The sequence below is a fragment of the Sinorhizobium psoraleae genome, assembly GCF_013283645.1.
GTDB lineage: Bacteria > Pseudomonadota > Alphaproteobacteria > Rhizobiales > Rhizobiaceae > Sinorhizobium > Sinorhizobium psoraleae.
The window spans coordinates 1-56,945 of record NZ_JABEKV010000002.1 but is presented as its reverse complement, the minus strand read 5'-3'; the positions used below and the strand labels follow the sequence as shown (position 1 = coordinate 56,945).

The following is a 56,945-nucleotide window of genomic DNA, read 5'->3' as shown; positions in this document are numbered from 1 at the left end:
GTCAAGCAGGGACAGCGGCGAAGTCAGGAGCCGAACTGGGCGGAGCTTTCGATTGAGCTGAAGATGACCTGCCACGGGTAATTTCCTCCAGATTGGATTAGAGTCCGGCCAGATTAAGGACGGACGCATGAAGAAGCAGAGATTTACGGAAGAGCAGATTATTGCGGTGCTGAAGGAGCAGGAGGCTGGCGCGAAGGTGGCTGAGCTCTGCCGCAAGCACGGGATTTCGGAAGCGACCTTTTATAACTGGAAAGCCAAATACGGCGGTATGGAGGTCTCCGAGGCGAAGCGTCTGAAGGCGCTCGAGGAGGAGAATGCTAAGCTGAAGAAGCTGTTAGCCGAGCAGATGCTGGACGCCGCCGCGCTCCGCGAGCTTCTGGCAAAAAAATGGTAGGGCCTGCCGCCAAGCGCGAAGCCGTCGCGCATCTGAAGACCGTGATGGGTCTTTCGGAACGGCGGGCCTGCCAGATCATATCCGCCGACCGCAAGATGATCCGTTATCGGTCCAGTCGACCGCCGGAGGTCGAACTGCGGACGAGGCTGCGCGAGCTCGCCAACGAGCGACGGCGTTTCGGCTACCGGCGGCTGTTCGTCCTGCTCAAGCGGGACGGAGAGCCGTCCGGCGTCAATCGCATCTACCGGCTCTACCGCGATGAAGGGCTGTCGGTCCGCAAGCGGAAAGCCAGACGGCGTGCCGTCGGCACCCGTGCGCCGATCCTGGTCGAAGCGAAGGCCAATGCCCGCTGGTCGCTGGATTTCGTCCACGACCAGTTTGCCTGCGGAAGGAGGTTTCGCGTGCTCAACATCGTCGATGACGTGACGCGCGAATGCCTGGCGGCAATCCCCGACACATCGATCTCCGGGCGTCGGGTCGCCCGCGAACTGACGGCGCTTATCGAACGGCGCGGCAAGCCCGGCATGATCGTCTCCGACCACGGCACGGAGTTCACGTCGAACGCGATCCTCGCCTGGTCAAAGGAGCACAAGGTCGAATGGCACTACATCGCGCCGGGAAAGCCGATGCAGAACGGCTACGTCGAATCCTTCAACGGCCGCATGCGCGACGAACTGCTGAACGAGAGCCTGTTCTTCGGTCTCGGCCACGCCCGCAGCGCCATTTCCGAATGGGCGGAGGATTACAACAATTTCCGGCCGCACTCATCGCTCGGATATCAGACCCCGGCCAACTATGCCGGGACCATCGCCGCAACCGGCTCCAACGCTGCGCAAGATGAAGGCTAGGCGTTTCCGCCGGTTGCTCCCACCGCGCCAAATGGCGTATCGAAAACCGCCGGGGCTCTAATCGCCGCTGGATGAAAGTTCAGTGGCAGGTCATTCTGAACCCAGATGCGGATAAGGTTGCGCGACACATCGTGGCGTTTTGCCAGACCATGCAGCGTTTCGCCGGCGAGGAATTCCTGCACGACCTGACGTTTGAATTCGACGCTGTGACTGCGGTGTTTTGCCATGGGTCTTCTTTCCGAAAACCCGGTAGGCCGGTCAATTCCTCATCACGATCTGTCCACCCCAAGGGGCGCACTCCAGAAGACGAGGATCGTACGGTCTTCATTTGTGGCGACTTGCCGCCACAGCTTCGGCCGCAGGCTCAAGACGCTCAAGGGCCTCACCCCTTACGAATTCGTCTGCAAGGCATGCGCGTCGCACCCCGAACGCTTTACCCTCAATCCGCTCCACCAGATGCCGGGACTAAACATCTAGAGCGTTTCCCTGACTGATTGAATCATTTGGGCTTTGCAAATCAGATGGGTTCTGATTCAAGCTATCTGCCGATGGAGGTCGGCAGATAATGTCGAAAGCCCTTTCCGTTGATCTTCGCGCACGTGTTCTTGCCGCCGTCTCTGCCGGAGCGTCGCACCGGGAGGCTGCCGAGCGCTTTGGCGTCAGTGCGGCCAGCGTCAGCCGGTGGCGAAATCTGCAAGTCCGTCAGGGCCATGTTCGACCCGGTCCGCTGGGTGGAGACCGTCATTCGCACAAAACCGAAGCCAACGCCGACGCGATCATGTCGTGGCTTGAGGAACACCGGGACGGCACCTTGTTCGAACTTCGTGATGCCCTTGCAACTCAGGGCATTGCCGTTAGCAAGTCGGCGCTGCACCGTTTTCTTGTCCGGCACAATCAGACGCGCAAGAAAAGACTGGCCACGCGATAGAGCAGACACGCCCAGACGTCTTGGAGCTCCGTCAGCGGTGGTTCGACGAGCAACTCGATCTTGATCCGTCGCGGCTCGTGTTCATCGACGAAACATGGACCGCGACCAACATGGCCCGCACCCATGAAGATGCACCAGGGGTGAGCGGCTACGGATGGGTTTCCCGCATGGCCATCGCAAGACGACGACGCTTCTCGCCGGTTTACGAAATACCGGAATGGTCGCGCCTTTGGTCATCGACGGTCCGATCAATGGCGAGTGGTTCGAGGCCTATGTCGCCCAGGTCCTTGTCCCGACATTGAAACCCGGCGACGTCGTGATCCTCGACAATCTTTCCAGCCACAAACGGCCAGCAGCAAGAGCGTTGATCGAAGCGGCGGGCGCAACGATGGTGTTCCTGCCCCTACAGTCCCGACTTCAACCCCATCGAAAAGGCCTTCTCCAAGCTCAAGGCACATCTGAGGAAAGCGGCCGAGCGGACCGTGTCTGGTCTGTGGGACATGATTGGGAAGCTTGTCGATCTCGTGGAGCCACGAATGCAGAAACTACTTCAATTCATGCGGATACGATTCAACATGAAAGGGAAACGCTCTAATGCTCTGTCGCGCCCCAGTGCCTGCGAACTCCGGTGTCTCCCTCAAAGAGGAAGCAAACATGAACCCATTTGCAAAAACAACTGCGGGCCTTTTCGTTGTGATCGCGCCTCAGAGCAGCGCGCCCCTCGAAGCGGAGAGTATTTGCTTGCCTTGATTCAGAAGGTATCCGATGACACAACCGGGAACCGGGATCCTAGTGCGTGGCAGAATGCCATGCGAATGATCCCGAACCAGGTGGAAATTGCCACGACTTCAAGGACGCTGACCCGCACGACCGCCGTTGCGGATTTGCCCAGTGCCCTTGCGTCAATTTGCGCAAAGGCAGCTGACGAGCGCATACCAGGCGTCGATTTGGCGGAGCCAATCAGGATCTACCTGAGCGAATACGGCGAACCCAATGCTTTCAATTGCGTCATGCTGGATCAATCCGACTCCGCTGAGATTCATCTGTACTTAATTTGCCTTGCCGTGGTCGACCATGGAAACGCGGATGGCCTCGCCGTCACCTCAACATTGCTCTCGGCGTCGCTGAACCTGTCAAACAAGCACACGCAGTCCACTATCGCGCAGGTTTTTGGCGGCTTCACCCCCCCCGAGCGACTCACCTTACTACCTGCGCATTGTGCCGTGATCCGGAACCAGACTGCACATTCAACTGAAAGGAGCACTCCAATGATATTGCAGCCGCGCACTGACGATCTCATGGTCGAAGAGATTGCCCGCAATGCCCAAAGGGGAGCCACCTGTCTTTGGCAAGCCACGCAAGTATTTGATTTCCGCGTTCCTGATCTGGGCGTAACCGAAAACCTTTTCATCAGTGCGCGCAGCCGCCGGGCGCGAAGGTCAGCGTATTGGGTAGCAAGGATACGACTTCTACTTAAGTGCGCGTCATCCCAATAGAAATGGCCTTCTGGAGGTGTTCACGTCTATCCTGCCTTTCGGCAGTTCCGGGCTGACGGCCTGAGCTTTGCGAGATTCTGCACAAATTGATTGGGCGGAGTTTTCCCAAGATAACCTCTGGTGGCAAAATCGGTACGCCCAATGGTCCTTGCGCCGCTGACTGAGAAGTCCTGAACTTGCTTAAAGAGCATGGCGAAGCTTTATAAACCCGCCGTGCTAAGGCTTTCGCCCTATCACATCATGTCCATACCGCCCATGCCGCCCATGCCGCCCGGCATTGCCGGAGCATCCTTCTTCGGCAGCTCGGCGATCATAGCTTCGGTGGTGATGAGCAGCGAGGCAACCGAAGCTGCGTCCTGCAGGGCGGTGCGAACGACCTTGACCGGGTCGATGATGCCCATGGCGATCATTTCGCCATATTCACCGGTCTGTGCGTTGTAGCCGAAGTCGTCGGTGTTCTTCTCGAGGATTTTGCCGACAACGATCGAAGCTTCATCGCCAGCGTTTTCCACGATCTGGCGAGCCGGAGCCTGCAGAGCGCGGCGAACGATGTTGATGCCGGCTTCCTGGTCGTCGTTCTCGCCCTTGGCGGTGATCTTGACGGAAGAACGCAGCAGGGCAACGCCGCCGCCCGGTACGATACCTTCCTGGACGGCAGCGCGCGTCGCATTGAGGGCGTCGTCGATGCGGTCCTTCTTTTCCTTCACTTCGACTTCGGTCGCACCGCCGACGCGGATAACGGCAACGCCGCCAGCGAGCTTGGCAAGGCGTTCCTGCAGCTTCTCACGGTCGTAGTCGGAGGTGGTTTCTTCGATCTGGGCCTTGATCTGGGCAACGCGGCCCTCGATGTCGGCCTTCTGGCCGGCGCCGTCGACGATCGTCGTGTTTTCCTTCGAGATCGAGACCTTCTTCGCACGGCCGAGCATGTCGAGCGTGACGTTTTCGAGCTTGATGCCGAGGTCTTCGGAGATCACCGTGCCGCCCGTCAGGATGGCGATGTCCTCGAGCATGGCCTTGCGGCGGTCGCCGAAGCCCGGAGCCTTGACGGCAGCGATCTTCAGGCCGCCACGCAGCTTGTTGACGACGAGCGTTGCGAGCGCTTCGCCTTCGACGTCTTCAGCGATGATGAGGAGCGGTTTGCCGGTCTGGACGACGGCTTCGAGAACCGGGAGCATGGCCTGGAGGTTCGAAAGCTTCTTCTCGTGCAGGAGAACGAAAGCGTCTTCGAGGTCTGCGACCATCTTTTCCGGGTTGGTGACGAAGTAGGGCGACAGGTAGCCGCGGTCGAACTGCATGCCTTCGACGACTTCGAGTTCGGTCTCGGCGGTCTTGGCTTCTTCAACCGTGATGACGCCTTCGTTGCCGACCTTCTGCATCGCTTCAGCGATGTCGAGGCCGATCTGCTTTTCACCGTTTGCGGAGATCGTGCCGACCTGGGCAACCTCGTCCGAGGTGTTGATCTTCTTGGCCTTGGCAAGCAGGTCCTTGACAACTTCAGCGACAGCGAGGTCGATGCCGCGCTTCAGGTCCATCGGGTTCATGCCGGCAGCAACTGCCTTGGCGCCTTCGCGAACGATTGCCTGAGCGAGAACGGTTGCGGTCGTCGTGCCGTCGCCGGCGACGTCGCTGGTCTTCGAAGCAACTTCGCGGACCATCTGGGCGCCCATGTTCTCGAACTTGTCTTCGAGTTCGATTTCCTTGGCGACCGAAACGCCGTCCTTGGTGATGCGCGGAGCGCCGAAGGACTTGTCGATGATAACGTTACGGCCCTTCGGGCCAAGTGTTACCTTGACGGCATCAGCGAGGATGTCGACGCCGCGCAGCATCTTTTCGCGCGCGGTACGGCCAAATTTGATCTCTTTAGCAGCCATGTGAGAAAACTCCCGGGCTCATTGCCCATTGGTTGTCATGAATGTGGGAAGTGGCTCGACCGGTCAGCCGATGATGCCCATGATGTCGGCTTCCTTCATGATCAGAAGGTCTTCGCCGTTGATCTTGACTTCGGTGCCGGACCACTTGCCGAACAGGACGCGGTCGCCAGCCTTGACATCGAGCGGAACAACCTTGCCGCTTTCGTCACGGGCACCCGAACCGACAGCCACGATTTCGCCTTCTTGCGGCTTTTCCTTTGCGGTGTCCGGAATGATGACGCCGCCCTTGGTCTTTTCCTCAGACTCGACGCGGCGGACGACGACGCGGTCATGCAGCGGGCGGAAGTTGGTGCTTGCCATTGTCTAATCCCTCAATCAAGTGACATTGCGGATCTTCATCGATCCGATGGAGGTGTGTTAGCACTCTTCACTGGCGAGTGCCAGCCTCTCCGAGATAAGGCTGGCGGCAAACCGAGTCAAGGATTTGCCGCGATCGGCCGGAGAGCGTCGACACACCAGCACGGCGGGAAGCGACCGTGGCTTGTCCGACGCTGATATTGCAGCGGTAATCTATGGGGCAGCTGCAATGCAAAAAGGGGGCGCAAACATAAAGCTGCGGACCGCGAACTACTCTTCTTGCCGCGCTATTGTCCCGACTCAATCCACCGAAAACGCCTTCTCGTAGCTCCAGGCGCTCCTGCGGGCAAAGGCCGAGCGTTTCCGTCGACGCGTTGTGGAATACCGGCGGTCACATCATTCAGACTGTTCGAACCACAGGAATGCGCCAAGTAACTTCGCTGCAGCCGGATATGATCCCGATCAAAGCGTCGTACTCTAGAAGGCGGTAGTCTGCGGCATCCTACTGCGATACCGGTCGCGCCGCCCGAATCTTCGCCAACCTGTAGGGGTCGCCACGATTTTCAAAATAGGTGACAGTGGTAAGCAGGGCTCCGCTTAGTTCAACGAGTGCTGGGAGCCTTTCATCGTCGGTGGTCAGGCTCTAGGTGTGAGCCAAACATCAACTATCCGTAAAACAGGACTCTGATGGTTGTGTTTCTCTGTGGAGCACTCAGCCGAAAACAGCCTATCACTAAGGGAGGGAATTGCTGATGGCTGACGAGAGTAATGCGGGACCGGTTGCTGCGGCTGTAGCGACGGACGCAAAGTGAAAGCACTAACGGCTAAATCGAGGAGGTCGCCACGGCCCAGAAGGCGACTTCCGAACCAGGTCAATGAAGACGCCGGCCGCCAAACGCAGGGCTAAACCGAATTAGAGAAGGGTGAGAAAGGCCAGGCTGATGCCGAGACGCAAGTCAGCGAAGGCGACACCCTCAAGGACTCTATCAAGAGCGCCGGTATGTCAGAGCAAACCTACTACCATTGGAAGGGTGCGGCGAAGCCGTCGAGCAAAAGGACACTAAGAGGACAAGTCCCTGCCGGCCGGCGATCAGTTGGCAGGTCTTATCCAGCGCTCGAAGAGGAAACCTGAGGCTCCGCAAGCTGCTGGCGGAGAAGCTGCCAGCGTAAACTGCCGAACTGCGCAAGAGGCTCGGTCTGGACTAATCAGCAACGGCAATGCGCGGGGTGACGGTTCTTTGACACCCTCCTGTTGCGCCAGAAGCGCATGGGAGCTCTGGCTATACCTGCTCTGCTATTCGGCTCCGCCATTGCGGCACTGCAGTGGACCGATACGGATCGTCCGGCCGTAAGGAGAGCTCATATTCGATAGATCTCCAGCAAAGCTGCACCCCAAGTCAGACTGAAACGCAGCGGCACAAAAGTCTTCCGTCGCATCGGGTGGCGGAGGGAGGGCAATGATGAATTCAGCTCAAACCTTGAGTTTGGATCCAATTGGGCCTGACGAGTTGGAGATGATCGGAAAAAGACGAGTTGCAAAGGCGAGCTTTGTCACGCAAGTCTGAAGAAGCTGAAGCGCTCGCCGCAAAGCTGATTAACGCTCATCAAGCAGGAATTCGCGACGACTTGGGCTTGAGTATTGTCGCTGGGCTGTCCTGAGGCGCGGCACGCATGGCGTAGCGATCCATTTTGCGGTTGGCGGCTCGCGCCTTTCACGCAAATTGCACTTCCGGCCAGCGTCGACAAGCTGCTGCGGATGATCCGCGCAGCCCTTCGAGCCGCCGGAGGCCCGCGTGCGTTCGGCATCGACGACGAGGCCCGGCGCAAGGGCAGCACCGGGGGACATCATCTGCGATCTGGAGCGGAACGGCGTGCGCGATATACTGCCGGATCGAAATGCCGATACGGTCGCCGTTTGGCTGGGACGCTATCGACGTATCGAGGTGATCGCGCGCGACCGGGCCCGCGATCTGCCTACAGTGCCCGCCCCGGTGCTCCCGATGCGACGCCGATCGTCGGCGGCGAGGCGTTGCGTCTGGCCGTCGGGCGCCATCGCACACCGGTCGCCGCTTTTCATATCGTACCGGCGCCAAAGCTCCTTCTTTTCGCGGGCTTCGCAACGGAACCAGTGCTGGTTCAGACATTCCGCCAGAAAGCGACCGTTCAGCGAAGGAGGCGTGCGGGTCGGCGTTCTATGCCGCGGAAGTCCAGGATAGCAAACGTTGGCATGGGCCTGTAGGTCAAGATGGCGGGACATGAATTCGGTGCTGCACCTCCCGGGTAGCCGACCTGCTAATACACCACCTGCTCTCGCTTCCGGGGAGGCCGCAGAGCTTCCGACGAATGACGTCCTGCAGCATCTCCCGGTCCAGCGTCAGTTGACGCCGGCTCACGAGACGTCGAAACGCTCAAGCATCTTCTTGAGCTGGATGTTCTGCAGATAAATCTTTTGAGCCAGGCGTCGTCGCAGTTCTTTGATCTCCTCCTCGACGATTGCCACTTCATTGAAGAAAGAATCCTCGGAAGACGAGGGTTGTACGCTTTGACCTTCATTTGTGGCCACGGCGCTTCGCGCAACCTGGTGGACGCGGGTCTTCTTCGAACGTTCTCGCCGCTTAACCCGCGGTTTTCTTTGGGGTTTTGTGCTCGTCTCGCTTTTCGGCCCCACTGCATCCGCCTCCGCACCGGAATGCTGGAGACCAGGCGCAGGGATATCAGCCTCTTGAGCATCAATCGGTGGGCTCATTGCCCGCGCGAGATTGGAATCGCTGTTCGGCTTATCCGATAACATCGACACTTGATCAACTGGGACGCCCGCATCGTGATCAGATGTGCTAGAAGTTTCCGTTGGATTATCGGACGGCAAGTCGAACGTATTTTCCGCTTCGCTATCGAGCGCCTCGGGATCAGCATCATGCGCAACCGAATCTTGCGCTTTTGCCAGTCGTCGCTGCGACGACAATTGAACAAGAAAATTCCACGGTGATTTCATAGTGTTCCTACCTCGAGCAAAACTTGGGCTCCGCGGTAACGCGTTCGATCTGGCGCTGAGGCACGATCGTCGAGCCGGTTGAAACAGCCTTCAAGGAGGACAGGTCGGCCGTCCACCATGCGGCGTGGTCAGTCAATGTTTGGATGGCCGTCGGTACCAATGCCGTAAGCGTTGGCCGATCGCGCTCGAATGCAGCAAGTGTCGCGCCTGCCGCAAATCGCGAATGGATAGTGACCGTTGCACCATGTTGCAACGCCGGAGTGGCCTGGATGTTGAGGCCGCCCCAAGTGAAAGAACGGCAATACCGACAACACAGATCTGCAGAGATCAGAGCATGGATGTGCTGACCCATCACCCCGTTCCAGAGCAATGCTTCTTGTCGCAGAACCGCGCCTTTCGGTCGCCCGGTAGTGCCAGAAGTGTAGACGATCAGAAGCGGGCAGCTTAAGTCAGCATGTGAGTTGCGGCTATCGCCGCTGCCTTGGTCTAAAAGGTTACACCATGTGCTCCCGCGAGGGGGCGTGAAGTCCAGCCAGACTGAGGTGTCGGGCAGTGTGTGTGCCAGATCAGGCAGAACCGCGTTAAACGCCTGCTCGACCACCAGTAGCACGGCGACGCGGTCGCCTTTAGTGACTTCGAGCCCTTTATTCAAGGGACGCGCGGCGTGCTCGATGCGTCGGCGCAAAACGGCGTAGCTCAAGGTCTCGCCTCGAAATGAATTGCGGGCTTGTTTAGAGCAAACGCCGCATTGCGGTCAGTCAGTATGCCGAGATCCATTGCCAACTATTCCTTCTGTCTGGAACCCTCGTGAGACTTTTCCGACGCGGTTAAGGCCACGCACTTTCAGGTACGGGTAGTTCTTCAGCTTGGCTGGCTGTCTTCAACTCCTCGATGTGAGCCGTTGGTGGGCTCAATTCCGATGGCAGCTTCGGAGATAAGACGTTTGTGGGCACCCAGGCAATGAGGGGCGAAATGAAAGGTGGCTCGAGCATGCAAGCGCTCATTATTCGGGTCGACCTTAAACATATATGTTCTCATCGAGGCATTCTGCCGACGCCTTCGTCCCCTGCCCCAGTTGAACATGCAGCGCGGCAATCTCCCTTAATGCTCTGCTAAGTTCGAGGCGCGTGGGCCCACCCAAGCAAAGGCGAATGCCGCTTTGATCATTTCGGTCTGACAGAGAGACTGCTGGATCGGTGACCATTATCCCGCGTTCGCGGGCTGCGTTGGCAAGTGCGACCGCCGCGGAGTGGTGCATCGACAGAAACATGTGGAACCCGCTGCCGACCCACGCACCGCTTGTCGAGGCGAAGATCGACGCTGCTACCTTGTTTCGAACAACCGCTTCCGCGCCTGCGGTTCTCGAGATATGTGATGCCACTCCATCCGCTATCCATTTGTGTATGACAAGCCTGGATATTGGAGAGTCTGTCGCACCTTGTGCGCGGAGCACGCGCACCAGATTGTCCAGCTGATGAGACGGGGCAATCAGAACACCAAGCCGCAGCCCCGGTGTGAACAGCTTAGAAAAGCTGTTTATATAATAGGTTCGTTCAGGCGCTAGATCGAGAAAGCAAATGCGATCACGCGCAGCGAAGGCTGCGTACACGTCGTCTTCGATTATCAATATATCTTGGCGCTGGCAAATAACGGCAATGTCCTTGACCCGTGACTGCGACATCGTCTTGCCGGTTGGATTCTGCGCAGTTGGGTTAGTGAACAACACGAGGCGCTTCCTCCTCAAAGCGACCTCGCATGCGATCCGCTCGAGGGCTTCTGGTAGAAGGCCTTCTCGATCAGCGTCAATTCCGACCAGCTCGATGCCGAGCAAATGTGAAATCCTCACGAGCCCCGGAAATGGCAGCTCATCAGTTGCTAAACAAAGGTCCGGAGCGACCAGTGCGGTCAGCACCGTCGAAAGGGCATGTTGACCGCTATTGCAAAAGACCATGCGTTCGGCGTCGACCGAGGCGCAATAGCGCTGAAGCCATCCCGCAACCGCCATACGATGCTCGAGGGTTCCCTTTGGAAAGGTACATGCTCTGAAGGTGTCGGCGTCAATGGTCGTCGCAAGCGAGGCCAACGTCCCGCTCAGCAGTTTTTCCGAAATGACGCTGGGAGGCACGTTTAAGCTCAGATCGACCATTTTTCTGGTCGTCAGGATTTTGTTCGTCGCGAACACTCCGCGTCCGTGGAAAGATGAGGCAAGGCCCTGGCGTGCCAAGAGCCCATAGGCCTTTGTCACCGTGCCCAACCCCACTCCTAGTCGGTAGCTCAGGTCCCTCTGCGCCGGCAGGCGGGATCCGGGAGCGATTTTGGCATTGACCAGATCCTCCGCGATGGCGGCCGCCAGGCGCTGGTACACTGGCTCATCGCCAGGTGCGATCCAAGGTTCCCAAGGTGATTTCATCAGCATGCAGATATCCCAAAAAGTGTCACGCGACACAATAAGTGTGGCGTTATAGTGTCTTCCGGTATAGCTTCCTCAGTTGGTTCGTAAGTAACGTAGAGTATCATGGAGCTTATACGCGATTGAACAGATTAAAGCTTGCTACCGCGGGGGCGGCTAACGACGCAAGACTAGACAACACTACTAAGACATTGACGTGAAAGGCAACCTATTTTTGGCATGTTAGTCCACGCACGGCTTTCTGTACGGCCAATATCGCAGTTCCTTGAGATTATACTGAATAGCTCGACGTTCCGAAGTCGTGATGGTGGCGTGAAATTCACAGTGACTCGTTTCCGATACCGCGGGTCCCGATCGAGAGAAGGTCATGCAAACAGGCTCAAGTGAAAAACGCATGCGAAATGGCACCCATGGAACAGGCGCGCTCCGTCTGCCGTCCACCTACCCAACCATGGAGAGCATTACACCAACCACAAGTGTCGCGCCCAACTGGGCTCGATGCGAACGCTAATGAGGCATTGCCGCTCCTCAGCGATGGCCGGCCGAATCCGGTGCGGCCGGATGACGCCACCTCGCCATAAGAGCATCAACTACAAGGAGGCCCGTGACAACGCGGGATCAGTTTCCAATCGGCTCCATGGGAGATTTGCAGGCCGTGATACGGGAGATTGAGGGGCACTACAAAGCGCCCACAGGCGTAGCGCTCCTTCGGGGATGGTCGGTCCACATCAAACGATGTATCGAACAGCCGCGGCATATCGAAGTGCAGGTGCTCGGCGACGCCTTCGGGAACGTTATTCGCTTGTTCGAGCGGGAATGCTCGCCCCAGCGCAGATTTCAGAAGATCATTGAGGAGGCGCCCGGTGTCAACGCTTCCCCGGCGTTGCGCGAGAGAATCTGTGAAACTGCCGTGGACATCGCTCGAGCCGCTAACCGTCGAAACGCAGGCACGATCGAATTCACCGTTGATGGCGGAGAGTTCTATTTCCTCGAGATCAATACGCGCCTGCAGGTGGAGCACCCCTTCCCGAAATGATCACTGGCATCGATGTTGTCGCGAACAGCTCTATGTCGCTGGAGGCTACGAGCTTAGACGCTTATTTGGCGCAGGAGCACCAGGTCAGAGACAGTCGATTTTGGGAGAGTATAGGGAGCGATCAAGCGCGCAACGTCTGAATCTGGGACGGGATTCATGATCCTGTCGACACCAGAAACGCGCTCGCAATCGCCGTGAGTGCTTCGCTCAATGCTCCCATCGAGTCGCCACATTTTGGCATCTTTAGAGTGTAGTGTTTACAAAGCGGTGAGCACGCCATTTCCGGGGCTCCTGACACGCCTCGCTCCCCGAACCTTGGTTATTCTGCATCGGCTCTGGCTATGCGAAGGCCTTTTCCCGGCGCCTGCACATGCCCTTTACCGCGATCGCTTCTGCGGCGCGCACCGAAAGACCAGACCAAGGCGAATGCCGCGGCGCTGCGAGCGTATTTCGACCCGCGCAGCATTTTCATCTGAGGGAGCATTTCGCAAGCGCTCTCTATGGAGAACAGCGAGCAAATCTGGAAGCCAGGCCAGCTCCTCCTTCGACACAAGTGGCCGGCAACAGGCTGTTCTCGGACAAGCGCTTACAACCCCCGCCCCGGCGGGGTTCTTATTGGCTATATGGTAGACACTTGCTCCCAAACGACAGGTGACACATGGCTCGGGAACCCCTTCCCGTCGCCCTCGCACTCATGTTCGGGGTCCCCTCCTAAGCCGAAAGACGCTCTTCCGCGTAGTTGTAGTCGTCGTTCACCTGCTCGATCTCGTGCTTGGCAGCACGAGCCAAGAACCCCGAGCGCGTCAAGCCATGAGCTTCCGCGAACGCATCGATCTCCTCGAGGACATCTTCGGGAAGCGTAACGTTGACGCGAACAGCCTTTTTGGCTTCGGTCTTCATCGCCACGAGAATTGCCACACCGTCCCTGTTCTCAGGGTCGGCCATAACTGCTTCAAGGGTAGACGGCTCCGGAATCGCGTCACCGTCCTCGACGAGACCTTCGATATGCAAGGACAAGGCCTCTTCAGCCATGGCCCGAGCGTTATCGAGGTCTGTGCCAGCAGTTACGACGCCAGGAAAATCGGGGAAGGAAACACCGTAGTCGCTCTCGGCACCCTTGTGGATCAATCCGATATAGTTGCGCATGGTCGTTACCTCAGTCTTAGGCCGGATTGCTTTTCAATGCTCCTAAGGGTGCCTGTTGGCAAATCCCTCTTCGGATGAGGAACGGTGACCCGGCCTGGCTTCTCTGGATGCTTGAATTGAACGTGGCTGCCCTTCCTGGCAACATCGTACCAACCATCCTCCTGCAATGCTGCAATTATGTCGCCGCTCCTCATACCCAGCATAGATACACACTAGTGTGTATTAATCAACAATCTGTTGACGAAAATGTTCCGAGTGCATTTTCCAGTTTCGCGCCGATTCGGTTTTGGGAAATGACGTTCGCGCGTCGGTGCGTTACCGGCGGACAGATCCCCGATCGCCCCCGACTGGGCCCATGCGACGGTCGACCTCGGGTCCTGCCGATCAGGGACCTGATAGAGTCCGCAAGTTCGGTGGAGAACGCGTGAAACGCGTCATCTCGAAAGAAGCCGGATTGGCAAATCGACTTCCCGGCGACGATCCTGCAGCCCTGGAGCCGTTCCGATGTCCAAAAGGAAACTGATGCTCCAGCACCCGCATTGCCGACTTGATCCGCAATCCAGGAACATTAGGCTGTCCGTGCTCGAAGAGGGCGGAAACAGGCGAGGATCGTGGTGCCGACGGGTAAGGTCAACTTCTTCAACGCCGAGACTGATCGTCAGCCTGACTCGTGCATTCAGGCAAAGCGCCGCAGCGACCACTGGCGTTAACACATGGCCGCTCGCCAGCCCGCGCAAGCCAAGAGCGTCGTTGACCGAGCTTTTCGCGGCCAATCTAAGCGAACGCGTGAAGGCCAATCCCGGCCTGACGGGGCGGCGGTTTTTCGCGAAATGAAGGATCTCTGCTATTCCGGCAGCTACGCGGCGCTGACCGACGTATTGCGCGACGTTCGGCCGCCGAGCGAGCACGGATTTGACAGAATCGTGCGCCGCCACGCCACGGCGATGGACGAGAAAACGTCCGCTCGAAGCGGTCCCTTCCTATGACGATGATCGCCATCCATGCGCATGTGGTGAACTTGCGCTAGCTTAAGGCATCTTCACCAGAACTCGTTCATGATCTACATCCCTCAATATGTAGAACTAACTCACAAACTGCCGGCGATAAACGAGAGACCTGCCAGCTTCTTCTTGCTTATTTCTTGAACAGCGTGCGGTATCGCTCGCTGTTCTAAATTGAGGTGATTCATCAATGCGGACTTCACGAGGCTCGTTTCCTTGCCGAGCATCGCCATTGCGTCTGTTAGAGTCGCGAGACTTGTTCTGAAGGAAGCGGAAAGTTCAGACGCGGCCATTTCCATCCGTAAAGGGTGGGAGCAAAAGCAGAATTTCTCAATGATCAGGCAAGCCTCGCAATTCGATGCTCTTTGACCAATTTCCATGAATACTGCCTCAGTTCGAATTGCAAGTTCGGCTGCAGACAGTTCATGGCAGGGGACGGTGCGATAAACAGGCTCAGCGCTTGCATGGGATAACGCAAGGCTGAGAGCATTGCGCCCCACGACATATGAGTCCAGCAGCGCCCACTCGACCAGAGGCAACGTGAAGTAGCCCTTCTTGGAAAGGGACAGGATCTTCCCTTCCGCAGCAAGTCTGATAAGTGCTTCACGCAAGGGAGTTCGACCGATGCTGAGTTTGGACGAGAGTTCGTTTTCTCTTAGATGCTGACCTGGCAGGAGTGCACAGCTTTTGAGCAATCGAAGCACCGCGTCGTAAGCTGCTTCAGCTTTTCCGCGCGTTGGAGTGTCGACCGAAAGTTTCTGTATCTTAGTCCCACGACAGTCGGCCAACTTTTCGCATAGCCACATCCCACGCTCTCCCGTTCTCAACGTCCTCTAAACGAGGCCGTCTACACATGTCAGAAAGTACATGGATGGCTTCTCCTAACCGGGTGAGAACAGCACGGATCGCAAGCCGTAAGCGAGCGCAGGGATGACGCTCGACTCCCACCACCATGTACATCAATGCCAACGGAGCCGCTTTTCCATTTTAAGGCGCATAATTCTGGAGCCAAGCACCACTCCGATCCGGCGCAGTCGCTGGTCGATGTAACCTACGCAAAGGTCAAAGGCAAATGGGTTTATCTCGCCCGCGCTGTCGAGAAGCACAGCGAGCATCATCGATCTTTGCAAGCTGGCGATCCGCACGCCATTGGTGAAGTCCTTTCCGGACAGAAGGATGGAAATCCGACACTGTCTTCGGCGATGCCGACCACGGTCAACAGAAGCGCTGAAAGGTTTCGAGGTGGTGCAAGGACCAAGCGCAAGCTGGCCTCGCACCAACTGGCAAATCATCGAAATATACCTTTGTCAGAGTATCAGAGGTCCCCAGTCAGTGTTCGGCTCTGCAAAGCAGAGCGAGCCGGGACGACTTGATCCTGGCAACGAGCGTGGTGACTGGTCTGAGCATCGGCTTCCAAATCACGGCGCGGAACGGTTTGGCTGCGCAGGATTGCCGTTGGTCCGCCAAGCGAACTATGGGCTTCGGGCTTCGTATTAGACGAGCTCGTCCCGATATATCCGGTAACATTTTTTGGGATATACCGAGAACTTCCGTTTGCATTCATAATATTGATTTTTGATATGCGTTAATATGGGCGAAGATATATCATACTCCGGTGTTTTTGCTATTGATGTACTCGAAAAATACATTCATTCTGAGTTTTCGTTAGGAGGCATGGCAGTGGATCGGACAGTTTACATGCCCAAACCGGTGGGCACCCTCGAAGATCCGACGACAACGCTCCGCGATTTGATGCTGTCGAGTGACCTGACGTTTCTCATGGAGGCGCATGACGGAATTTCGTCGGCGATCGCCGCACAAGCGGGCTTCAAGGGCCTTTGGGCTTCTGGCCTTTCGATCTCGTCGGCGATCGGTTATCGCGATGCGAACGAGGCGAGCTGGACCGACGTGGTGGGCGTCGTGGAGCGGATGGCCGATGCAAGCGGACTACCGATCCTGGTCGACGGCGATACCGGGTTCGGCAATTTCAACAATGCCCGAATCGTCGCGAGGAAGCTCAAGCAACGTGGAGCCTCCGGCATCTGCCTTGAGGACAAGGGTTTCCCGAAAATGAACTCCTTCGTCGGCGATAGGCAACCGCTGGCTGACATCGACGAATTCTCCGGTCGCCTGAGTGCCGTGAGGGACACCACTGGACCCGACTTCGTCCTGGTCGCCCGCACCGAAGCCTTGATCGCCGACCACAGTCTCGATGAGGCGCTGGTGCGGGCGCACGCATACGCGAAAGCCGGCGCCGACGCGATCCTCATCCATTCCCGCAAAAGCGTTCCGGACGAAATCCTCGCTTTCTCAAAAGAATGGAACAACAAACTGCCGGTCATGATCGTACCTACGAAATATTACCGCACGCCCGTCGCCGAGTACCGGGCAGCAGCCATTTCGACGGTCATTTGGGCCAACCACAACATGCGCGCCGCGATCTCGGCGATGCGCCAGGTCTGCGACCGCATCATCCAGGAAGAAAGCATCGCCGGTATCGAAGGCGAGGTCGCGACGCTCGATGAGCTGTTCGATTTGATGAACTACGGCGAGCTCGCAGTTGCAGAGGACAAATACCTGCCGCAGGCGGCGCACGGCCACGAGTAGAGCCGCTTCAGGCGGTCCGCAAAAAAGAGAAGGGACGCGCATGCTGGCGCAACGGACAAACTTGTTCAAATCGTCGGGGACTGCGGCCGCCCGCGAAGCGGCGAAAGCCGCCGCGGATGCCGGCACGGACACTGTCGATCTCACGGTTGGCGAGATCTGGAGCGATCTGGCGCCGACGATCCGGAATGGAGCGATCGAGGCTATACGACGAGGCCTGAACCGCTACACCGACACGGTTGGTTCGATGGAACTGCGCGACGCGCTGGCGCGGAAGGTGTCGGTCGAGACCGGGCAACTCTGGCGAGCGGACGAGATCGCTGTGACGAGTGGCGCCAAGCAGGGTCTCTTCAACGTGGCGATGACGCTGATCAATCCCGGTGACCAGGTCATCGTCCCCGCACCCTACTGGACAACATTCCCGGCGCAGGTTCGGATCGCCGGCGGTATGCCGGTCCATTTTGACACGCGACCAAATGGTTACGTTCCGCGGGTCGAAGATATCGAGCGCGTCATCACGCCGCTGACCCGGGCAATCGTCATCAACACGCCTGGGAACCCCAGTGGCGCAGTCTATAACGCAGAAACCCTCGCCGGCATCGCCAGGCTGTCGATGGAGCGGGATCTCTGGATCATTTTCGATGAGTGCTACGGTCCGTTTACCCATGATGGTCATCGGCACCATCAGATCGTGTCGCTGAGCCCCGATGTTCGGGGCCGGACCGTGATCGTCAATTCCTTTTCCAAGAGCCTGGCCCTGACGGGCTGGCGTATCGGGTATCTCGCTGCACCGAAGGAGCTGATCTCGGCAGTCAAAGCACTGCAGTCGCACACAACGTCGAACCCGAATGTCATCGCCCAGCACGCCGTGCTTCACCACCTCCGTGAAGGCGACGGCGCCTTTGAGACCCGGCTCAAGGACCGATTGGCGGCGGCGCGGCAGACCGGGCTCTCCGTCCTCTCCGAACTGCAGCGGGTACCGATGCCGGGAGCACAAGGCGGGTTATATTTTTACCTCGATCTGTCGGGCATTTTGCAGCCGACGCTCGGAAATGGTCGCGCTAAGACGGCTGATGACGTCGTGGCCGCGCTTCTCGCGCAGGCCGGAGTCGCCGGCGTGTCGGGCACCGCCTTCGGCGATCCCATGGGGATTAGGCTCTCCTATGGGATTCCGCCAGAACAACTCGAGGCGGGCCTCGAACGGGTGGTCCGTGTCCTTAACACCTGGAACTGAAGGATTCGTCGCCGCAACCATATAGAGGGGTTTTGACCCATGCACGCAATTCCTCCGAGAAAGGCGATCATTCTTGCCGCTGGATCTGGCTCGCGCCTGCGCCCGCATACCGATTTTCGGCCGAAGCCGCTCGTCGAGGTCAATGGCACGCCGATCCTGCACAACGCTTTGCGAAACCTTGAGGCCGTCGGCGTGCGGGAGGTGACGATCGTCGTCGGCTACTGCAAGGACGCGATCGAGTATTCCTGCGGCCGCCGCTTCGGCAATCTCGACATCGACTATGTCGTATCTGATGTCTTCGACCGGACAGGAAGCGCCTATTCGCTGTGGCTGGCGCGCGACGCACTTTTGGCCGGCGACGTCTATCTGCTCGAGGGCGACGTCTTTTTCGAAACCGACGCGCTTCGCTATCTGACACTTGGTGATGCGGACAATGTCGCGGCGGTCGCTCCGTTCAGCCCGACGATGGAAGGCTCTGCCGTCGTCTTGACGAACAACGGATATATCGCCGAAGTGCGGATGAAACAGACGGCAGCGAACCTCAACGACGGCTCGCCACCACTTTTCAAAACGATGAACCTGATCCGCTTTTCCGGGGAGGATCTGCGCCGGACGATCGTTCCGCATCTCAATGAGATCATCATCAGCGCGGGCGCCGTCAAATCCTACACTGAAGAGCTTCTGTCGAAGCTCGTGCGGCGGAGAGGGCTGCAGATCGCGGCCGCCAGGTGCGACGGCCTCAAATGGTACGAGATTGACAACGAGGCCGACCTCCGTTTCGCCGAGGCCATGTTCTTAACCGCACGGGAAATCGTCTGCTGACGACCAATCTTGGGAGAGTAGAAGATGCTTCGCTACCTCGTTGACCCCGCCAACGCCATCTCCACGGCCGGGCTGCTGTGCTCCTCGATTGCTCTCTATTTCGCGGTCGCGGGGCACATTGAGCTGGCGGTCGGCGCTGCCCTATGGGCCGTTCTCGCGGACCACCTGGATGGCGTGGTCGCGAGGAGAACCCGAAACCGGTCGCCCGACATGGCAAAGATGGGCAAGAACCTCGACGGGTTCGGCGATATCATTTATGGCGCAATCCTCCCGGCGATTGTTCTCGTTCAGCTGAATGGCGCGTCGGTCGTCTCCTTCTTCGTCGCCACGGCGTTGCTACTCGCCGGTGCCATTCGCCTGAGCTATTTCGCGAGCTTCGGAAAGTCAGATGACGGCCGGTTCTTCGGTGTGCCGTTGTCCTACGACATTCCCCTGATTGCCGCCCTGTTTCTCGTCCAGCCCATTATGCCCGCGACAACTTTCCTGCCGGCCGTAAACGTCGTCTTCGTTGTTTTGAGCGCGGCCCATGTCGCATCGGTTCGCGTACCATCGCCGAACCGGGCCATGTACCTGGCGATCACGCTCTTCGCCGTCGCCGCCTCGATGATCCTCGTTCAACGGGGAACGGTTTGATGCGCGTTTTGCCCTTCCCCTCAGGCACTTCAATTCTGAATCCACCCGAGCTCAAGTCGCCCGGGTGGATCTACCGTTCACTTAGCGTCTCACCGCTGATCAATTGCGCTGGCGTGCGCACCAACTACGGCGCGAGCAACCCGGCCGACGACGTCATCAATGCGATGAATGCCGCCGCGGAGGCCTTCGTGGATCTCGACGAGCTGGCGGAGGCGGTCGGTTCACGGCTAGCGTCTTTGACCGGGGCTGAGTGGGGGATTGTCACGTCTGGAACCGCTGGCGGCCTGGCGCTTGCAACCGCTGCCTGCCTCGCCGGTAATGACCCCGAGCGAATGTTACGGCTGCCGGACGCGGACGGCGTTCCGAACAGAGTGCTTCTGATCTCGGATCAACGAATTCCCTACGACCAAGCCGTTCGCCTCGCCGGCGGAAAACCATTAATCGTCAGCACCGTCGGTGAAGCGGCACGGGCGATCGAGAGCGGTGAAGTGGCACTGATCGTTCTCCTTGGTCGCAAGGCGCGCGGCGGTAGCGCGATCTCCCTGCGGTCCCTCGTCCCGCTGGCCCGGCAAGCGCAAGTTCCGATTCTGGTCGATGCCGCCGGACTACGCCCCGGCAATCCTGATCCATGGTTGTCGAACGGTGCCGATCTGGTCGCGTACTCCGCTGGAAAATATCTCCGTGGGCCGCAATCAACAGGGCTGCTACTGGGTAGTAAAGCACTTTGCTCAGCGGCTTGGTTTAATGGCCCGCCGCATCAGGGCGCATGCCGCCCGCTCAAGGTCGGGAAAGAGGAGATCGTCGGCGCGGTCGCCGCTCTTGAACGTTGGCTTGCGGACGGATTTGAAGAGCGCGAGGGTAAGGCGTGGCGTCACCGCTTGGACCTTATGCTGGACAGCATTGGGAGCATCCCATTCCTCAGCGCGACGTTCCTGCTTCCATCCGACTCTGTCACGGCCCTCAGGGTCCGATTGTCCTGGGACGCGAACAGACTTGGAGTCAATGCGCAGACGCTGATCGAGGCGCTGCTGTCGCGCAGTCCGCGAATACTCATTCATGATTTTTGGGCGACGAACAACTCGATCGTCGTTGATCCGTTCAACCTCACAGAGGAGGAGGCCGTTATTGTCGGAAAGGCCATTCGGAGCGAACTACTTTCTCCCCGTTCAGCTCCAAACCCGCCCCAAGCGCGGACCCTCTACGAGCGAACGGGATCTTGGCTCTTGAAGATCAAGTATCCCCGATACTTCTCGGAACAATCACTGGAGCTCGTGCAGCATGGGCACGCTGTCCAGGCGACCCATCGCACCATGCTATCCGTCGGGCATGCCAGCGGGCAGATGATTGGCGACTCCCTAACACTTCAGGCGCGTCACGAGGCCAGTCCCATGGCGATCTACTATACGTTCGAGGGCAACCTTCTTTCCAGGGACGGTGAGGGTATCGTGCGCCTCGGCGCGGCAAGCAACGAGAACGACGGCCCTGTCTTTCGGCAACAATTCGGGACCGCCACTTGGAGCGCGCGTCGAGTCGAAACGACTAAAGAGGGCGAACTCGAGCAATCGAAAATCAGGGAAGCCATGGTCGCGGACGGTACTTCGACAGTCGGGGTGCAATTCGATGACTAGCATTGCCCGGACCTCCCGGTTGCCGCTGCTCGATCTCACCGGCAAGGTCGCACTTGTTGTCGGCGGCTATGGAGCGATCGGATCGACCATTTCTGAGATGTTGGCTTCGGCCGGTGCGAAATGCTTTATCGCCGGACGGAACGGAGATCTCGCCCGAAGGCTCGCCGACGCGTTGAGCTCGAAGCACCATGATGCCGAAGGCATCGAGCTCGATGCCTGCGATGTTCAGGCAGTCCGTGACATCGCTGGCGACTTGGTAGGACGGCACGGATCGATTGACATTCTCGTTAACTGTGTCGGGTTTCACAAGGAACAGAAGCTACTCGACGTGACCGAAGAGGCGTTTGACGAGGTCTATGCGAAGACCTTGAGAGTCGGAATGTTTCTCTCCCAAGCCATTGCAAAGCACCAGGTCTCCGTCGCTAAAGGAGGCAGCCAGGTGCATCTCCTTTCGGTCCGGTCCTCCCTCGGCTTCCGCGGCCGGGGCTACAGCGCAATGTGCGCCGCAAAGGGCGGCCTGGCTATTCTAATGAAACAGCAGGCCACTGAGCTCGCCCCATATGGCATCACAGTGAACGGTGTTGCTCCCGGTGCCGTGCGGACACGAAAGAACGACGAAGCGCTTCAAGATCCGTCAGCTATTCAAAATGCTATCGCCAATATTCCTTTTGGCCGGCTCGCGACACCGGCTGATGTCGCTGGTGCCGTGCTGTTTTTCGTATCACCGCTTTCAGGGTTTGTGACCGGGCAAGTCCTGTATGTGGACGGCGGACTCGTGGCCAGCAGCTAATCAGAGGAAGAGGGATCGATAAGGCCGGATTACTAAACGTCATGATGCGGTCTAGCAGCCGGTTGTCGCGAATAGGTTATGAGTAGTGGAGGGGGCGATGTCACGATCACGAGCATTGGCATGGCTGCTGCTTGAGGTTGCGACTTTTACCGTGTCCAATGTCCTAATTCGTTTTGCCAGCGTCGACCTCTCGGCCGAAACGATGTTATTCCTAAGGCTTCTAATATCCGCACAAATAACATCGTTGATTATGGCATCAAACCGGGTGGGGCCAATTGGGTGTTGCTTCATCTCATCCAATAGAAATCGGCTTTATGTCTACCTTCTCTGCGGCGTGTGCGGGTTCATGTCATCGCTTCTATGGATATATAGCATAACGTTGCTACCTGTCGCGACGGCAACTACAGTATTTTTCACCAAGTCGTTATTCCTAGCTTTTGCGGCAACATTTTTTCTCCGCGAGGAAATCAGCTGGCACCAGTGGGCTGGGTATATGTTCGGGATGATTGGAGTAGTAGTTCTACTCAGCCCGGGAGAAGAGGGGCTATCACTTCCTGGGCTGCTTATAGGGTTGGCGTCTGCTCTGCTTTCTGCGATCGCAATTCTGTTGCTCAAGCTTCTCGGATCGAGGGATCCGGCAATACTCTCCTCCTGGCTAAGGACCACGCTAATCGTCCCTCTCGCGGGCTTGTCAGCGTGTTTTGCATGGACGCCGCCAACAACTCAGGCTTTAGCCATAGTAACAGCGATTTCGTTGTTGTTCGTGGCGAGTCAGGTCGCTTTAGCACGAGGCTATGGGTATCTGCCGCTCAGCCAGGCGTCAGCGTTGGAGTACCTGCGCGTGGTTTGTGCTGCTGCTGTCGGTGTATTCTTTTTTTCCGAACGCCTTTCCGCGCAAACGCTCATAAGCGCGGCTGTAATTGTCTTATCAGTGGCAATTTGCACCAGACGTTCAGGCTTCGCGCCCGCCGTTCGCGTGCCGCGATTCAATGTCGAACCCTACTCATTTCTTTCGCGCGAGAGGGGAGATTTGAAATGATATCGGGTCATCACGTTCGGGAAGCAAAAGAAATGGCAAATGGAATCGACCTTACTCGAACTATGGCACCAACTTCCGTAAACTTTTCGCACTATCTTAAGGAAGCACTAGAAGCGATTAGTGAGCCAACAATGGCAAAGACCTTACTTCGCCATCATCGATATCTCGGAAACGAGCTGGATAGAAAAGCGGCCGCCCAGTGGACAGCTCGACGTCTAGGTTATGCGCCTGATTTGTCACAAATCGTCGTATCTGGAGGAACTCAAAGTGCCCTTTTGGTTATCTTGGCCTCACTCGTTGGATCTGGTGGCGTCCTGACGACCGAAGAGATTACATATCCGGCTGTGAAACCTATCTGTGACCTGCTCGGGATCCAATTGGTTGGCACCCGAATTGATGAAGAGGGACTGACGGCTGAAGGTCTCGAGTCAGTCTGTAAGAGCCACAGGCCACGAGCGCTCTACTGCAATCCGACGGTTCACAACCCGACAACGGCGATAATGTCCAATGCTCGCCGCCGTGAGATCGCTGACATCGCGCGTCGGTATCAGGTCACAATAGTTGAAGATGACGTCCAGAGTCTGCTGCTCGCCGATGCGCCTAGACCGATCGCCGCAATTGCGCCCGACATTACCTGGTATTTGATGAGCCTGGCAAAGACGATCTCCATCGGTCTGCGGGTGGCGCATGTCGTGGCTCCCTCGCCCGATGACATGCGGAGAGTTCTCGCGCCAATCTCAAGTCTATCAAGTTGGTTCGTTTCCCCACTCTCGGCGGAAATAGCAACATCGTGGTTATCGAGTGGTCGAGCAGATGTGATCCTCGAGGAGATTCGAAAAGAGATTTCAAATAGGCAGAAAATCGCAAAGTCACTTTTATCGGATACACACCATCGAACACAACCATTCGCGCTCCATGTGTGGATCCCGCTAGCACTCCACATCGACTTGCAGCAGGTGAACGATGCGTTGTTGGCGCGAGGAGTGCGCGTGCAAACAAGTACAATGTTCACGCTCGATAAAGCGCGCATCGAACCCGCAATCCGCGTGTCGCTGGGGCGACCGTTGTTGACATCCGAGCTTGAGCAAGGACTGCGTTCGGTTGCGACTGTTGTGCGAGAAGCAAGGTAGCCGTTGTTCAGACAACTTACGGCCTGGCCTTCGCGCTGCGATCAACCTGCACAAGGAGAGAAAAGGTGTACAATTCTGATCTATTTGAGGGCGCTGCGGCATATTATGTGAAACATCGGCGCCCCTATCCGGCGCAGTTATTTCAATACCTCAATAACGCGTTTGATCTGCATAGCGGTCATGTCCTGGACCTTGGCGCAGGGACCGGTCTTGTGGGAATTCCAATATCAAAGTTCGCTCTTAGCGTACTTTGCGTTGATCCAGACCCTTCCATGCTTGGTCAAGCGCGGGCCGCGCAAGCTGAAGAGAAGGCCGAAAACGTCGAGTTTCAGATCGGCCGCTCTGACGACGTCGGTCCCCGCCTCGGGAAGTTTCGGCTGGTGACAATGGGCCAAAGTTTCCACTATATGAGCCGCGCCGAAACGCTCCACCTTCTTTCTCGCTCCGTCGATAGCGGTGGCGGTGTCGTCGTGATCGACAAGGAGAGGTTGGTCTGCCAACCCAACGGGTGGTTCGATCCCCTCTGGAATTTCGTGGATCATTGGCACGGCGATCGAATTCCAGCCGGGAAAAGCGGAACGAGATTGCCGCTTGATCGGAGTCATGAGGACGTGATGCGGGCCTCTCCATTTTCAAGCGTTGAACTCGTCCGGTTCCCATACACTGTGTCTTGGACGGTCGATGACCTCATAGGTTATGTGTTGTCAACGTCACGCGCGTGCCCTGGGGTTTTGGGCCTAAAGCAGACGGAATTTGAAACTGGGCTGAGATCGTTCCTGCTCAACCTAAGCAAGGACGGCGTTTTTGTTGAGAACGGCAACGTCATGGCCATCATTGGCCGGCGACCGTCAGCCCCGCAATCGTTCCAAAAAGAGCTGTGAGATTGTCATGCGCGTAGTAACGTTTAACATTCGATATGGGAAAGGGACCGACGGAGTCTACGATCTTTCAAGGACTATTGATGCGATCACGGGGTATGATCTGATAGCCTTACAGGAGGTTGATCGACATTGGGACCGGTCAAACAACGACGATCAGGTCGCCCTTCTCGCACAAGCTTTCCCCAACTACTATCTAGCTTGGGTACCTTCTGTCGATATTCTGAAGTCGCCCGATGCGCAAGATTTGATCGACAATCGTCGACAATTCGGCAACCTACTGCTGTCGCGCTTTCCGATACTTACTATTCGGCACCATAGCTTTCAAAGCTACCGAGCCGCAAAGCAGCTGAGCATTCACCGCGGCATGATCGAGGCCGTCGTGGATATGGCCGGTCGTACTATACGAGTCTATGTAGTCCATCTGAGCTATCCTCTGCCGGGATGCAAGCAGGGGCATGTATCTCGTTTCCTCGAGATTTTTCGGGGCGCGGAGCGTGAAGGGCCACCTATTGCAGGCGAACACAGCGACACGAGTTGGACCGCTGAGCCTTGTCCCTCTTACGTCCCCAACTCTTCGATTGTGCTGGGTGATTTCAATCTCGATCCTAGCTCGGAAGACTATTCACTTATTGTTGGCGATCGTCATTCGCGACACGGTAGGATGACACCATTTGTGGGAGGGCTGATGGACGCTTGGACGCTGGTTCATGGCGGTAATGAAACCGCCGCTACGCAGAGCTCCGATGGGGTCACATTCTTGGGACGCAGAATTGACTACTGCTTCGTGTCGCCTGATATGGCGGACAAAGTCAAGTCCGCGGAAGTGTTGGCTGAAACGATAGCATCCGACCACTTGCCAGTGGCCTTCCGTTTTGAATTTTAAATAGTCGCCGATTCGTCGAAGCTCGCGAGAGACACCTCAACTCAAAGTTACACCAGCGTCCGGTGGCTATCGCGCTCCGATCGATATTTGGGGCTCCAACCAGTTTGCGATTTTATGCAAGGCCAAGGCCAAATCGTCACGCGAGGGAGCGGAACCCAAACAGACGCGAGCGGCACTGATTGGCGCAAACGGTGCTACTGAGTAGGGATCGCCAACTCGCAATAAAATGCGCTGTGCGCGCATTGCCTCTACGAAGTCAGCCGACGATGATCCGAACGGCATTTCCAACCAGATATTGAAGGCCTCCGGAGCGCTCGAAAAGGTCCCCCTAGTCAAGATGCTGCGCGCGATTTTTTGGCGCGTTCGCGCTTCATCCCGAATCTCTAATAGAATTCTTGCGGCGGTTCCGTTCTCAATCAGCTGCTGTGCCATTTCCGCGACAATCGGTGCCACGAACCACATCGACATCGTCTTGTAATGGCTAACGAATTTCGCCGCCTCTTCAGGACTCGGCGGACGAAGGTATGCCACGCGCATTCCAGGTGACACACACTTGGATAGTCCTGTAGCGTACCAGGTAATGTCGGGCGCAAGCGAAGCAAAAGCCGGTGGCGGCGCATGGTGGATCAAACCGAGGATGTCGTCTTCCAAAATAGCAAGACCATGTAGTCGCGCAACTTCGATGATCTCGAGCCGCCGTTGTTCGGGCATCGTTATGGTAGTAGGATTGTGAAGGGTTGGTACCAGGAACAGCGCTGCGGCTTTATGACACCGGCACGCCGCATCGAGCGCGTCAGGCAATAGACCATACTCGTCCATTGCGACACCGACGAGAGGAATCCCGAGAAACTGCAGAATCGATTGAAACCCGTAGCACGCAAGCTGATCCGTGAGTACGATCGATCCACTCTTCACAACTCTACGCGCTGCCAATGCCAGGGCCATAGTGGTGCCGTTCGTAACGACAACATCTTCCGGAGAGACATTCTGGCCCAATCTGGTGCGGATCCATTTAGCACCTGCGTTTCGATCACCGGGCAGTCCCTCGTATCGAGGTGTACGCATCACCTGTGTAAGTTGTACGATCCCGAGTGTTTCCTTCAGGTCAACATGAGTCAGTTGACTGAAATCAGGAGAGAACGGTGGGAGATTTCGGGTCAGGTCGAGAGTCGTGTCCCTTAGAAGGGGGAAAGGCGTCGTTGACGGAAGATTATTTGCGCTGGCGTTATTTGTATTCATTGCCCGTTGTGTCTCTCTTGGGTCACTCGTTGGTCGCGCCGATTGGCAACACAACGTTACGAGGGAGTGTTGCCTCTGAGTATGGTCGCACCGGCCCCGACCGAGTTTTTCACGGGGCCGCGGGGGAAAATGTAGCTAGGGAAGCAGGGCTTTGATGTCCGAGACCATCGCCTTAAGCGCGGTATCGGGTTGTGACTTGAGTGTCATGACGGATTGGAGGTGATCGCGGATTGTGTCAGTTATTTTTAGCGAGTTCTCGCCTGGGAACGCGTACCAAGATGTCATATCCGGCAACTGATTGATGCTGGTCATGTAGTTAGGATACGTCGCGTAGAAACCCCCCAGAAATTGCTTCTCCTTCGCTGCGATCATATTTCCTGGCGCATAGCCTGTGCTTTTTGCCGCGATCGTCTGCCCGATAGGCCCCGTCACGAACTTTATGTATTCCCAGGCCGCTGCCTGTTTGCTCGAATCTTGAGTCAGCATAACCGCCGCGGTACCACCAACCGGTAGGCGTCCGTCGTTCGCCAAGATTGGGAACGGCGCGGTGGACAATGTGAATTTCCCCTTGGAGGCTTCCTCTAGTTGGGCGGTTCGAACGCTTGACCGGATGAATATTCCCAGCTTCCCTGCCTCGAACGCTTGAGAGGCTTGTGCCGAGGTCATTTCGACCTGACCTGCTTCTGCAATGGAGCGCATAATCTCAAGGGCTTTCAGACCTATCGGTCCATCAAATGCAACGGCCTTCTCGTCCTTAGACATGATGTCGCCGCCAAGGCTCTGTATTAAAGAAAAGAACGTCCAGTTTCCGCTGACGTCGTAGTACTGAAAGTAGATGCCCATTGTACCATCGCCAATTGCCTGGATCCTCTTCGCGAGCTCGGTGATGGCATGCCAATCACTGGGAAATCTACTGGGGTCGCCGCCCGCACGTCTGACGAGATCGGCATTGTAGTAGATAATGGGCGTCGAGATACCGAATGGTAGCCCTAGAGTCTTGCTACGAAATTTTGCGAGATCGAGCATTGATGGAATGTAGCCGAGACTGTTCCAATCCTTTTCTGACGAGATAAAGGGTTCCAATGACACAGCAAGATCGCGCTCACCAAGAGTGCGGATCTGGTTGAATCCCTGGAATGCGACGTCTGGTGTGGCGCCGATGAGGGACCCTCTTATCACCCGCTGAGTAACATCTTCCGCCGTCAGTGCCGGCGCTTCGAGTTCGACCTGAATTTGAGGATGTTCCTCCATGAACCGCTTGGTAACTTCTTGATAGACGCCTGGGGGGCTGCCATGAATCACCGAAAGAGTAATGGTTTCTGCCATGAGTGCAGCAGGGGCGACCAGGGTGAAGAGGCTCGCAATCGCCGCGAGTCGTGGAAGTCTCATTCGTATATCTCCTAATGTCGTTCGATTATTTAACGGCTGCACCTGATAGTCCGTCGACGAACCAGCGTTGGGCTGAGAGAAATGCAATGATTAGGGGACCGACGACGATCGTGGATGCAGCCATGAGCGGACCATAGTCATTGCCTGCTTCTTCATTCTTGAAGGCCATGATGCCGAGCGGGGGCGGCATAAAGTTCTGGTCTCGGACTGCGATCAGTGGCCAGAACAGGCTGTTCCAATGACCTACTACCGAGAAGATGGCAAAGGCGATGATCGCCGGAAGCGCCATCGGGACCATGATTTTCCAGACGATGGCAAGCTCAGAGAGACCATCGAGGCGAGCGGCATGGACGACGTCGTCGGGGATGGTCTTGAAGAACTGCCGAAAGAGGAAGATGCCAAACGGTGATACGACATAGGGAAAGATCAGCGCTGCATAGGTGTTAAGAATGCCGAGGTGGTAGCCGAGAATGAACAGCGGCAACGACAGAACCTCACGCGGCAGGATCAGCGCGATTAGAACCATACCGAGGATCAGGTTGCGGCCGGGGAAGTTCAGCTTAGCGAGCGCATAGGCCGCCGGCGCGCAGACGGCGATCTGCAGCGCCAGGATCATGGTGCAGACGATGACGCCATTGAGCATGTAGTGCGGCAGGGACGAGCTCGTCAGCGCCTTGGTGTAGTTCGCGATGCCGTAGAAATGCTCGGGCCAGAGGGAGAAGTGCTCTCGAAAGATCTCTCCCGGCGGCTTGACCGATAGCGACACCATCCACACGAAGGGGATGAGGATCAGCGTGCCGGTGGTGAGAAGCACCACGTGGCGGAAAATGGCAGCGGGTGGGGCGAAGCGATTGATGCTCATTGGTAGTGAACCCTTTTGTCCATGACGCAGGCCTGGATGAGCGTCAGCGCTACGACGATGAAGAGAAAGACGACGGCAACCGAGGCCCCATAGCCGGTGCGCAGATATTCGAAGCTCTCGCGATAGAGCGTGAAGAGCAGCATTTCGGACGAATGGCCCGGCCCGCCCTGGGTGAGCACCTGCACGGTGTCGAAGGTCTCAAAGGCTTTCAGCGCCACGACGATGAAGACGAACATGGTGACGGGACCGAGCATCGGCAGCGTCACGGTGCGCAAGCGGTCGAGCCAGGCATCGGCGCCGTCGATGTCGGCGGCGTCATAGAGGTCCCGCGGGATGGACTTCAGCCCCGCGAGGAACAACACCATCGCATAGCCGAGATTCTGCCAGATGCCGATGACGGCCAGTACCGGCAGCACGGTAGCCTCGTCGCGCAACCAATTGGCGGTCGGGATCCCGAGAGCGGCAAGGGTCTGGTTGACGAGGCCGATCGTGGGATGCAGCAGAGCCTCCCAGGCGATGGCCATGGCCGTCAGAGTCGCCATGAAGGGCAGGAAATGAACGGCGCGGTAGAAGGCGCGGCAAGACTTGCCGCTTTCGATGAGCAGCGCGATCACAAGTCCGAGGATAATGGTGCCAGGTACAACGATCAGGACATATAGGATCGTATTGGCCAGCGACACGCGGAAGCCTTCGTCGGCGAAGACTTCCCGGAAGTTGCTTAAGCCCACAAAGGCAAGCGAGCTGGCACCGAACTGCCAGTCGGTGAGTGCAATCGCGAAGACCCCCAGGACCGGCAGGAAGAACAGGACGATCAGCAGCACGAGCGCCGGACCGGCAAGTAACCACGAGGCGGCGATTTCCAACATACGATGTCGCCGACGCTCTGAAGACGACGCGACGCGTCCGGTGTTTCGCTTCGGAGTCTTGCTGGCTTGGTTCCGCTTCTCGACGATTGAGGTGACGCTGCCCATCAAGCAGTCTCCCGGACGAGGGCCGCTGCTGCTTTGGCAGGCTTGTCGTGAGCTCGAATGCGACGGCCGTCGTCGCCGAAATAGAGTACGCGCTCCGGCTCAACTGACAGGCTGAGAGAATGTCCAATTGAGATGCTTGCTGCTCGCTCAGCCAGCAGGCGGGCGACCACCGGCTGTTTCACGCCGGCGACGTCCAGATGGACGTAAAGGTCGGAACCCATGTGCTCGATAAGCCTGACCGTCCCACTGATGGCGCCCCGTTCGGAGTATGCGCCGAGACGGAAGGCTTCGGGACGGATGCCAAGCGTCAGGTGCGCGCCGACGTCGGCGCGAATGTCCGATGCTATCGTCGTTCCGGCGACGCTGACGCGGCCGGGCGCGCTCACCACGCCCTCGATCATGTTTATCTTGGGAGAGCCGATGAATTCCGCAACACGACGATCATCTGGATCGGCGTAGATTTCCTGCGGCGGAGCGACCTGCAGCAACTCCCCGTCCAGCATTACCGCCACCCGGTCCGACAGTGTCATTGCCTCGGCTTGGTCGTGTGTGACGTAGACGAAGGTGACGCCGAGCCGCTGGTGCAATTCCTTGATCTCGGCCCGCATTTGAACCCTCAGTTTGGCGTCGAGGTTCGAGAGCGGTTCGTCCATGAGGAAGACCGCGGGATGCCGGACCATGGCCCGGCCGACGGCGACGCGCTGCCGCTGCCCGCCAGACAGGTGCCCCGGCTTGCGGGTTAGAAGATGATCGATGCCGAGCGCTTCAGCCGTTCGAGCGACTTCCGCCGCAATCTCCTGCGAGGCGCCGCGCGTGCCCGGCAACAGGCGCCCGATCAACGGCAGCCGCTGCCATGCATTCAGACGTCGCATTCGCAAGGGCAGGCTCATATTGTCGGCCACAGTCATGTGCGGGTAGAGCGCATATGATTGGAACACCATCGCCGCGTCGCGCTTCTTCGGACGGACCCCGTCCACAACGCGCCCGCCGATCAATACCGTCCCGGCGTTTTGAAGCTCAAGCCCTGCCAGAATCCTGAGCAGCGTCGATTTCCCGCAGCCTGATGGCCCGAGCAGCGTCAGGAACTCCCCGTCGGCGATTGAAAGCGAGACTTTCTTCAGGATCGGCGTGGCGCCGTAGGACTTCTCGATCTCATGGAAATCAATGCTGCTCATTCGGCGGCCTCAAATTCTTTCCTGTGGGTGGAGCTGGTGCTGGCCACGGTCGCGCCATCGATATACGTCGTGCCGTCGACGCGGACGCGGTGGAGTTCCTGTCGGTAGGCGTTCAAACCTGTCTGTAACGTCTCGCATTCGATGCGCAGCTCCGGCGTGGCGGGACCGGCCTCCGACAAGGCCTCGCGCAGGACGCGCCCCGTCATCGGGGCTGGAACGGGCAAACCGAGGAGATGGAGAATAGTCGGCGCGATATCGCAAATGCCGGAGGGAACCTCCGAGATCAGCCCTCGGCCCCGGAAAGCCGATCCAGCCATTAATCCAACGGCGGCAAGCTCCTTCGGATGCAGACCGCCGTGGACGCCGAGGCCAGGAACACGGTCGTTGTCGTAGAAGGTCCCACCCCGCATTCCAAAGGCGTCGATGCTGTCGTCCGTCTTGAAGGAAAAATAGACATCCGGGGCGCGATGATGGTCAGCGAACACCAGCGTGCTTGCGAAACTGCCGGGCGCCAGCCCTTCCACCGAGTTTTTTGGTGCGGTGAAGATCGGCCCGCACCAGGGGCGGTTCATGAGAGTCTCGACTAGGCGGGCGAGGTTCGCCTGGGATCGATCGGCAAGATAGAGCGCACCGACCTGACCGGGCACGACAACCACGTCGACGCCTGATTCCGGGGCCGCACCGGGGGAGTAGCCGGCAGATCTGAGTTCATAGGTGACGGAGACACGTGTGTGTGCGGTGACGTGACCGTGATCGGAAAGGATGACGATCTGCACGCCCGCATCGCGTCCTTCCGCCTCCCACCAATCGAGAACACGCCCGAACTGAGCATCGCAAAATTCGGTGATGGAGCGCGTAACAGCGGAAGCCGTCCCGTGAAAATGCGACGTTGTATCCGGTTCACCGTACGAAAGGATCGTCACATCGGGCTTGAGCTTGGGCCAGACGTAATCCAAGAAGGCGGAGGTGATCCACACCTGTCCAGATGTGTCGGGTTCGCCCTTTTCGGGCGCAGGGGGAAGCGCACCGAGTCCCGCTTCAAGCTCCGCGAGCACAGCCGTTGGCGTGCACGCCTCGCGGAAGTGGCCGGAGAACCGGACGTGACCGAAATCCTCAGCCTTGTGATGAAAAAGCCGAGTCGTTCCTGGCGTGTTGGTCGCAAGAACCGCCATGGTTTTCGAGGAACCCGCCAGTAATTCTCCGAGCGTTGGTGCCGTCATCAGATTGCCATTGCTTTCCCGGTTCAACCGGTCGAGCAGGACGGCGTCGGCAGTATCGATATATCGGTTCGGGACGACGGACCGGTCGACAAACTTGTTGCCGACCATGCCGTGCCCGCTTGAGGTCGTTCCCGTCACAAGGCTGGGAAAGGCCACCCGAGTCTCGCTCGGATAGACCGTCCGGTGGCGGGACAATGTAATGCCAAGCGATTGAAGGCGGCAAATATTAGGTGTGAGGCTTGCGGAGACTAGATCCGGACGTAGACCGTCGAAGCTGACAACCAGAAATTTCATGAGGCCGCACCATTTTTTTGCAGTTGACTTCGGGGGCCAACTATCGGCGCAGAGCGACAGCTAAGTGACAACTATCAAGAAATGTGATTGCAAGGACGAGTATGTCGATTATGAGTGCGAAAATATCCAAGATACCAAAGGAGCCGACCTTGGCTGGCGAAAACCAGGACGTTCCCCTCAATGCGATCCGCGCCTTCGTCAGTATAGCGAGGGAGCGAAATGTCACTCGAGCGGCCAAGGCTCTGGGGATGACCCAGAGTTCGGCCAGTCGATACCTCGCAGTTCTAGAAGAGTACCTCGGGGCTCAGCTCATCGAGCGCCGCGGGCGCAACACCGAACTGACGGAGTTCGGCAGGCTGTTTGCCAACACGGTGACCGAACCGTTAGATACGATCTGCTTTACCGCGCAGAGAATGCGGCGCAAGCTAAAAGGGGACATCAACCGGATTGTAGTGCGCACTTCATTGACTACCCTCGCCTACACCTTGCTCGTTCCAAATATTCAAGCATTTTCCCAGGAGTGTGGTGGCGCCGTCGTCGATATCGTCAATTCGCTTGCACCGCCCACTTCAGACGATGGTTTCGATGTTTTAATCACACGTGATCTTTCGATCGTAGAGCCGGCAGATCAGTGGGAGCTCCACTCCGAACACATCGTCTGCGTCGGATCATCCACCCATATTTCGGGCAAGGGTCAAACAGTGGTCCGCACCATGCCGCTCCTCACCATCACGTCTCGTCCGGACATATTGCCTACGTGGCTCAGGGCGATGAACCTAACGCCGGGTGATATCAACTCCGGCGCCCGCTACGATCATCACTACCTCGCACTGCCTGCGATTACGAAGGGGAATTGCCTTCTGGTCGCGCCGGAAATCATCGTTAGCGACCTCATCCAGGACGGTCTTTTGAAGGTGGTCCCGGGCACACGGGTTGCAAGTGGAATGCTCTATCGTGCCTATGCAGTCGACCGCGGCAACAATCCGGAACTCGCACGGATGTTCTGTCGTTGGCTCGTCCGCCTGTTCCGCAAACATGGTGTCGAGACGAGGTAATATCGAATAATGCGATACTCTTGTTGATGAATTCGATAACCTTGTTTGCGGATCCACACGCAGGGCACGTATAGGAATGGCAGTTGTTTTGATCGTTCCGCACCGTCGCCGGTAAGTCTCTCTCCGTTTTCTGGCGGAAGTGCTGCGAGGGCAGACGGCCGATCGCCGTTTCCGGGAGCAAACCGTTGGCCCTTGTTGCACGTCGCCTTGAAATTGTTCGCCCATCCGAAACGAAGGCAATGACCGCTCGAGCTGCTGAGCTCAAGGCAGCAGGAGCCGACGTCATCGCGCTCAGCCAGGGCGAACCCGCCTTCGACACCCCCATGTCTATCCAGGACGCGGGCATCGCCGCCATTCGCGCCGGCAAGACGCGATACACGCCTGTTGCCGGCGTTGGACCTCTTCGTGAGGCGATCCAGGAAAAGCTGATGCGCGATCATGGCCTCGATTATGCGACGGATCAGATCACCGTCGGTTGCGGCGCCAAGCAGGTTGTTTTCAATGCGCTCTTTGCCAGCCTGGATCCCGGCGATGAGGTTATCATTCCGACGCCATGTTGGGTCTCGTATCCGGATATGGTCACTCTCGCCGACGGGGTGCCCGTTCTGGTGCCATGCACCGAGTTCCACGGTTTCAAGTTACGCGCAGATGCGCTTGAGGCGTGCATCACACTGCAGACGAAGTGGTTGATGCTCAATTCTCCCAACAATCCGACTGGAGCTGTCTACTCTGCCGGCGATCTAGCCGAGCTTGCGGAAGTGCTGCGTCGTCATCCGCAGGTGTTCGTGCTGTCCGACGACATTTATGAAAAGCTCGTCTACGACGCCTCGTTCGCGGCCATCGCCTCGGTCGCGCCCGATTTGTTCGAGCGGACGCTTGTGGTCAACGGCGTTTCGAAAGCCAATGCGATGACCGGTTGGCGCGTCGGCTACGGCGCGGGACCCCAGCCGCTGATCAAGGCCATGAATGTCATTCAGGGGCAAACTTCGTCCCACACAAGTTCGATATCGCAATATGCGGCTATCGAAGCCATCGCCGGCGGGCAGGCGTACGTCGCCGGTTTCGTCGAAGCGTTTCGGGCGCGTCGTGATCTCGTGGTGGAAAAACTCAACCAAGCAGAGGGCTTAAGCTGCCGGCTGCCAGAGGGAGCATTTTATGCTTTTGCCAATTGCGCGGGGACGATCGGAAAGCGGACACCGGCTGGCCGGCTGATCAAAACCGATACCGACTTTGCCATGTATCTTTTGAGCGAATTCGCCGTTGCGGTCGTTCCCGGGAGCGGCTTTATGGCCGCACCATACGTCCGCATATCATATGCCGCAGAACCGGCTGATCTCGAGCGTGCTTGCGACAGGATTATCGCTGCCTGCGCAGCTCTTACTGAAGAAGGAAAATAATGAGCGCTTCCATAACCCTCAGAAATCGGATCGCCGAGCGCGGCCTCATTCACGTCATGGCGGCGCACAGCCCCTTGTCCGCCATTCTCGTCGAGGAGGCCGGTTTCGACGGAATTTGGGCTTCCGGTTTCGAGCTTTCGGCGCTGCATGGCCTGCCCGACATGAGTTTCGTCTCGATGTCCCAGCATCTCGACATGCTGCGGGCCATGGCCGGCCGTGTCTCGATACCGATCGTCGCCGACATCGATACCGGGTATGGCAATGCCTTGAACGTCACACACGCGGTGCGCGAATATGAACGTGCGGGTGCAAGCGCCGTCGTCATCGAGGACAAGACCTTTCCGAAGGTCACGAGCCTTGTTGCCGGAGGCAGGCAGGAACTGGTCCGTACGGAGGAGTTCCAAGGCAAGCTCGAAGCGGCGATCGCGACTAGGGGTGATCCGGACTTTCTTGTCATCGCGCGAACCGAAGCTTTGATCGCCGGACTCGGAGAAGAGGAAGCCTTGGCGCGGGCGGCCGCCTACGAGGCGGCGGGCGCCGACATGATCCTCATTCACTCGAAACGGAAAACACCGGACGAAATCGAAAGCTTCGCGCGCACCTGGAAAGGCGCCGTGCCGCTTGTGATCGTCCCGACATCCTACCCGGAAATGAACGAGAAGCGCGTTCGCGCCCTGAACACGATTGCCATGGTCATCTACGGCAATCACGGGCTGCGTGCAGCCGTTACCGCGATGCGGGACACATTTCGTCGCATCATCGCCGATGGTGGCGCCCTGAACGCAAGCAGGGACATTGTCTCTGTGGAGGAGATCTTCCGCCTTCAGAACATGGAAGCCGCAAAAGACAGCGAAAAGCGCTTCCTGAGGTAGCTGGTTACGACGGGCGGGCGGCGACGACTGAAATCTCAACCAAGGTCCCGGCCGAAAGGATGGCCTGGACGCAGCAGCGCTGGGGCCAATGGTCCGGGTCATCACCGACCCACTCCCTCCAGTTGACGTCGAACTCCTTCTTCTGCTCGACATCCGCCAGCAGGACATTCACGGAAATCAAGCAGCGCTTGTCGGTCTCAAAATGCGCGAGAACACGCTCGATCTTGCGGAAACTCGCCTCGATCTGTCCTTTCAGGCTGAGAGTCTTGTCATCCGACGTTGCTACAGCCCAGACGAGGTTGCCGAATGCGGATCCCGAGCTGCGCCCGGGAGCAACCCCCGGCGCGCGCATGACAGGAAATGACCCGTTCATCTTGCGCTCCTCTCGATATTCCCCGCTCAAGGATGCTGCGCTGTTACCAATGCAGCAGTTGGTCATCCTGACACCAGCGTCCGTGGCTATTCAAAGCCGTTCTACCGCGCGTTCTTTTCGGCAAGAACCATGCCAGAAAGGACATTGGACACAACTACCTACTTAACGGGGTTGACTGCGGAAAACTTCTCGTGACGCATACAATGACGAGGCAAATATCTTCCACAACCGTGGAGCCGCCAAATGAACATGAGCCGACCGAAAAGCTCCGGGACCTTCGATGTCGTCATCGTAGGGGGTGGTATCGTCGGCCTGTGCATTGGATATGGCCTCGTCAAGTGCCAACTGAGGGTCGCAGTACTAGATGGGAACGATGCCGATTTCAGCGCCTCGCGCGGAAATTTCGGAATGATCTCCGTCTCCAACAAGGGGTTCAGCAATATCCCCTATTTCCGCCTTTCGCTGACGTCTGGAAGACTGTGGCCCTTGTTTGCGGAGGAGCTTCGTGAGTGTTCCGGTATCGATCCGCGTTTCCAAGGGCGCGGCAAGGTCTATTTGTCCGTGGGAGACCGCGAGCTCGACGAGCAAAGAAGACACATTGAAGAGTTCTCGCAGCGCGCGGGGGCAGAGTACCGGAACGAGATTCTCGACAGGGACGAAGTTGACGCGCTGTTGGGCCATGTCGGTCTGGGAGAGGCTGTAAGCGGGGGATCCTTCAGCCCGCTTGACGGAGCGGTCGATCCCCTGAAATTCTATTCCAGCCTCCTTCGCGCCTACCAGGCTCGCGGTGGTCACTATCTCTTCGGCCACATCGTCGACCGCATTGTTCGAGATACGACCGCTTTTTTTGTGAGAACACCGGCGGGCCAGTTCTCGGCTCCAAGAGTCGTCATCGCCGCCGGCCTGGGCATTCCGCCCCTCGCCAAAGAGGTCGGGCTCCAGTTGAAGGTGCGTCCGGAACGCGGCCAGATCATCGTGACCGAACGGATCGACCAGGTGTTTAAGTACCCGATCAGCGGCTTCCTGCGACAGAACGTCGAAGGCACGGTGATGATCGGTAGCTCGAGTGAGTATGCTGGCCGCGACGACCGCACCACGGTTGAAGTCCTCAAGGAGCTTGCGAAAAGTGCGGTCGAAAGACTGCCATCACTGCGATCTGTGCAAATCAACCGGTGCTGGGCTTGTCTCAGGCCACGGACCCAAGACGGTTATCCGATCTATCAGGAATCGAGCGAACAGCCGGGAGCGTTCGTCGTTTCATGCCACAGCGGCATCACCCTGGCGGCGCTGCATACGCGTCTCCTGCCGCAGTGGATCATGGAGGGTGCAAGAGATCGCCTACTTGAGCCGTTTGGACTGGAAAGGTTCCGCGATGAACAACCCGCATGAAACGACCAATCGGCTCTCGTCCATGAGCTTGAACTTTGAGGGCTGCGTCATTGCCGCCCGGGAAGGAGAGACCGTAGCTACAGCACTTCTTGCTGCCAAGGCGGGCTACACCGGCACTAGCCAGGTGAGCGGGCGGCGCCGGAGCCCTTACTGCCTGACGGGCATCTGTTTCGAGTGTCTCGTGGAAGTAAACGGCCATGCAAATCAACGGGCGTGCATGGTGCGGGTGCGGAAAAACATGACCATTCGCAGGCAAAATCGACTCCCGTCGCTCCACCTCAAGGGGCGAGAGACATGAGTTCGGATGTCATCGTCATCGGCGCCGGTCCTGCTGGCATGACTGCGGCGATCCAAGCCGCCGAGTTCGGGCTTTCCGTGCTGGTCCTCGATGAACAACCTGCTCCTGGTGGCCAGAGGTTTCGAGACATCGAAATGGCGGAGCGACAAGCAAAGAGAAACGGCGGTGTCTTGGATAAAGATGATGCCCATGGAGCATTGATCGCCAGGCGTTTTCGGGAAAGTGGTGTCACTTATTTGGCGCAAGCATCGGTCTGGGACGTGGCAGCGGATCCACTCGAGGTCAGCTATCTGCACCAAGGCAGCAGTTTTTCCGTCCGGCCTGAAGCCGTTGTCGTTGCAACCGGCGCCCTCGAAAGACCCGTGCCGATACCCGGTTGGATGCTGCCTGGAGTGATGACTGCGGGCGCCGCGCAACTGATGCTGAAGACGTCTGGACGCATTCCCGAGGGGCGCGTCGCGCTATTGGGATGCGGGCCACTCCTCCTTCTTGCTGCAAAGCAGCTTCTGGCCGCAGGAGCGGACGTCGTCGCGCTGCTCCAGACGACGGCCCTCGTCGATTTGCTTCGAGCGGCGCCTTATCTTCCGAGCGCATTTCTGGCACCGAAGGTTCTGTTGCAGGGATTGAGGCTCCTCGGTCGCACGACTGGAATCAACGGTGTCGCCTCTTTGCAAGGCGCAAGAATTCTCGGAAAAGACAGCGTGACCGGCGTCGAATATACGGTCGGTGGACGTACTGCGGCGCTGAATTGCGATGTCGTCCTCCTGCATTTTGGCGTCGTCCCCAATACCCAGATCACACAATTGGTCAGGGCCGACCACGTTTGGAACGATCGCCAACTATGCTGGCAGCCGGTGACCGATGTCTGGCAGGAAACATCGATTCCGAACGTGATGGTGGCCGGCGACGGACGTGGCATCTTCGGCGCAGACGCGGCCGGGATCTCCGGCAGGCTGAGTGTCTTGAACATCGCCTATCGGCGGGGGGCGATACCGGAAGCAACGAAAGACAGAATTGCTCGCGATCTCAGAGGGAAGCATGAGCGGCTTGCCCGCGCGAGGGCATTCATGGATATAGCTTATCGGCCACCAGCGAGTTTCCTGCGACCGAATGCCGACGTAATACTCTGCCGCTGCGAGGAAGTCCTAGGACGAGATATCCAAGCCGCGGTCGCAAACGGTGCTTCTGGCATGCGGCGGCTCAAGGCGCACACACGCGCGGGTATGGGTGTCTGCCGGGGCCAGATGTGCTCGATGGCAACCTCCGCAATCTTGAGCGAACAACTGGGTGCCGAACTCGGCCGCCTTGAACCTGCAAGCGTGCGGCCGCCGCTTCGCCCTTTGACAGCCGGACAACTTGCGTCGACAAAGCACTATGGCGACTAAAGGCGCGCCCCTTCGCGATACACTTCCGGAAAAATGATCTCCTGATGATCAGCAAGGACATTGAATTTGTAGCCAAGACGGATCTCAGGTGTCGGCTGCACATCCATGTTGCGGTGAATTGAACGCTCTGCTTTACTTCGCCTCGAGGGGCTACCAGTGGTGGATGCTGCCGAAGGATTTCCCACCCTGTTCAACTTTTCAGCGTTATTTCTACGAATTAAATCGACTGAAATTCATGGAGCGCAAACTTCTGAAATTGCTTCATTCACCACCTCTCTAATGTCTTCAGGTCGTCTCAGCAGGGCGCCATGCATTCCGGTGCTTTGCGCACCCTGCATGCAGGATGTTGTTGGTCGCAAACTCGCGAACGGATTCCTCATATTTCCATCCACTAAGCCCAGGCTCTCCCGCGCTGAAGCAAGAGAGCCCCTGTAGCCGTCGCCCCCAAGCTGACAGTGGTCATGCATCGGCATCACGGCAGCGAATTCCGCTGGTTGAAGGAGGAGACGGCCGCTTGATCACCGGCTAAGCTTGTAGAACATCCGCCCTTCTGGCGGTATTATGTCCCTGCCGGTGATTGGCGTCGGTGACCTCTGTACGTGGGGAGCCAGCCCTAATTTAAGGTACTGCGTCGATTACATTGAGGTCCCCACGTCCCGAACGCCAACATGCGGCGACCCAGTGTTAACCGCGACGAGAACCATAGAACCGGCAGGAACATATAAGTCGAAAGGGAACTTGCAATCAGCTCCGCAATCAGAGAACCCCATTATTGCCGTGAGCAGTCGCCTGAGGGCGGAAACCGGGACCGACTGCCCCCGGCAAGCGGTTCCGTTCCTCTTTATCTGACTTGACGTGCGGTCTGCTATTGCGGTTTATCGCAAATCGCGGGGGGTTGGCACTGAGACAGACACTAGCGAAGCCGCGACAAGCGGAAACTTCTATCGCTGAACAACACGGAGAAGTGCATGCTGAATCCTAACCCCGAAAAAACGAGCGGAAAGCCTGAACCCGTCGATATACATGTCGGCCATCGAATTCGGATGCGCCGGGTGTGGATGCAGTTCACACAAACGGCGCTCGCGGAGGCTATCGGAGTGACGTTTCAGCAGGTACAAAAATACGAGAAGGGTATCAATCGTGTAGGTGCAAGCCGCCTCCAACAGATTGCAGACGCACTGGACGCGCCAGTTTCCTACTTCTTCGAAGATATGCCGGGCGCAACGGCAGACGACGACGGCGACCGCAGTGGCCAAAAGACGCTACAACCAGAAATCATGGACTTCGCGTCTACCCATGAAGGTCTTGCGCTCATTCGTGCCTTCTCCCGGATCACCGACGAAAAGGTGCGGAGCCGGACCCTTGGCCTTGTGAAAGTGCTCGCCGAACAGGATCGAACGGCTCAGGCACACCCTAAGAACAGTCCATGAGTCTCACAACCGATTCAAACGAGCCCGAGAAGCGGTCGCCTTACGAGGTCGGCCGTCTTCTCGATCGCTCCGTCGATTACGCTATACGCGCGAGCAGATTGGGATCGCCGGCACGGCGTAGGACGTGGCGTCAGACCTCCGAGAGCGTCTGAGCGCGCCCGCGACGTTTTCCGCCGCAGAAATCAGAGACGCCCTCGTCGATGCCGCTGACGTAGTAAGGAGGTCCCTGACGGGAAAGACAAGCTCTGTTGCGAGATGATGTTGGCGGCCGCAATTGGGAGTGCCCGCGCGGACAGCCATTGACAGGTTGGGGACTTGACTCCACTGAGGGACGGCGCAGTCCGACGTTTCTCGTATGTCCCTGCAAATCCTGCAAACATGATAGTCGATGCGACGTTTTCTCGGACTTGTGCTTTAATCCGGCATGACGACGTGGGGGTCCTACGATCACCGAGCCACCAGGGTTCAAAATCTTACTGATCAATTCGGGCGCGTTTGAGGGAGCGCATGGGAGAACTATCTGGCGATACTCGAAGACGCCCTGAAGACTAACGTTATGACGCCGTTGCCATCGGCGTCGGAGCTGTCGTGCTGGGACCGATCGTCCTGTCGTGAGGCCGTTTTAAGGTGTCCACCTCCCCGCCCGGACTGTTGATATATAGACAAATGTCGCGCGAATATGTATTTCAGATTAATTTCCTCATGGGCGGATGCAAGGACGGCGACCTTCTCTTGGTTTACTTTGCCCGTGTAAAGTTGACCGTGCTCATTGAGGCGGGGAGGAGGCGTCGCTCATCACCCGAAGGGTGCCAGCCTGTAGCGGCGTGCTAAATGTCGACAGGGTAACTGTAGCGAGCACGAATAGTGACGTTCGCCTCGTAGGGTATTCCTCTGTTCTGTAGATTGGAGAATGGCATGTTTTGTATATAAGTTCCTTGAGAAGGACTTTATACCATGGGTTTCCTTTCATCTTCCTGTTCCTCCAAAAAAATAAAGATTTTTGAGGTATCTGGCGCTCCTGAACCTTAGAAAATCAGAGTTGTTCATGGAGATCCCCTCAATCAATGCTGTGCTCAGTTGTACTGGGCGAAGCAAGTGCCGTGCCGACGCCGGAAAGCATTTTAGATCAATGGGATCGCTCTGACAGTCGGTGTTTCATGTCCGACTTAGTCAGGAAGCCGACAACTAAGGTGGAACTGTTCAGGCTGGTATCGAGCAACGGTCGGCCCAGCCGATCTGGAGTCAGAACTTGATCAGCGTGCGACAAGCTTTCTGTAAAAGGATGTGATTTGCCACGCGGCGGAAACGCTTTGTTTACTAATTAGAGAGTGTAGTAAGGTGCATCAGATTTTTGTTCCCATTTTGTTCTCTCTATGAGAAAAAGATGTGGAGAAAGAAATCCACGATATGCGAATCAGTCGACTTTCGGTCTGATGTCCAAAAATGGAGGAATATGGGCTATGAAAGTTAAAGTCACCCAAGTCGGTCATGGGACACATCCCAGCGAGGTGATTGTTACCGTCGATACGACGAGTGGGCCAGAAAAGTTGGTCGTCCACCAGAGATCCATCAAGGATAACGGACTCGACATCGGATACCCGATTAACCGAGATCGAAACAGCCTCCTAGTTGAATTGCCGAGAGAAACCATTTCTGGCTCTTGGCGTGTTTGGGTCCCTGAAGCGGTGGTGGTTGAATAATTGGGTTACCGGGACTGACGCGCAATGATTTTGACTGACCGCGAAATACAGATTGCCATACAGACTGGCGCCATTATTGTTGATCCAGACCCAGATCTATCCTTCTACAGCTCCACCAGTCTTGATTTGACGCTTGACGGAAGGCTAACTCTTTTCAAAGAGCCAAAGGGCGGTTTGGCGATAACAATAGACCCTTCGGACGTCCAGTATAATCACGAAGAAATACTAGGGGAGACTACTTCCCCCCACGATATTGATCCCGCACTAGGATATGACTTTAAGCCTGGCCAGATGTTGTTGGCATGGACAAAGGAATATGTCGAACTTAAGTCCCAATCGCGCATAGCAGCGAGGGTTGAGGGCAAGAGCTCACTTGCCAGATTGGGGATAGGTATTCATCTGACAGCGCCTACCATTCATGCGGGTTTTTCGGGGCAGATTCGGCTTGAGATGGTGAACCACAACAAATTTCCGATTAAACTTCGCCCCGGCATGAAGATATGTCAGCTTATCTTTGAACAGACAGTTGGCACGCCTGTCCGAGGCTATGAGGGCCGGTTTGCGGGACAAACGAACGCGAAGAAGGGATAACTATCCAGCTCGCAAGTCGGCTTAGAATTCCCCGTTCCGCCACCAGTCGATTCGCTTGACCTCTGCGCGCCTCATCTATGCATTCGCCTGGTGAGGAGTGATCTGATGGCCGCCTTTCCACGGCAATTCTGTAGATGCTCTACATCATACATCCGGCATAACCGAGTTGAATTGCAGTCGGCGTATCCGACGTCGCGTCCGGTGGTCCGGGCGAGAACATTCCTACGGTTTATGACTTCTCCGCCGGTCGGCCTCGTCGAAATAAGGCCGACGCAACAGCGCATAAATTACCCGCGGCCGCGATAGGTCGGCACGCCTTGGTCCGGAAGCCAGACGCCCTCTGGGGGGTTGCCCGTCTGCCAGAAGGCATCGATCGGAATACCGCCGCGAGGATACCAATAGGTGCCAATTCTCAGCCACTTGGGCGAAAGCAATTCCACCAGCCGCTTGGCAATGTCGATGGTGCAATCCTCGTGGAAAGCGCCGTGGTTGCGGAAGGAATGCAGGAACAGCTTGAGCGACTTCGATTCCACCAGCCAGCCGTCCGGCACGTAGTCGATGACGATATGGGCGAAGTCCGGCTGCCCGGTCATCGGGCAGAGCGAGGTGAACTCCGGTGCTGTGAAGCGGACGGCGAACTCCGTGCCCGCATGGCCGCTCGGTACTCTTTCGAGCACCGCCTCCTCCGGGCTTTGAGGCTGACCGACCTTTGCTCCAAGTTGTGAAAGTCCTGATACGTCCGTCTTTGTCATTTCCGTAGTGCTCCACTAGCTTTAACACGCACGCCGTGCGCCTTTTCGCCTTCCGGCTCGACATAAATCGCGATACAGGCGCCCCGATGGAGGCGCGGATCGCATCCTCGATGCGGTCGCAACTATCATGGCCGTCGCCAACCAGCATCGCCCTGGCGATGGCAAGAACAAGACCGAAGATCCAGCTACTTGCCTGAATACCGAACTAGTCACTCATCTCTTCTTCAGTTCCACCAAGTTCGAGCGAAGAGAGACCTGAGAGCGGTCGTTCTCCCGGACTGTGTGGGCATGCCCGACAGTTGTTTTGTCATGTCGGCTATCATATCCCGTTCGCCCAGCATGGAATGGTTTCGGGCGTCCTTACCGCCACCCCAAGAGCCCCACTGGATCGCTGACGAAGGCCGGTCTCGAAAACGTCCGAGCCGAGGCGCTTCGCCAGTTGTTCAACTCCGCGCGACCGCACACGCGGGCTGACCACACTATAAATATGTCACCGTCGCGGTAGATCGCCGCACCATAAACATGACAGCCGTTTACACCAGACTCATGAACTCCGCTCGCGCGGTCGCATCGTTCTTGATGACGCCGCGCAGAGCGGTGGTTATCGTCTGGTGTCCCTGTTGGCACACCCCCCGCGATTCCATGCACAGGTGCCGCGCCTTGATGACTACTCCTACACCCTTCGGCGCAAGGTGAGTAAACAGCGCGTCCGCGATCTGGCCAGTCATACGCTCCTGCACTTGCAGCCTCCGCGCGAAAATGTCGACTAGCCGGGAGAGCTTGCTCAGCCCGATGATTTTGCCATTCGGTGCGTAGCTTATTGTGCAGGTGCCGAAGATCGGTGCAAGGTGGTGCTCGCAATGCGAATAGACCGGAATGTCCTGGACGGTGATCATCTGGTTGTGCGTTTCAGCACCGTCCTCGAACACCTTGAATATGTCCTTCGGATCTTTGCCATAGCCGCCGCACCAGAATTGCCAGGCTTTGGTGACACGCGCAGGGGTTTCTTTCAGTCCGCCGCGTGAAGGGTCTTCACCGATGAACTGGAGCAATTTCACGATACTGTCACCGAACGAGCCGATAGTATCGCCCTCCCATGGGAATAGGACGCCGCCTGACGCCCCGCGTCCAGCTTGTTCGTCAATGAGCGCGTAGAATGCTTTCTCCGGCCACTCGTGCTTCCATTTGTCACGGGTTGCACCACTATCGACGACGTCGTCGATGAACAGGTCCGCTTGGTCCGGGTTGTCGACGAGTAACAGCGGGATGTGCTGGCCCACTGCGAGCGCTGCAGGCACGCCCCCACGAGGAATAGCATAAATCCTGAGTGCTTGATCCATATCCGGCTTGTAGACCCGGTTTAGTTCTGCGGCCAATTTCGCTGCCAGCGCGTCGAACTCGCTGAACGATAGTCTGTTGTTGATCATTACCTCTCCCTCTGCCCGGAATCTTTCTTTTGAGGCTGTAGGGCGTACACGGCGGAGCATTTGCGCGTTTCTTCGACTTCGCAACGTACCAGCTTGATTCCTGTGCCTTTGAGCTGCTGCGGACCGACCACGAGCACAAGATGCTGCGCGATGTTTTCAGCAGTCGGATTGAACGGGACCAGCACGATGCCATCACCGATCGACGTCCCGTTACCGGTTTTGATTGTGTCGTCGATCAACGCATTGGCAACCGGGTCATGCTCCCACAGGAGCATCTTATGATCCCAGTTCTCTTCCAGCCACATACAGAGCTTGCTCTTCATGTCGCTGAAGTCGATGACGCGCCCCACATTGTCGAGCTCATCAGCTTCGCAGCTGAAATGCACACGGTAGTTATGCCCGTGCAGATGCCTGCACTTGCCTTCGTGCCCAACAACGCGGTGTCCGCAACTGATATCGTGGTAACGCTTCGCCTGCCAGCTCATGCGTCACCACGCAGCGAGGCATAGTTCGCCGTTGTAGGTAGCTCCATGCGCCCTTCGCGCCACGCGCGCATGACCAGCGGGTCGGGAACTCCAGCTTCGAGAAATCCTTGGGCTCGCAGGACGTTTGAGTGGTTCATGTCTGTTGGAGGGTACTTCCCGTCATAGCTGGTGTGGCTGTATGCCAGCGCTTGCATGCAACCGGGGAGCTCCATGGCTCGGGCAATCGACTGCGCTTTGCTCAGGTTTACGAGGGGAGCAAGAATCTCGATTCGTTCTTCGATCTGGCGCCCGAGCGACTGGTTTATTGCTTCTTCCATCTGCGACAGGAACGACTGGCGACAGTCAGGATAATTTGCGGTGTCCTGCTCACATATCCCAGTGACGATCTGGTTGCATCCCAACGCGACCGCACGGTTTGCAGCGATGGTGAGAAACAAGGTGTTGCGCATGGGAACGAACGTCAGCTCGACGCGGCTGCCGATGACGCGATCCATCTGTTCGTAGCTCTCGTATTTCTCAAGCTCGTGTTCGCTAGTCAATGGGGACACCGACCGTAGGCAGTTCGGAACTTCGATCACTTCATGTGAGTCCACGTTTGCCATGCTGGCAACCTTGCGCGCGGCTTCGATTTCGATTCGATGCCGCTGCCCGTAATCGAACGTTACAGCATGCAACTTGTCACCCTTATCGGTGAGCAAGCTGCGGGCCCAGAAAAGGCAGGTGGTGGAATCTTGCCCGCCAGAAAGAACGACAAGGATTTTCATGAGGGTTACTCCATACGAAGGATCTTGTGAATTTGAAGTTGCAGCCTGTAACCGTGTTGCATGCACGACTCTACACACGCCTGCAGGTGACGCTCATTGAGCTGTGAGTTCTGCTCGTCCATCGGCTGCAGGTGGATTGTGCCGGTATAGTTCACCGGAGGTCGCGCAACGCGCAGTTTGCCGAGGCTATTGTCAAGCGCGTGCACCGGCAGTCCGTCGTTTTCGTCGACGCTGTGCGCAGCCATCACGTATTTGAAGCAACACGCTCGCTCAGCTGTAACCGGGTTGATTTTGCCCGACTTTGGGCTGCACACGATGTATAAACCCTCGCAAGCAGCAGTGTTCTTGTTGATGATGCTGAGCGGTGGAGGAGGCAGCAAACCGTTCGTTTCGACCTGCACATAGCAACCGAAACGCTGAATCAGTTTGAGCACCAGGACTTCGATCTGCTGTCTGAACGGCTCGCCGCCTGTGATGACGACAAGTCCGCTGAACCGCTTGATCGGAAAGTTATCGGTTGTGCCATCGACGCGTTCATCACGGTTATTGGGTACCGGCAGCGAATCCCGGTAGACTCGTTGTATCTCATCGCAGATTTCGTCTGTGCCCATCCAGCGACGTCCTGACGTGTAGTCTGTATCGCACGCGGGGCACTGCAGATTGCAGCCGGCCAGCCTGACAAAGACTGCGGGGGTGCCGCAGAACGGTCCCTCACCTTGAATGGTGTAGAAGATCGAATGGACATCGAGCTTTTCGTGACCAAGCTGAAGCAGGGTCGTACGCTTCTCAGGCGCTTGTCTATTCACGCGCATCTAGGCTCCGGGATTACAAACCGACTTTGACGAACCACAATGACCAGCGGCATGGACTTCGTTTATCTTGTCCGCGTCCAACGGACCCGTAGCGGTCCTCCCCTCAACTGCGGCTGAGGCGACCAAGACCGCCCCAGCCTTGCCTGGTCGGGGAGCCCGACGCCAGTGGACCTCCACATGGAGCACCTGGCCTTCCCCGCAGTTCGGGTTGCCGAAGGCGAATCCAACGGAGTTCACCCCGCGTGAGAAAGTGGCGCTGGTATTGGGTCGACAGCTTGGAACTGGGGCAAGTTTCACTGGGGCATTGGCAGTTTCTGTAGTTATTCCCATCGTTTCTCTCCGAATGCATTTGCGAACGAGGAAGCAAGTAGCGAGCCAACAGAAAAGCCACGTTAGAACAATAAGTTGCGCAGACATCACTATGTCGTATGTCCGACAACACGTGGGGGGTTATGTTGAGAAAGTGACTTCGAGAGCTGAGAGCGCGCCTAGGGGTCGAATGGGATGAAGGTGCCGACTCCGTGGCATTGCGGAACTCAATCGGCCGGCAGCGCTTTTAATGAAGCCGCTTCATCTTACCGATCATGTGATTCCGAGCACTCGAGAGCGCAGGCAATTGAAGCTGTCAACAACGCTCATGACCGGGCCGCCGCCGCCCTTGAACCATTCGAGCAAACAACCGGCGGAGGCTGGGCATGCCGAATGAGCAGCTGATTTGAGATGATTGTTGAGTAGCGCGCGGTGGACGCGGCAGAGCACAGCCTGATACTGGGTCGACCGGAATGATTGTCGCTTGTGGCAACACCGTAACCAACGCTCACCTTTCCAATCCGGAGATCTTGCCCGAGATGCCGATTGGCTGCGACCGCTGACCGCTCGTAAGCGGTCTTAAGTGAGCAGCGTCATTTATAAGGCTTCGAGTGATGGCACAGACGTTGCCTGCAAAAAGGTCAATCGACTGCTGAAAACCGCCGCAGTGGCAAAGCTTGACGGCCTTCTTTCCTATACCCGTCCACAAGACCCAAGCTTTTCCCATAACGAATCAATTGTGGACCGAGGAAGTTGCAGCCGAAAAACATCGGACAAGACTCGCTGCAGCTCGGTCTTCGTTTTGAGTGTTTCTGTTTCCTCAGTTTGGTTCCGAATCAAGCTGAAATCCTTGTTCAACAAGTTCGCAGGCCCTTCGGCTGTCAGCACGCTCATCATGAGGCTGGATGGAAATGGCGAACGCTCCCAGCGAGCGCAGATGAAGTTGGCGCCCTCGAAATCTGAGGGCAAGGCGGTGGCTCGATCGAAACCAAAAAGAGCGAACCATTCTTTCCCGTTCTTGCGTTCAACGACGAGTTCTCCGCTGGCGGGATCAGCTCGCAGGCGAAACACGTCACGGCCAGCTGTTTGCAGTTCCTCTGTATCGATCCGTAGCGGTGCAATCGGTGCTGGACCACCGAAGCCAGAGTCGGCGAGCCAGTCGACGCCCTCGATGGTTACGATGAATGCCTGGTGCGTGCGTGGACCACCCTCCGCAGCACCCATACGCACTCTGCAAAGGATGGGCTGGATCGTGAAACCGAGTGCTCCGAGCGCCAAGCCAAACAACTTGTTCAATTCGAAGCAATACCCCCCTCGCCGGGCATTGATCAGTTTGGCCCAGATCGAATTTTCCGTCAGATTGGGTATATTACCCAACAGCACATCGATGTTTTCAAAGGGAATCGCGCGCATTTGAGCCTGCTGAAGGGCAACAAGACCGTCGACCGTTGTCGGCACTCGAGCAAGGCCGATACGATTCAGATAGATCGCAATATTGAATGCCATGGGATGTCCTTAACAGCTAGAATTCGTATTCGTTGAGCGCTCTGCCGGAAGCGAGATGACGTCCCAGGGTTCACGGAGCAGCGTAAGGTGGTCATCTCCCCCTATAGAAGTGAACATGCCGACATTACTCGTGTTCGCACTGAACCAAAGCGGCCGCTCGAGCGCTGCAAATACCCTCGTGATGCCGGAAAGTCGCGCATTGCTCGTACAGGGCACTGAACCTCATGGTGCTGCAAAAAAGGGTACACAAAGGACTTCCGATCCACAGCGGATTGCAACAGATGATGTCGACCTTCTCGGGCCTTCGCTCATGGTGACCCGCTGTGGCTGACTACGAGTGGTCGAGATAAGCGTCGAACGCGGCAGCAACAGAGCGGAGCAAAATGCGATGGCCATGCCGCACGCGGATGAAGCCATTCTCGACGTCCACTATCCCGTCGTCGGCCAGCATCGCCAAGCGCTCAGCTGAATCGAGAAGATGGGTCCAATCAAATCCGTGAGCGGCACAGATTGCCGGTACGTCGGCCTCGAGATCACACATCAGCCGCTCGATGATCGCGCCTCGGACGCGGTCTTCGCCGATAAGACGGTAGCCCTTCGACGTTGCCAAGCGACCAGCTGCGATATGCTGACTATAGGCCTCCAGCGCGGCTTCGTTCTCGACGTAACCCTCTCCAACGCGCCCGATAGCCGACGCACCAAAGGCGATCAGGGTTTTGCAGGTATCGGCAGAGTAACCTTGGGAGTTGCGCCGCAGGCGACCGGTTTTCTGAGCCAATGCCAACTCGTCGTCCGGCAAGGCGAAGTGGTCGAATCCAATCTCTCGGTAGCCGGCGGCAACCAGCGTCTCGGCGACGGCCGCAGCTTGTTCGGCGCGGGCAGCGCTGTCTGGGAGTCCTGCCTTTTCGATGAGGCGCTGATGTTTATTAGAAGACGGCGTGTGAGCGTATCCGAATACGGCAATCCGCTGCGGGCGCATGGCCACCGCCACCGTTGCGGTCTGTACGCAGGACTGCATCGTCTGATTGGGAAGACCGTATATGAGATCGATGTTGATGCGGTTTATTCCCTGCTGGCGCAGGTTTTCGACGGCAGTCGCCGTCTGCTCTACACTCTGGATACGATTGATCGCTTTTTGAACCAAGGGGTCGAAACTCTGCACGCCGAGGCTCGCGCGGTTCACCCCGGCTGCTCCTAAGGCTTCGGCCATCTCCGCGGTGAACGTGCGCGGATCGATCTCGACGGCGATGGCGGTCTTTTGCCTGAACGCGAAGCGGCGGCGTAGAAGCTCCATCAAGGCGAGGAATTCCGTTGGCTCAAGGAGCGTGGGCGTTCCGCCGCCAAAGTGCACGTCGCTCACGGGTAGCGCCTGCGGCGTTAGCTCCGAGACCAAACGGATCTCGCCGCGCAGCGCCGTCACGTAATTTTGGATCAGCGCGTCTCGCTGGGTGATGGTAGTAGGGCAGCCGCAATACCAGCACATCGACCGGCAGAACGGAATATGGATATAGAGCGACACGGGGTCGTTAGCCGATAGGCCGCCGAGCCATTCTCCATAAGCCTCCGCGCCGATCGCTGCGGAGAACTGCGGTGCAGTTGGATAATTGAAATACCAAGGCAGGCGCGCCTCGCTATGTTTTGTCTCTAGCATAACCGTCTCTCATCTTGATGTTAGTCCCTGCCTGCCGCGCTCTCCTATGTCTCTGATCTTCAACTGTCGCGGCGCAACTTGTATTTCCGTCAAGCCAAGTAGCCTGTGTACAAAGTCTCCATGGAGGCGTGCGCGTTATTGGCGCGCTGTTGGCGAAGGCGGATTTCGTCGGCGCATCTGGTGCATGTGTTCGATTCCACCCGTGGTGCGCGCCCATGCTCCGCCCTCGCCGCCGGGTTGATCTTGCTCAAATCCGCCCACACGGCGTAAGGCTTACGGACTCACTTATTGTCCATGAGCTTTGCGACATGTAGGTGTATTCGAGCGCGTAGCGGCGGGCGTGTTCCTGCAGGTTGGCGGCGGCCGCGTGACCGCCCTTGATATTCTCATAATAGTAGAAGGGCAGACCATATCTTCGAACAGGGCGGCCATCTTGCGCGCGTGCACCGGGCCGACGCGGTCATCCTTGGTCGAAATCTCGAAGAAAGGTTCCGGATAGGCCACCCCCGCCCTGACGTTATGATAAGGCGAGTTCGAGCGCAGGAAGGCGCCTTCGACCGGATCGTCGGGATTGCCATATTCGCCCTGCCAGGAGGCTCCTGCCGACAGGTGGGTGAAATTGACCATGTCGAGAAGCGGCACCTGGATCACGACCGCGTTCCACAGGTCGGGACGCTCGGTCAGCTGCACGCCCATAAGCAGGCCGCCGTTCGAACCACCCATGATCCCGAGACGCGGTGTCGAGGTGACCTTCTTCGCGATGAGGTCCTGCGCCACGGCCTCGAAGTCGTCATAGACGCGCTGACGACGGGTCTTCAAGCCGGCCTGGTGCCATTTCGGACCGAATTCACCGCCGCCGCGGATATTGGCCAGCGCGAAGGCACCGCCCTTTTCCAGCCATAGCTTGCCAAGCGATGCCGAGTACTTAGGCTGCATTGAAACTTCGAAACCGCCATAGGCGGAGAGGATGGGCGGGATCGTGCCGTCCAGCTTGACGCCATTGCGCGCCGCGAGGAAGTACGGAACCTTTGTGCCATCCTTCGAGGTCGCCCAGAACTGCTGTACTTGCAGGCCTTGGCCATCGAAGCGTTCAGGGGTCGACTTGATCTTCTCGACTTTGCCGCTAGAAGCATCGGCATAAAACAGTGTGGAAGGTTCGAGGAAACCTTCGGAGAAGGCGAACAGGCTATCGCTCTCATCGTCGCTAGACGTCAGGGACAGCGTCGAATTTTCCGGCAGCGCCAACTTGAAAGACGACCAGCCGCCCTTGCCGAAACCGAAGCTGCGTACCTCGCTGGTGACATTCGACAGGCTGGATAGCAGGAGGCGGTTCTTGGTCTGGGTAGTCCCTTTGACACACTGGTGCTCGTTCGGCTTGAACAGCACAAGCGCTTCGACGTGCGCCGGATCGGCGAGCGCCGCCTTGAGATCGAAAGCGATGATGGCCCCACTGTGGAAGACGGTGCCCTTGGCCGAGGTCCAGTCCGACTTCAAGTGGTAGATTGCCTGGCCCTTGTAGTAGCCCCCAAAGGTGGCCGTTGTCGGCAGGGGCAGGACCACCTTGTGCGTATCGGTGTGGCCGTTCGGGTAGAAGGCTCGTTCGGTATTGAAGAAGTCGAGGCGGCGATAGGAGGTGTCCATCACATACTTGCCGTCGATGCCGCGCAGCACGCTGCGCTCTGCCGAGACGTCCTCCTTATCGCCGCGGAAAATCTCGACTGCCTGATCCAGGCTCTGACCGCGCTTTAGCACCTTGGTGACGTAATCATAGCCGGAAGCAGCCACTTCATCAGGCATCCATTCCCGGGTGACATACATGGTGTTCTCGTCCGGAGCCTTGTTGGGGCTGGAACCGATCGCCTTGGCGACGGTGATCATCTGGGGCTGGGCGGAAACCGGCATGGTGGTCACCGTCGCCAAGGCCATCGCCTCATCAAGCTGTCCAGAAATGTACCGCGCATGGTTTGCCCCTTCGAAGCCTCGATAACCGTATCCGAAGCGGTTGAACGAACCGCTTCGGCTCTATTCTGAGCAAGAGCTGTGCCAGTAGGATACATTTGAATTCAACGGGTTATTTTGGGGGAGTGGGAGGGCGTGTAGGATAAGTCGCACTGCAATGTCGCAACCGCGACACGCTTGTCGCTTCGGGATGGCTCTAAGACAGACTCTAACGATGCAAGAGTGCGGCCATTCTCCACCTCCCACAACTCGGTCATGTCGATGACCGTGTCCGTGGCAGCCTGCCAGACCCGCTGATTTGCAGATGGTAAAACTTGCGGATCGTGTCCACGGGGGTTGTGTAGCTCGGCGGTAGCGCGCCCGGTCGCGAGTACGCCCTCAATCGCTGTAGCGAGTGAGCGGCTGAGTGGGTGGTCATCAATGCCCCTTCGGTAAGGTCGGGTTGCTGGAACCAATCTGATGCGAAGGAAACATCGAAGACCAACCACATAATGGACTTCCGCGGGCTCGTAGAGAAGGGCCCCACGCCGATATTCTGCGGGAGATGATCGGCTTTGCCGCCGGGCGGCTGATGGAGCTGCCGGTTGGTGCAACCGGCGCCGGCTATGGCGAGAAGAATACCTTACCGATGGTCCAACGGCTCGGTCTCGATCACCGGCCGCTGGTATGAGACCGGTATGCTTTATGCCGATCTCAAAAAACGAGCGTTAACTAGTCCGAGCTGAGGGCCACCGCCGGTTGGAGGCGTGAGGCATTGCGGGCCGGCAGGAAGCCGAAGAGCAGACCGGTGAAAAAGGCACAGGCGAAGGCGAGTGCGATCGGGCCGGGTGTGAAGCTGACCGGCATGCCGAAGGTCTTGGCAAGCGCTCCGGTGCCGAGCCCGGCAGCGACTCCGATCGCGCCGCCGATAGCGGAAACGACCAGCGCCTCGACGATGAACTGCACGAGGGACAGTGTGGAGAGCCGCCGCCTCGAAGGCTAGGCCCTGAGCGATTACGCTATGTGGCGTAGCAGGAAGGCGGCCATCAGTGTTTTTCCGGTAGGGTCGGGTTGTTCAAGCTCAACCTGATGGAAAGATCACCGATGACCGACGAGATGATGAACCTGCGCTCGCTTGTTGAGAAGAGTGCGGACGCGGATTTACTACGCGAGATGATCGGTTTTCCCGCCGAGAAGCTGATGGAGCTGGAGATCGGCAGCGCGACCGGTGCTGGCTACGGCGAGAAGACCCCGATGCGGCTTGCCCAGCGCAACGGCTACCGCGAGGGCGACTGGGAGACGCGTGCCGGGACGGTGGAGCTGCGTATCCCGAAGCTTCGCACCGGCAGCTATTTCCCGAGATGGGGTATTCGGCTTGAGCCCCATCCTTCAGCGGCGATGCCATGAAGGTGCTGCGCTTCGAGCTGATGGTAACCGTGGTCTGTTCTGGAACAGCCACAAGCATCAGGAAAGGAAGCGCAGCATGAAACATTATGCCGGATTGGACGTCGCAGTCAAAGAGACCGCCATTTGCATCGTCGACGAAACGGGCGCGATCTGCCGTGAGGGGAAGGTGCCGAGCCATCCCGAAGATCTTGTGCGGGTCCTCACCGATCCTGCCTGGACGCTTGAGCGGATCGGGCTTGAAGCCGGGCCCTTGTCGCAATGGCTATTCAGCGGGCTGGCGGAAGCCGGATTGCCGGTGACCTGCATCGAGACGCGGCACACCAAGGCATTCTTGAAGGCACAGCCGAACAAATCCGACCGCATTGACGCCCGAGGCATTGCCCAGATGATGCGGGTCAACCTGTTCCGCCCGGTGCATGTCAAGACGCTGACGAGCCAGAAACGCCGGGCCTTGCTGACGGCGCGCAAGCTCCTACAGGAAAAGGCGATTGCCATCGACAACGACATCCGCGGGCTGTTGCGCAATTTCGGGCTCAAGGTCGGCATGGTCGGAGCCGTCAAATTCGCGCACCGCATCCCCGAGCTCACCGAAGACATGCCCGAACTGGCCGAGATCCCGGAGCCGCTGCTCGACGCACGCGACAAGCTACGCCAGCACTTTGGCGCCCTGCACCGCAAGGTTCTGATGCTTGTCGGGAAGGATGAGACGTGCCGCCGACTGATGTCGATTCCCGGTGTCGGTCCGGTGACCTCGATGGCCTATACCGCGACGATCGACATTCCTCAGCGGTTCAGGAATTCCAAGGCGGTAGGGCCGATATTGGGGCTGACGCCGGTACTGCATGAGTCGGGCGAAAGCCGCCGCATCGGCCGCATCACACTGTGCGGCGACGGCTTGCTTCGATCCCTGCTCTACGAGTCGGCGCAGGTGCTTTTGACGCGGGCCACGAAATGGTCCTGGTTGAAGGCCTGGGCGATGAACGTCGCCAAGCGGCGTGGTGCGCGCAACGCCATTGTCGCGCTTGCCCGCCGACTGGCAGTGATCATGCACCGGATCTGGGTCGACGGCACCCAGTTCCGCTCGACCAGGCAGGACCTCGTGCCGGTCGCTGGCTGACGTCCCGACCGATGCAGCCTGCCGCGGCGCTCGTGTCCGTCAAGGGCCAGTCGCTGCGCGACGGCCAGCGCGAAATCAGGTCGGGACGAGAAGATGGTACCCAATCGGCCGAACAAAAAGATCGGATATGAACTACCATCAAATGTGACAATTATCACCCCGATGGAAGGTGAGACACAGTTCCACCATGCCGGTGGAAACCTGTCCTTCGCGGGACGGTGGATGAGGTGAGTTCGCCGCAGAAAGCTGTACCGATGCCCCTTGCATCAGGACGCTCCCGAGATTGTTCCACCTCATTCATTTGAATCCCATGGAGGGAGGGCCGAGGCGCCGATCCCGTAGAGAAGCAAGACCCCGCGAAAGACATCAAATGCCGGCAAGCCGGAACCCTCGAAAGCGCTTGACCTCAACACGCCGAATAGAGAAGCTTTCTCGAACCGCGCCGCATGGCCGAGAAGGCTTTAACGGCCGTGATCCAGGAGGCCTACATCCAGGGCGTCTCGACCCGCTCAGTCGACGATCTTGTCAAAGCGATGGGCATGAGTGGCATCTCCAAGAGCCAGGTCTCGAGGCTGTGCGAGGAAATTGATGACAAGGTGAAGGCCTTCCTCGCCCGCCCCATCGAGGGCGACTGGCCGTATCTGTGGATCGACGCCACCTATCTGAAGGTCCGGCGCGGCGGTCGCATCGTCTCGGTCGCCGTCATCATCGCCGTCGGCGTCAACACCGATGGCCGTCGCGAGGTGTTGGGCATGGAGATCGGTACGTCCGAGGCCGAGCCGATCTGGACAGAGTTCCTGCGTAGGCTCACGCGTCGAGGTCTGCGCGGTGTGAAGCTCGTCGTCTCCGATGCCCACGAGGGGATCAAGGCCGCCGTCTCCAAGGTTCTGTCCGCTACCTGGCAGAGGTGCCGGGTGGGGCTGTTGAAGAAGTGCTATGTATCTGATTCAATGGAGCACTCGTTGATTCTCTGGAGCCTCCACGATGCTCGGCCGCAAGGAACGCGATCAGCTT

At 57.7% G+C, this 56,945-nt stretch carries 44 protein-coding genes and 11 pseudogenes; 29 read left to right on the top strand and 26 right to left on the bottom strand.

Annotated elements, in window-relative coordinates:
- Positions 1-127: 127 nt before the first annotated feature.
- A pseudogene (locus ILFOPFJJ_RS09050) lies at positions 128-1,317 on the top strand (IS3 family transposase).
- Between the two features lie 20 nt (positions 1,318-1,337).
- Here the strand turns inward: ILFOPFJJ_RS09050 and ILFOPFJJ_RS09045 are convergent.
- Positions 1,338-1,469, bottom strand: a pseudogene (locus tag ILFOPFJJ_RS09045) (transposase); the annotation flags it as partial.
- A 118-nt stretch (positions 1,470-1,587) separates the two neighbouring features.
- Here ILFOPFJJ_RS09045 and ILFOPFJJ_RS35005 point away from each other — a divergent pair.
- The 3 genes and pseudogenes from ILFOPFJJ_RS35005 to ILFOPFJJ_RS35000 form a co-directional block, all read left to right on the top strand.
- A pseudogene (locus tag ILFOPFJJ_RS35005) lies at positions 1,588-1,719 on the top strand (IS481 family transposase); the annotation flags it as partial.
- A gap of 88 nt (positions 1,720-1,807) precedes the next feature.
- Positions 1,808-2,749: pseudogene (locus ILFOPFJJ_RS09040) on the top strand (IS630 family transposase).
- A 236-nt stretch (positions 2,750-2,985) separates the two neighbouring features.
- On the top strand, positions 2,986-3,666 hold the full coding sequence (locus tag ILFOPFJJ_RS35000; protein ID WP_246299567.1) for a hypothetical protein: 681 nt from the start codon (positions 2,986-2,988) through the stop codon (positions 3,664-3,666).
- Positions 3,667-3,899: 233 nt separating this feature from the next.
- Here the strand turns inward: ILFOPFJJ_RS35000 and groL are convergent, their stop codons facing one another.
- Positions 3,900-5,537 carry a chaperonin GroEL gene (groL, locus tag ILFOPFJJ_RS09030; RefSeq protein ID WP_173510248.1) on the bottom strand — a complete coding sequence of 546 codons (1,638 nt, stop codon included), beginning with the start codon at positions 5,535-5,537 and terminating at the stop codon, positions 3,900-3,902.
- Positions 5,538-5,600: 63 nt separating this feature from the next.
- Positions 5,601-5,897, bottom strand: a complete 297-nt coding sequence (gene groES / locus ILFOPFJJ_RS09025; protein WP_173510247.1) for a co-chaperone GroES — start codon at positions 5,895-5,897, stop codon at positions 5,601-5,603.
- Between the two features lie 1,454 nt (positions 5,898-7,351).
- Here groES and ILFOPFJJ_RS34995 point away from each other — a divergent pair.
- Positions 7,352-7,553 (top strand): annotated as a pseudogene (locus tag ILFOPFJJ_RS34995) (hypothetical protein).
- Between the two features lie 730 nt (positions 7,554-8,283).
- Here ILFOPFJJ_RS34995 and ILFOPFJJ_RS09020 read toward each other — a convergent pair.
- The 3 genes from ILFOPFJJ_RS09020 to ILFOPFJJ_RS09010 all read right to left on the bottom strand — a co-directional run bounded on the left by ILFOPFJJ_RS09020 (position 8,284) and on the right by ILFOPFJJ_RS09010 (position 11,302).
- Positions 8,284-8,886, bottom strand: coding sequence for a hypothetical protein (locus tag ILFOPFJJ_RS09020; protein ID WP_173510246.1), 603 nt, complete (start codon positions 8,884-8,886; stop codon positions 8,284-8,286).
- 7 nt (positions 8,887-8,893) lie between these two features.
- The gene (locus ILFOPFJJ_RS09015; protein WP_376741397.1) at positions 8,894-9,586 is read right to left on the bottom strand and encodes an AMP-binding protein; all 693 of its coding nucleotides are present in this window, start codon (positions 9,584-9,586) and stop codon (positions 8,894-8,896) included.
- A 318-nt stretch (positions 9,587-9,904) separates the two neighbouring features.
- Entirely contained in the window at positions 9,905-11,302 is a 1,398-nt protein-coding gene (locus ILFOPFJJ_RS09010) for an aminotransferase-like domain-containing protein (protein ID WP_173510245.1), read from the bottom strand.
- Between the two features lie 598 nt (positions 11,303-11,900).
- Between ILFOPFJJ_RS09010 and ILFOPFJJ_RS09005 the strand changes: the two genes are divergently transcribed.
- Complete coding sequence (locus ILFOPFJJ_RS09005) at positions 11,901-12,332, top strand: ATP-binding protein (RefSeq protein WP_312032693.1); 432 nt, start codon at positions 11,901-11,903, stop codon at positions 12,330-12,332.
- Between the two features lie 711 nt (positions 12,333-13,043).
- Here ILFOPFJJ_RS09005 and ILFOPFJJ_RS09000 read toward each other — a convergent pair.
- The 3 genes from ILFOPFJJ_RS09000 to ILFOPFJJ_RS08990 all read right to left on the bottom strand — a co-directional run bounded on the left by ILFOPFJJ_RS09000 (position 13,044) and on the right by ILFOPFJJ_RS08990 (position 15,285).
- Positions 13,044-13,478 carry a type II toxin-antitoxin system HicB family antitoxin gene (locus ILFOPFJJ_RS09000; protein ID WP_173510244.1) on the bottom strand — a complete coding sequence of 145 codons (435 nt, stop codon included), beginning with the start codon at positions 13,476-13,478 and terminating at the stop codon, positions 13,044-13,046.
- Positions 13,479-13,483: 5 nt separating this feature from the next.
- Positions 13,484-13,672 (bottom strand): type II toxin-antitoxin system HicA family toxin, encoded by a 189-nt coding sequence (locus ILFOPFJJ_RS08995; protein ID WP_173511468.1) that lies wholly within the window; start codon positions 13,670-13,672, stop codon positions 13,484-13,486.
- 893 nt (positions 13,673-14,565) lie between these two features.
- Positions 14,566-15,285, bottom strand: coding sequence for a GntR family transcriptional regulator (locus ILFOPFJJ_RS08990; RefSeq protein ID WP_173510243.1), 720 nt, complete (start codon positions 15,283-15,285; stop codon positions 14,566-14,568).
- A gap of 892 nt (positions 15,286-16,177) precedes the next feature.
- Between ILFOPFJJ_RS08990 and aepX the strand changes: the two genes are divergently transcribed.
- The 10 genes from aepX to ILFOPFJJ_RS08940 all read left to right on the top strand — a co-directional run bounded on the left by aepX (position 16,178) and on the right by ILFOPFJJ_RS08940 (position 26,123).
- Entirely contained in the window at positions 16,178-17,086 is a 909-nt protein-coding gene (aepX, locus tag ILFOPFJJ_RS08985) for a phosphoenolpyruvate mutase (RefSeq protein WP_376741417.1), read from the top strand.
- A 40-nt stretch (positions 17,087-17,126) separates the two neighbouring features.
- A complete protein-coding gene (locus ILFOPFJJ_RS08980) occupies positions 17,127-18,317 on the top strand; it encodes a pyridoxal phosphate-dependent aminotransferase (RefSeq protein WP_173510241.1) in 1,191 nt (396 codons plus the stop codon).
- Positions 18,318-18,356: 39 nt separating this feature from the next.
- Positions 18,357-19,139: a phosphocholine cytidylyltransferase family protein gene (locus ILFOPFJJ_RS08975; protein WP_173510240.1), complete on the top strand. Its 783-nt coding sequence runs from the start codon at positions 18,357-18,359 to the stop codon at positions 19,137-19,139.
- A 24-nt stretch (positions 19,140-19,163) separates the two neighbouring features.
- Positions 19,164-19,772 carry a CDP-alcohol phosphatidyltransferase family protein gene (locus ILFOPFJJ_RS08970; protein WP_173510239.1) on the top strand — a complete coding sequence of 203 codons (609 nt, stop codon included), beginning with the start codon at positions 19,164-19,166 and terminating at the stop codon, positions 19,770-19,772.
- Positions 19,772-21,400 carry a hypothetical protein gene (locus ILFOPFJJ_RS08965; protein ID WP_173510238.1) on the top strand — a complete coding sequence of 543 codons (1,629 nt, stop codon included), beginning with the start codon at positions 19,772-19,774 and terminating at the stop codon, positions 21,398-21,400. Before ILFOPFJJ_RS08970 ends, ILFOPFJJ_RS08965 begins: the two co-directional genes overlap by 1 nt.
- On the top strand, positions 21,393-22,190 hold the full coding sequence (locus ILFOPFJJ_RS08960; protein WP_173510237.1) for an SDR family NAD(P)-dependent oxidoreductase: 798 nt from the start codon (positions 21,393-21,395) through the stop codon (positions 22,188-22,190). Before ILFOPFJJ_RS08965 ends, ILFOPFJJ_RS08960 begins: the two co-directional genes overlap by 8 nt.
- Positions 22,191-22,287: 97 nt before the next feature.
- On the top strand, positions 22,288-23,229 hold the full coding sequence (locus ILFOPFJJ_RS08955; protein WP_173510236.1) for a DMT family transporter: 942 nt from the start codon (positions 22,288-22,290) through the stop codon (positions 23,227-23,229).
- Positions 23,226-24,359 (top strand): aminotransferase-like domain-containing protein, encoded by a 1,134-nt coding sequence (locus ILFOPFJJ_RS08950; protein WP_173510235.1) that lies wholly within the window; start codon positions 23,226-23,228, stop codon positions 24,357-24,359. Before ILFOPFJJ_RS08955 ends, ILFOPFJJ_RS08950 begins: the two co-directional genes overlap by 4 nt.
- A gap of 65 nt (positions 24,360-24,424) precedes the next feature.
- On the top strand, positions 24,425-25,240 hold the full coding sequence (locus ILFOPFJJ_RS08945; protein ID WP_173510234.1) for a class I SAM-dependent methyltransferase: 816 nt from the start codon (positions 24,425-24,427) through the stop codon (positions 25,238-25,240).
- 7 nt (positions 25,241-25,247) lie between these two features.
- Positions 25,248-26,123, top strand: coding sequence for an endonuclease/exonuclease/phosphatase family protein (locus tag ILFOPFJJ_RS08940; RefSeq protein WP_173510233.1), 876 nt, complete (start codon positions 25,248-25,250; stop codon positions 26,121-26,123).
- Positions 26,124-26,189: 66 nt separating this feature from the next.
- Here the strand turns inward: ILFOPFJJ_RS08940 and ILFOPFJJ_RS08935 are convergent, their stop codons facing one another.
- The 6 genes from ILFOPFJJ_RS08935 to ILFOPFJJ_RS08910 all read right to left on the bottom strand — a co-directional run bounded on the left by ILFOPFJJ_RS08935 (position 26,190) and on the right by ILFOPFJJ_RS08910 (position 33,273).
- The gene (locus ILFOPFJJ_RS08935) at positions 26,190-27,362 is read right to left on the bottom strand and encodes an aminotransferase-like domain-containing protein (protein WP_173510232.1); all 1,173 of its coding nucleotides are present in this window, start codon (positions 27,360-27,362) and stop codon (positions 26,190-26,192) included.
- Positions 27,363-27,497: 135 nt separating this feature from the next.
- Positions 27,498-28,751, bottom strand: a complete 1,254-nt coding sequence (locus ILFOPFJJ_RS08930) for an ABC transporter substrate-binding protein (protein ID WP_173510231.1) — start codon at positions 28,749-28,751, stop codon at positions 27,498-27,500.
- 25 nt (positions 28,752-28,776) lie between these two features.
- Positions 28,777-29,613, bottom strand: coding sequence for a carbohydrate ABC transporter permease (locus tag ILFOPFJJ_RS08925; RefSeq protein WP_173510230.1), 837 nt, complete (start codon positions 29,611-29,613; stop codon positions 28,777-28,779).
- A complete protein-coding gene (locus ILFOPFJJ_RS08920; RefSeq protein ID WP_246299566.1) occupies positions 29,610-30,479 on the bottom strand; it encodes a carbohydrate ABC transporter permease in 870 nt (289 codons plus the stop codon). Before ILFOPFJJ_RS08920 ends, ILFOPFJJ_RS08925 begins: the two co-directional genes overlap by 4 nt.
- A gap of 104 nt (positions 30,480-30,583) precedes the next feature.
- On the bottom strand, positions 30,584-31,759 hold the full coding sequence (locus tag ILFOPFJJ_RS08915) for an ABC transporter ATP-binding protein (RefSeq protein ID WP_173510228.1): 1,176 nt from the start codon (positions 31,757-31,759) through the stop codon (positions 30,584-30,586).
- The gene (locus tag ILFOPFJJ_RS08910; protein WP_173510227.1) at positions 31,756-33,273 is read right to left on the bottom strand and encodes an alkaline phosphatase family protein; all 1,518 of its coding nucleotides are present in this window, start codon (positions 33,271-33,273) and stop codon (positions 31,756-31,758) included. Before ILFOPFJJ_RS08910 ends, ILFOPFJJ_RS08915 begins: the two co-directional genes overlap by 4 nt.
- 149 nt (positions 33,274-33,422) lie before the next feature.
- On the opposite strand from ILFOPFJJ_RS08910, the gene ILFOPFJJ_RS08905 reads away from it, so the two are divergent.
- The 3 genes from ILFOPFJJ_RS08905 to ILFOPFJJ_RS08895 all read left to right on the top strand — a co-directional run bounded on the left by ILFOPFJJ_RS08905 (position 33,423) and on the right by ILFOPFJJ_RS08895 (position 36,597).
- Positions 33,423-34,328, top strand: coding sequence for a LysR family transcriptional regulator (locus ILFOPFJJ_RS08905; protein WP_246299565.1), 906 nt, complete (start codon positions 33,423-33,425; stop codon positions 34,326-34,328).
- A gap of 239 nt (positions 34,329-34,567) precedes the next feature.
- The gene (locus tag ILFOPFJJ_RS08900) at positions 34,568-35,725 is read left to right on the top strand and encodes a pyridoxal phosphate-dependent aminotransferase (protein WP_173510225.1); all 1,158 of its coding nucleotides are present in this window, start codon (positions 34,568-34,570) and stop codon (positions 35,723-35,725) included.
- Positions 35,725-36,597 (top strand): isocitrate lyase/phosphoenolpyruvate mutase family protein, encoded by an 873-nt coding sequence (locus ILFOPFJJ_RS08895; RefSeq protein ID WP_173510224.1) that lies wholly within the window; start codon positions 35,725-35,727, stop codon positions 36,595-36,597. Before ILFOPFJJ_RS08900 ends, ILFOPFJJ_RS08895 begins: the two co-directional genes overlap by 1 nt.
- A 4-nt stretch (positions 36,598-36,601) precedes the next feature.
- Here ILFOPFJJ_RS08895 and ILFOPFJJ_RS08890 read toward each other — a convergent pair whose 3' ends face one another.
- Positions 36,602-37,036, bottom strand: a complete 435-nt coding sequence (locus ILFOPFJJ_RS08890) for a Rid family hydrolase (RefSeq protein ID WP_246299564.1) — start codon at positions 37,034-37,036, stop codon at positions 36,602-36,604.
- A gap of 177 nt (positions 37,037-37,213) precedes the next feature.
- On the opposite strand from ILFOPFJJ_RS08890, the gene ILFOPFJJ_RS08885 reads away from it, so the two are divergent.
- From ILFOPFJJ_RS08885 to dcd, 6 genes and pseudogenes are all read left to right on the top strand, one after another.
- Complete coding sequence (locus ILFOPFJJ_RS08885; protein WP_312032692.1) at positions 37,214-38,359, top strand: NAD(P)/FAD-dependent oxidoreductase; 1,146 nt, start codon at positions 37,214-37,216, stop codon at positions 38,357-38,359.
- Positions 38,343-38,657 carry a (2Fe-2S)-binding protein gene (locus ILFOPFJJ_RS08880; protein WP_173510223.1) on the top strand — a complete coding sequence of 105 codons (315 nt, stop codon included), beginning with the start codon at positions 38,343-38,345 and terminating at the stop codon, positions 38,655-38,657. Before ILFOPFJJ_RS08885 ends, ILFOPFJJ_RS08880 begins: the two co-directional genes overlap by 17 nt.
- Positions 38,654-40,042, top strand: coding sequence for an FAD-dependent oxidoreductase (locus ILFOPFJJ_RS08875; RefSeq protein WP_173510222.1), 1,389 nt, complete (start codon positions 38,654-38,656; stop codon positions 40,040-40,042). Before ILFOPFJJ_RS08880 ends, ILFOPFJJ_RS08875 begins: the two co-directional genes overlap by 4 nt.
- Positions 40,043-40,160: 118 nt before the next feature.
- A pseudogene (locus ILFOPFJJ_RS34675) lies at positions 40,161-40,259 on the top strand (IS5/IS1182 family transposase); the annotation flags it as partial.
- A 751-nt stretch (positions 40,260-41,010) separates the two neighbouring features.
- Positions 41,011-41,472, top strand: a complete 462-nt coding sequence (locus ILFOPFJJ_RS08870; RefSeq protein ID WP_173510221.1) for a helix-turn-helix domain-containing protein — start codon at positions 41,011-41,013, stop codon at positions 41,470-41,472.
- 1,724 nt (positions 41,473-43,196) lie between these two features.
- The gene (dcd, locus tag ILFOPFJJ_RS08865; protein ID WP_173510220.1) at positions 43,197-43,763 is read left to right on the top strand and encodes a dCTP deaminase; all 567 of its coding nucleotides are present in this window, start codon (positions 43,197-43,199) and stop codon (positions 43,761-43,763) included.
- A gap of 287 nt (positions 43,764-44,050) precedes the next feature.
- Here dcd and queF read toward each other — a convergent pair whose 3' ends face one another.
- The 9 genes and pseudogenes from queF to ILFOPFJJ_RS08820 form a co-directional block, all read right to left on the bottom strand.
- Complete coding sequence (gene queF, locus ILFOPFJJ_RS08860) at positions 44,051-44,515, bottom strand: preQ(1) synthase (protein ID WP_173510219.1); 465 nt, start codon at positions 44,513-44,515, stop codon at positions 44,051-44,053.
- Positions 44,512-44,657: pseudogene (locus ILFOPFJJ_RS08855) on the bottom strand (cation transporter); the annotation flags it as partial. The gene queF and the pseudogene ILFOPFJJ_RS08855, both read right to left, overlap by 4 nt.
- Positions 44,658-45,048: 391 nt before the next feature.
- On the bottom strand, positions 45,049-45,942 hold the full coding sequence (folE, locus tag ILFOPFJJ_RS08850) for a GTP cyclohydrolase I FolE (RefSeq protein WP_210267384.1): 894 nt from the start codon (positions 45,940-45,942) through the stop codon (positions 45,049-45,051).
- Positions 45,942-46,427: a 6-pyruvoyl trahydropterin synthase family protein gene (locus tag ILFOPFJJ_RS08845; RefSeq protein WP_173510218.1), complete on the bottom strand. Its 486-nt coding sequence runs from the start codon at positions 46,425-46,427 to the stop codon at positions 45,942-45,944. The genes folE and ILFOPFJJ_RS08845 overlap by 1 nt, the downstream gene beginning before the upstream one ends.
- Positions 46,424-47,191, bottom strand: coding sequence for a 7-cyano-7-deazaguanine synthase QueC (gene queC / locus ILFOPFJJ_RS08840; RefSeq protein WP_173510217.1), 768 nt, complete (start codon positions 47,189-47,191; stop codon positions 46,424-46,426). The genes ILFOPFJJ_RS08845 and queC overlap by 4 nt, the downstream gene beginning before the upstream one ends.
- Positions 47,192-47,196: 5 nt before the next feature.
- Complete coding sequence (locus ILFOPFJJ_RS08835) at positions 47,197-48,003, bottom strand: 7-carboxy-7-deazaguanine synthase QueE (RefSeq protein WP_173510216.1); 807 nt, start codon at positions 48,001-48,003, stop codon at positions 47,197-47,199.
- 1,002 nt (positions 48,004-49,005) lie between these two features.
- Complete coding sequence (locus ILFOPFJJ_RS08830) at positions 49,006-49,818, bottom strand: arylamine N-acetyltransferase family protein (RefSeq protein WP_173510215.1); 813 nt, start codon at positions 49,816-49,818, stop codon at positions 49,006-49,008.
- 331 nt (positions 49,819-50,149) lie between these two features.
- The gene (hemN, locus tag ILFOPFJJ_RS08825; protein WP_173510214.1) at positions 50,150-51,469 is read right to left on the bottom strand and encodes an oxygen-independent coproporphyrinogen III oxidase; all 1,320 of its coding nucleotides are present in this window, start codon (positions 51,467-51,469) and stop codon (positions 50,150-50,152) included.
- A gap of 285 nt (positions 51,470-51,754) precedes the next feature.
- A complete protein-coding gene (locus tag ILFOPFJJ_RS08820) occupies positions 51,755-53,380 on the bottom strand; it encodes a prolyl oligopeptidase family serine peptidase (protein ID WP_312032699.1) in 1,626 nt (541 codons plus the stop codon).
- A gap of 539 nt (positions 53,381-53,919) precedes the next feature.
- Between ILFOPFJJ_RS08820 and ILFOPFJJ_RS08815 the strand changes: the two are divergent.
- A pseudogene (locus ILFOPFJJ_RS08815) lies at positions 53,920-54,086 on the top strand (IS256 family transposase); the annotation flags it as partial.
- Positions 54,087-54,139: 53 nt separating this feature from the next.
- Here ILFOPFJJ_RS08815 and ILFOPFJJ_RS08810 read toward each other — a convergent pair.
- A pseudogene (locus ILFOPFJJ_RS08810) lies at positions 54,140-54,376 on the bottom strand (FtsX-like permease family protein); the annotation flags it as partial.
- 135 nt (positions 54,377-54,511) lie between these two features.
- Here ILFOPFJJ_RS08810 and ILFOPFJJ_RS08805 point away from each other — a divergent pair.
- The 3 genes and pseudogenes from ILFOPFJJ_RS08805 to ILFOPFJJ_RS08795 all read left to right on the top strand — a co-directional run.
- Positions 54,512-54,802 (top strand): annotated as a pseudogene (locus ILFOPFJJ_RS08805) (transposase); the annotation flags it as partial.
- 88 nt (positions 54,803-54,890) lie between these two features.
- On the top strand, positions 54,891-55,931 hold the full coding sequence (locus ILFOPFJJ_RS08800; protein WP_173510213.1) for an IS110 family RNA-guided transposase: 1,041 nt from the start codon (positions 54,891-54,893) through the stop codon (positions 55,929-55,931).
- Positions 55,932-56,356: 425 nt separating this feature from the next.
- Positions 56,357-56,860, top strand: a pseudogene (locus tag ILFOPFJJ_RS08795) (IS256 family transposase); the annotation flags it as partial.
- Between the last annotated feature and the right edge of the window lie 85 nt (positions 56,861-56,945).

Excerpts from the sequence above, each read along its gene's own strand:
- ILFOPFJJ_RS35000 (WP_246299567.1), top strand. The coding sequence starts at position 2,986 with ATGATCCCGAACCAGGTGGAAATTGCCACGACTTCAAGGACGCTGACC.
- groL (WP_173510248.1), bottom strand. The coding sequence starts at position 5,537 with ATGGCTGCTAAAGAGATCAAATTTGGCCGTACCGCGCGCGAAAAGATG.
- groES (WP_173510247.1), bottom strand. The coding sequence starts at position 5,897 with ATGGCAAGCACCAACTTCCGCCCGCTGCATGACCGCGTCGTCGTCCGC.
- ILFOPFJJ_RS09020 (WP_173510246.1), bottom strand. The coding sequence starts at position 8,886 with ATGAAATCACCGTGGAATTTTCTTGTTCAATTGTCGTCGCAGCGACGA.
- ILFOPFJJ_RS09010 (WP_173510245.1), bottom strand. The coding sequence starts at position 11,302 with ATGCTGATGAAATCACCTTGGGAACCTTGGATCGCACCTGGCGATGAG.
- ILFOPFJJ_RS09000 (WP_173510244.1), bottom strand. The coding sequence starts at position 13,478 with ATGCGCAACTATATCGGATTGATCCACAAGGGTGCCGAGAGCGACTAC.
- ILFOPFJJ_RS08995 (WP_173511468.1), bottom strand. The coding sequence starts at position 13,672 with ATGAGGAGCGGCGACATAATTGCAGCATTGCAGGAGGATGGTTGGTAC.
- ILFOPFJJ_RS08990 (WP_173510243.1), bottom strand. The coding sequence starts at position 15,285 with ATGTGGCTATGCGAAAAGTTGGCCGACTGTCGTGGGACTAAGATACAG.
- aepX (WP_376741417.1), top strand. The coding sequence starts at position 16,178 with ATGCCCAAACCGGTGGGCACCCTCGAAGATCCGACGACAACGCTCCGC.
- ILFOPFJJ_RS08980 (WP_173510241.1), top strand. The coding sequence starts at position 17,127 with ATGCTGGCGCAACGGACAAACTTGTTCAAATCGTCGGGGACTGCGGCC.
- ILFOPFJJ_RS08975 (WP_173510240.1), top strand. The coding sequence starts at position 18,357 with ATGCACGCAATTCCTCCGAGAAAGGCGATCATTCTTGCCGCTGGATCT.
- ILFOPFJJ_RS08970 (WP_173510239.1), top strand. The coding sequence starts at position 19,164 with ATGCTTCGCTACCTCGTTGACCCCGCCAACGCCATCTCCACGGCCGGG.
- ILFOPFJJ_RS08965 (WP_173510238.1), top strand. The coding sequence starts at position 19,772 with ATGCGCGTTTTGCCCTTCCCCTCAGGCACTTCAATTCTGAATCCACCC.
- ILFOPFJJ_RS08960 (WP_173510237.1), top strand. The coding sequence starts at position 21,393 with ATGACTAGCATTGCCCGGACCTCCCGGTTGCCGCTGCTCGATCTCACC.
- ILFOPFJJ_RS08955 (WP_173510236.1), top strand. The coding sequence starts at position 22,288 with ATGTCACGATCACGAGCATTGGCATGGCTGCTGCTTGAGGTTGCGACT.
- ILFOPFJJ_RS08950 (WP_173510235.1), top strand. The coding sequence starts at position 23,226 with ATGATATCGGGTCATCACGTTCGGGAAGCAAAAGAAATGGCAAATGGA.
- ILFOPFJJ_RS08940 (WP_173510233.1), top strand. The coding sequence starts at position 25,248 with ATGCGCGTAGTAACGTTTAACATTCGATATGGGAAAGGGACCGACGGA.
- ILFOPFJJ_RS08935 (WP_173510232.1), bottom strand. The coding sequence starts at position 27,362 with ATGAATACAAATAACGCCAGCGCAAATAATCTTCCGTCAACGACGCCT.
- ILFOPFJJ_RS08930 (WP_173510231.1), bottom strand. The coding sequence starts at position 28,751 with ATGAGACTTCCACGACTCGCGGCGATTGCGAGCCTCTTCACCCTGGTC.
- ILFOPFJJ_RS08925 (WP_173510230.1), bottom strand. The coding sequence starts at position 29,613 with ATGAGCATCAATCGCTTCGCCCCACCCGCTGCCATTTTCCGCCACGTG.
- ILFOPFJJ_RS08920 (WP_246299566.1), bottom strand. The coding sequence starts at position 30,479 with ATGTTGGAAATCGCCGCCTCGTGGTTACTTGCCGGTCCGGCGCTCGTG.
- ILFOPFJJ_RS08915 (WP_173510228.1), bottom strand. The coding sequence starts at position 31,759 with ATGAGCAGCATTGATTTCCATGAGATCGAGAAGTCCTACGGCGCCACG.
- ILFOPFJJ_RS08910 (WP_173510227.1), bottom strand. The coding sequence starts at position 33,273 with ATGAAATTTCTGGTTGTCAGCTTCGACGGTCTACGTCCGGATCTAGTC.
- ILFOPFJJ_RS08900 (WP_173510225.1), top strand. The coding sequence starts at position 34,568 with ATGACCGCTCGAGCTGCTGAGCTCAAGGCAGCAGGAGCCGACGTCATC.
- ILFOPFJJ_RS08895 (WP_173510224.1), top strand. The coding sequence starts at position 35,725 with ATGAGCGCTTCCATAACCCTCAGAAATCGGATCGCCGAGCGCGGCCTC.
- ILFOPFJJ_RS08890 (WP_246299564.1), bottom strand. The coding sequence starts at position 37,036 with ATGACCAACTGCTGCATTGGTAACAGCGCAGCATCCTTGAGCGGGGAA.
- ILFOPFJJ_RS08885 (WP_312032692.1), top strand. The coding sequence starts at position 37,214 with ATGAACATGAGCCGACCGAAAAGCTCCGGGACCTTCGATGTCGTCATC.
- ILFOPFJJ_RS08880 (WP_173510223.1), top strand. The coding sequence starts at position 38,343 with ATGAACAACCCGCATGAAACGACCAATCGGCTCTCGTCCATGAGCTTG.
- ILFOPFJJ_RS08875 (WP_173510222.1), top strand. The coding sequence starts at position 38,654 with ATGAGTTCGGATGTCATCGTCATCGGCGCCGGTCCTGCTGGCATGACT.
- ILFOPFJJ_RS08870 (WP_173510221.1), top strand. The coding sequence starts at position 41,011 with ATGCTGAATCCTAACCCCGAAAAAACGAGCGGAAAGCCTGAACCCGTC.
- dcd (WP_173510220.1), top strand. The coding sequence starts at position 43,197 with ATGATTTTGACTGACCGCGAAATACAGATTGCCATACAGACTGGCGCC.
- queF (WP_173510219.1), bottom strand. The coding sequence starts at position 44,515 with ATGACAAAGACGGACGTATCAGGACTTTCACAACTTGGAGCAAAGGTC.
- folE (WP_210267384.1), bottom strand. The coding sequence starts at position 45,942 with ATGATCAACAACAGACTATCGTTCAGCGAGTTCGACGCGCTGGCAGCG.
- ILFOPFJJ_RS08845 (WP_173510218.1), bottom strand. The coding sequence starts at position 46,427 with ATGAGCTGGCAGGCGAAGCGTTACCACGATATCAGTTGCGGACACCGC.
- queC (WP_173510217.1), bottom strand. The coding sequence starts at position 47,191 with ATGAAAATCCTTGTCGTTCTTTCTGGCGGGCAAGATTCCACCACCTGC.
- ILFOPFJJ_RS08835 (WP_173510216.1), bottom strand. The coding sequence starts at position 48,003 with ATGCGCGTGAATAGACAAGCGCCTGAGAAGCGTACGACCCTGCTTCAG.
- ILFOPFJJ_RS08830 (WP_173510215.1), bottom strand. The coding sequence starts at position 49,818 with ATGGCATTCAATATTGCGATCTATCTGAATCGTATCGGCCTTGCTCGA.
- hemN (WP_173510214.1), bottom strand. The coding sequence starts at position 51,469 with ATGCTAGAGACAAAACATAGCGAGGCGCGCCTGCCTTGGTATTTCAAT.
- ILFOPFJJ_RS08800 (WP_173510213.1), top strand. The coding sequence starts at position 54,891 with ATGAAACATTATGCCGGATTGGACGTCGCAGTCAAAGAGACCGCCATT.